Source organism: Sulfitobacter delicatus (genome assembly GCF_900102535.1).
In the GTDB taxonomy this organism is placed as follows: domain Bacteria; phylum Pseudomonadota; class Alphaproteobacteria; order Rhodobacterales; family Rhodobacteraceae; genus Sulfitobacter; species Sulfitobacter delicatus.
Genome location: NZ_FNBP01000008.1, coordinates 1 through 53,368, shown reverse-complemented (window position 1 = coordinate 53,368; position 53,368 = coordinate 1). Strand labels below are relative to the sequence as shown.

Sequence of the window (53,368 nt, the reverse complement as noted above, 5' to 3'; positions counted from 1 at the left end):
TCTCGTCCAGCGCCGCGCCGATTAGGCGGTGCACCATCCGGGCCGCGCGTTTGCGCAGCTGTTCCGCCTCGTCTGCCCGGTCCAGCCGCAACACGTCGGTCGGGCCATCCACACGGATGACATCGCCGCGCCACGCCCAGGCGGACCCCACCTCAAGCGCCAGCACCGGCGCGGCCTCTAGGCCGTCGATCTCTGTTTGCGACCAGCTTATGACAAACGTGCCTCGAAAGCCCGTTTTCATATCTGCTCTGCCTGCCTCACGTCTTTTTATTATGTGCAGACTAGCAGCCAAAAGGGCGTCGCGGAAGATGGCGGGAGCGCGTGTTTTCAACCTGTTGCAAATTGATCTTGATGTGGGGTTGAGAGGCGTTTGCGCCCTGCCGCCCGGGAACGCTTGTAAATCACCGGCGTCTTGGTAACGTTATCGGGTTATCTACCGGAGGCACCCTATGTCCGACCCCGACACCCCCACCCCTTCGCGGCGCATCGTCTCTTCGCGGCACTTGGCCGAGGGCGACGGCTGGGAGGCCTCCGAGCTCGAATACGGCATGATCATCGCCTATAACGCCTTCACCCGTTGGATGTCGCGCTGCATGGCGGCGGCGGGCAATGGCGATCTGACGCCGCTGGAGATTCTCGTGCTGCACAACGCTAATCACCGGGGGCGGGAGAAGCGGCTGACGGATATTTGCTTTTTGCTGAATATCGAGGACACCCACACGGTGAACTATGCACTGCGGAAGTTGGTGAAGGCAGAGCTTTTGAGCGCCGAAAAACGCGGTAAGGAGGTGTTTTACCGCACGTCCGAGGCCGGGGCGGAGTTGTGCGAAGCCTACCGCGCGATCCGTCAGGCTTGTTTTTTGGATGGGTTGCCGCGCACGGATATCTCCGGCGAGGAGTTGCGCAAGATCGCGGCGCAGCTCAGGGCGATGTCGGGGCAGTATGATCAGGCGAGCCGGGCGGCGGCGTCGCTGTAGGATAGGGTCGGATCGCTTGCGCGATCCGACCTTCGGGGGCCCTGCCCCCGGACCCCCGAAGTATTTTGGGCCAAAAAGAGGTTAGAGCAGCGCGGCCATGGCGCGGGCGGTGTCGTTCATCCGGTTCGAAAAGCCCCATTCGTTGTCGTACCAGCTGACCACGCGGATCATGCCGCCGTCGGTGACGCGGGTTTGGTCGGGGGCGAAGATGGAGGAATGCGGGTCGTGGTTAAAGTCGGTTGAGACCAGCGGCGCGGGTTCGACTGCGAGCACCCCTTTGAGCGCGCTGTCAGCGGCTTTGGCCATTGCGTCGTTGACCGCTTCGGCTGTGGCGGGTTTTGCGGGCATGATGCAGAGGTCCACCAGCGAGACATTGGCGGTGGGCACGCGCACGGCGGAGCCTTCTAGGCGGCCTTTAAGGTGCGGGATGACTTGGGAGATCGCGGCGGCAGCGCCGGTGGAAGTGGGCACCATCGAGAGTGCTGCGGCCCGGCCCCGGTAGGGGTCGCGGTGCGGGCTGTCGTGGGTGGGCTGGTCGCCAGTATAGGCGTGGATCGTGGTCATGTAGCCGGTCTCGATCCCGAAGGTGTCGTCGAGCACTTTGGCCACCGGGGCGAGGCAGTTGGTGGTGCAGGAGGCGTTGGAGACGATCACGTCTTCGGCGGTCAGCTCATCATGGTTGACCCCGTAGACCACAGTGCGGTCCGCGCCCTTGCCGGGGGCGGAGATCAGCACCCGTTTGCTGCCATTCTCAAGGTGTTTGGCCGCCGCGTCGCGGGCGGTGAAGAAGCCGGTGCATTCATAGACGATGTCGACATCGGCCCAGGGCAGTTTGGCGGGGTCGCGTTCGGCTGTCAGGCGGATCTTTTGACCGGCGATGTGGAGCGCGTCGTCTTTCAACTCAGCATCGACAGTCAGGCGGCCGTGGATGCTGTCGTATTTCAGCAGGTGCAGCAGGTTCTCGGCGTCGGTGAGATCATTGATCGCGACGACTTCGAGCCCGTCGAAGCCGTTCTCCACCAGTGCCCGCAGCACGCAGCGACCGATGCGGCCAAAGCCGTTGATGGCGATTTTCGTGGTCATGGTATCCTCCGACTGCCCGGGTTGCGGGCGGATTGGTTAGCGCTAACATTTATGCGCAACATAGGCCGAATTACGGGGAAATCAACCGTAGATGTGGGGGTGTAGGTGAATTGGCCCGCTGCGCGCGGCAGCGGGCCGGGGTGTTAGCTATGGGCCGCGTGGCGGCGGCGCACTGAGGCCGGGCGGCCCGGCAGGGAGAGTGTTGCGTCATTGCGCTGCTGGCGGGAAATCACCTTGCCTTTGGCCACCACGCAAAGGCGGTCGGGGCGCAGGCGCAGCGCTTCGATCGGGTTGCCCGCGTCGAGCACCACCAGCGAGGCGGTGGCGCCAACGTGTAGCCCGTAGTCTTGCAGCCCGAGGATGCGGGCGTTGACGTTGGTAACCATGTCAAAGCAGCGATGCATTTCCGCGGGCGAGGTCATTTGCGCCACATGCAGCCCCATGAAGGCCACGTCGAGCATGTCGCCTGTGCCCATGGAATACCACGGGTCCATCACGCAGTCCTGCCCCCAGCCGACGTCGATGCCCATGGCTTGCATCTCTTTCACACGGGTCAGGCCGCGGCGTTTGGGGTAGGTATCGTGCCGGCCTTGCAGGGTGATGTTGATCAGCGGGTTGGGGATCGCGGCGACTTGGGCCTCGGCCATAAGCGGCAGCAGTTTCGAGACGTAGTAATTGTCCATCGAATGCATCGAGGTCAGGTGCGAGCCGGCCACCCTGCCCTGCAGGCCGAGGCGTTGGGTCTCATAGGCGAGTGTTTCGATGTGGCGCGAATGGGGGTCGTCGGTCTCGTCGCAATGCAGGTCGACCATGAGGCCTCGTTCGGCGGCGAGTTCGCACAGGGCGGTGACGGAAGCAGCGCCGTCGGCCATGGTGCGTTCGAAATGCGGGATGCCGCCGACGACGTCCACGCCCATGTCGAGGGCGCGGATGGTGTTTTCGTGTGCCGTCGGGTCGCGGTAGAGGCCGTCTTGCGGGAAGGCGACGAGTTGCAGGTCGATGTAGTCTTTGACGGTCTCGCGCACGTCGAGCAGGGCTTCGACACCAAGCAGGCGGTCGTCGCAGGTGTCGACATGGCTGCGGATCGCCAGCAGGCCAAGCGAGGCGGCCCAGTCGCAGTATTCCATCGCGCGGGCTTTGACCTCGTCTTGGGTCATAACCTCTTTGAGTTCGCCCCAGAGGCCGATGCCTTCGAGCAGCGTGCCAGACGCGTTGATGCGCGGGGTGCCGTAGCTGAGGGTGGCATCCATGTGGAAATGCGGGTCGACGAAGGGCGGGCTGACGAGGTCTGCGCTGGCGTCGATGGTGTCGCGGGTCTCGGCGGCGGAGAGGTCTTCGATGGCGGTGATCTTGTCGGCTTTGATGCCGATGTCGGTGGTGCGGCCGTCGGGGAGTGTGCCGCCTTTGATGATGATGTCGAACATGGGTTGGTCCTTGTGACTGCGGGGCTGGATACCACGAAGGACAGCTCCCGACCGCGGGTGGGGGTGAAAGCCCCCGCCCAGGGGGGCGGTCGGGGGCTGTCCGGCCTGAGGCCGGACGGAAGGGTTTAGAAGGAGCGCCCTACTTAGCGCTCTCCCTTGTTGAAGGGCACCATCAGCGCCGCTGGCACCTGCGCCCGACGCGACATGACGACCAGTGCGAGGATCGACAGGATATAGGGCGCCATCAGGAAAATCTGATAGGGGATATCTGCCCCAAGCGGCGTCTGTTGCACGCGGATTTGCAAGGCATCAAAGGCAGCAAAGAGCACCGCACCCAGAAGCGTCTTGCCCGGCTTCCACGAGCCAAAGACCACCAGCGCGATGCAGATCCAGCCGCGCCCGTTGACCATCTCAAAGAAGAAGGAGTTGAAGGCGCTCATGGTCAGGAAGGCCCCGCCCACGGCCATGAACCCGCTGCCGACCATGACCGCGCCGATGCGGATGGCGGAGACGCTGAGGCCCTGCGCCTCGACCGCAGCCGGGTTCTCGCCCGCCGCGCGCAGGGCGAGGCCGAGCGGGGTACGGTAGAGCACAAGCGTCACGGCGACGACCAGCACGAAGGCCAGATAGGTCAGTGGGGTTTGGTTAAAGAGCGCGGGGCCGAGGACCGGGATGTCGGAGAGAAGCGGAATTTCCAGCGGCTGGAAGGCGTCGATCTTGGGCGGCGAGGTGACTTCGGGCAGCGCAAGGCGGTAGCAGTAGTAGGTCAGCGATGTCGCCAGCAGCGTGATGCCAAGGCCGACAACATGCTGGCTGAGGCCGAAGGGCACCGTCAGCACGCCGTGGACGAGGCCAAAGGCCATGCCCGAGAGCATCGCGACGCCCACGCCGAACCACAGCCCGCCGCCAAGATAGACGGTGAGCCAGCCCGCGAAAGCGCCGACGACCATGATGCCTTCGATGCCGAGGTTCAGCACCCCTGCCCGTTCGCAGATCAACTCGCCCAAAGCGGCGAAGATCAGCGGTGAGGCGATGCGGATCGCGGCAGTCCAGAAGCTCGCCTGTAGGAGAATGTCGAAAATATCCATCAGTCGCGCCTCACCCGGAATTTCGTGAGCATGATCGCCAGCACCATCGCCAGAAGCGCCAGCGCCAGCATGATGTCGGCGAGGTATGTGGGCACCCCGGCGGCGCGGCTCATGCTGTCGGCGCCGACAAAGATGCCCGCGACGAAGAGGGCTGCGACGACCACGCCGAGCGGGTTCAGCAGCGCCAGCATGGCGACGATGATGCCGGTGTAGCCAAAGCCGGGGGAGATATCCAAGGTGAGGCTGCCTTTGAGCCCCGCGACTTCGGAAAAGCCTGCCAGCGCCGCGAGGCCACCCGACAAGAGCGCGGTTTTGATCAGCACGCGGTTCACCGGGATGCCCGCAAAGCGTGCGGCGGCGGGGTTCAGACCGACAGCGCGCATCTCATAGCCCAGCGTGGTGCGGCGTTGGATGACCCAGACGACGATGGCCGAGATCAGCGCGAGGCCGAAACCCCAATGCAGGCGCAGCCCGTCGACCATGCGGGGCAGACGGGCCTCGGCGATGAGGCGCGCGGATTTGGGCCAGCCGAGGCCCATCGGGTCTTTCAAAGACCCTTCGAGCAGCATGGAGACCCAGAGCAGGACGACGAAGTTCAAGAGCAGCGTGGTGACGACTTCATCGACGCCAAAGCGGGTTTTGAGGAAGGTCGGCACCAGTAGCACCACGGCCCCGGCGAGCATCGCGGCCACGGCGATGGTCGGCAGAAGAGCGAAGGCGGGCCATGCCAGCGCGCCGGTGCCCAAGACCACGGTGACCACCGCGCCCATGTAAAGCTGCGCTTCGGCGCCGATGTTCCAGAGTTTCGCGCGAAAGGCGACGGCGACGGCGAGGCCGGTGAAGATCAGCGGCGTGGCGCGGTTAAGCGTCTCAAGCGTGGCGAATTTGGAGCCGAAGGCGCCTTTGACGATGAGGCCCAGCACCGAAAACGGCTGCGCGCCGGCGACCATGGCCAGCAGAGAGGCCACGACCACCGTGGCAAAGAGCGCCAGCGCCGGCAGGCCCAGCGAGCGGGTCCATGTGGGGTTGGCAATGGGTTCAAGCCGCATGGGGGGCCTCCTCAAAACCGTCACCGGCCATCCAGACGCCAAGCTCGGCGGGGGTGAGGGCGCCACGGGCGAAGGGCGGCGAGAGGCGGCCTTCGGAGATCACGTGGATCACGTCCGAGAGCGCCGTGACCTCGTCGAGGTCTTCGGAAATCAGCAGCACCGCAGCGCCGCGGTCGCGGGCGGCGAGCAGTTGTTCGTGGACGTACGTCAGCGCGCCGATGTCGAGGCCGCGCACCGGCTGGTTGGCCAGCACCACCGAAGGCGCGGTTTCCAGCACCCGGCCGAGGATCAGCTTTTGCATATTGCCGCCCGAGAGGAGCCGGATGCGGGTCTCGGGGCCGGGGCAGCGGACGTCGTAGCCCTTGATGATCTTGGCGGCGAAATCACGGGCGGCGCGCCAGTTCATCCAGCCGTGGCGGGAGAATCCGGGGCGAGAATAGAGTTCGAGCACCGCGTTTTCGGTGAGGTCGAAGTCGGCGATGGTGCCGGTCTTGTGGCGGTCTTCGGGGATGCGGGCGATGCCGGCGCTGATCGCGGCATGGGGCGACCAGCCGCGGGGGGCGTTACCCTTCACGTGAAACGTACCAGAGGCCGAGCGGAGCAGCCCGCCGATGAGATCGGCAAGGGCGGTTTGGCCGTTGCCGGAAACACCCGCGAGCCCGGTGATCTGGCCTGCGCGCAACTCGAGGTCCACGTTTTTCAGCCCCGGTGCAGAGCCGATGTCGGGCGTGGAGACGCCTGCCAGCGTGACCAACGCTTCGCCCGGATCGGCGCGGCGTACCACGGGGGCGGCGACTTCGGAGCCGACCATCATCTGCGCCATGGCGGCGCGGTCGGTCTCGGCTGTCTTGGCCTCGGCCACCAGCTTGCCGTGGCGCAGCACGACGACGCGGGAGGAAATTGCCATGACCTCATGCAGCTTGTGGGAAATGAAGATCACTGAGAGCCCAAGCGCCACGGCCTTGCGCATGGTGGCGAAGAGGTCGTCGGTCTCTTGTGGGGTCAGAACGGCAGTGGGCTCGTCCAAAATCAGGACGCGCGCCTCGCGGTAGAGGGCTTTGAGGATCTCGACCCGCTGGCGCTCGCCGACGCTGAGGCTGCCGACTTGGGCATCGGGGTCCACGCGCAGCCCGTAGTCCTCCATCAGCGAGACAATCCGCTGCCGCGCCTGCGCACGGCCAAAGCCGGGGCGCCAGAGCGACCGGGTGCCGAGCACGATATTCTCCAGCACAGTCATATTGTCGGCCAGCGTGAAATGCTGGTGCACCATGCCGACGCCCGCAGCCAAGGCAGCACGCGGATTGCCAGCAGGCAGACGCTGGCCAAAGACTTCGACAAACCCTTCGTCCGGCGTGTAATGGCCGAACAGGATATTCATCAGCGTGGTCTTGCCCGCGCCGTTTTCGCCAAGCAGGGCAATGACTTCGCCCTGCCGCAGATCAAAGCTGATCGCGTCATTGGCGGTGAGCTTGCCAAATCGCTTGGTAATGTTGTCGAGGCGCAGAACAACCTGCGCCTCGGGATGTTGATCGGTCATTTAGGAGGACTTCGGCTCTTCGTCGTTGATGTCGACGGTGAAAGAGCCGTCCTTGATCGCCTGCTCGCGCTCCTTGACCATGTCGAGCGCCTCTGCCGGGACTTTGCCCTCAAAGGTGCCGAGCGGGGCCAGCGAGGAGCCGCCCTCGGACATGAAGGAATAGCGGCCATAGTCGTCGGCCTTGAACTCGCCCGCTTTGACGGCGGCAATGGCGGCATCCAGCGTCGGCTCGAAATGCCACAGGGCGGAGGCGACGACGGTCTCGGGGTATTCGGCCTGCGTGTCGATGACGTTGCCGATGGCCAGAACGCCCTTTTCCTGCGCCGCGTCCGACACGCCAAAGCGCTCGGCATAGAGCACGTCGGCCCCCTGCTCGACCATGGCGAAGGCGGTTTCCTTGGCTTTGGGCGGGTCGAACCAAGAGCCGATGAAGCTGACTTGGAACTTAATGTCGGGGTTCATTTCCTGCGCGCCGGCCATGAAGGCATGCATCAGGCGATTCACCTCGGGGATCGGGAAGCCGCCGACCATGCCGATGTTGCCGCTTTCGGTCATGGCCCCTGCGATGATGCCCGAGAGATACGCCGCGTCTTGGATGTAGTTGTCAAAGACCGCGAAGTTCGGGAGCGCCTCGTCTTGTTTGAAGCTGGAGCCCATCAGGAAGGCGACCTCGGGGTAGTCGGCGGCGACTTCGCGGGCCTCGGCTTCGGCACCGAAAACTTCGCCCACGATCAACTGGTTACCGGCTTCGGCATATTCGCGCAGCACGCGCGCGTAGTCGGTGTTGGAGACATTCTCGGTGAAGGTATATTCAATGTCACCGCGCTCTTGCGCCGCTTCGGCGGCCTTATGGATGCGGCTGACCCATTGCTGTTCGACCGGCACGGTATAAACGCCCGCAACCTTGATCGGTTCGGCGGCCAGCACACCCTGTGGCAGCAGGGTGGCGCCCGCCAAAACGGCGGCAGAGCCGAGTAGGAAGCGGCGTGTGAAGTTGCGTTGTGTCATGTGATGTCCCCCGGATTTATGTAATGTGCGGTTTACCGTTTGGTAAAATATTTGACCTGTCAAGCTTCACCTGACCTTAGGTCACCCCCTGCCCTGCCGATTTGCCACGCGCTGCCGAATAAACTGGCAGTCGCCGCGCGGGGCGGTAAATTGGGTCGACCCCAAGGATCGGATTCTTCGATGAGCCATGTATTGCACCGTAACCTGCGCGCCACGCAACCAGTGATTGTCAGCGGCGAGGGAAATTTTCTGATTGATGACAAGGGGAAGCGCTATCTCGATGCCTGCGGGGGCGCGGCTGTGTCGAGCCTTGGGCATGACAATGCCGCGGTACGTAAGGCGATTGCAGCGCAGTTGGATCAGCTTGCTTTTGCGCATACCGGCCTCTTTACCAACCCGCCTGCGGAGGCGCTGGCCGACTATCTGATCGCCCATGCGCCCGAGGGCACCGGCGAGGGCCGGGTCATGTACCTCGGCAGCGGGTCCGAGGCGATGGAGGCGGCGTTAAAGCTGGCGCGGCAGTATCATTTGGAGCGCGGCGACACTGCCCGCGCCCGGATCATTGCGCGCAAGCCCAGCTATCACGGCAACACGCTCGGCGCGCTGGCGGTGGGCGGCCATGCCGGGCGGCGGGCACCTTTTGCGCCGATGTTGATGGATGTGGAGCATATCGACGCGGCCTATGCCTACCGGTTGCAGCATGAGGGCGAGAGCGAGGCCGATTTCGCGCAGCGTTTGGCAGATCAGTTGGAGACGCGGATTGTGGAACTGGGGCCAGAGACGGTGGCGGCCTTTGTGGCGGAGCCTGTGGTCGGCGCCTCGCTCGGCTCGCAGGCCGCGCCGGAGGGCTACTTCAAACGGGTGCGTGAGATTTGTGACCGGCATGGGGTACTGCTGATCGCCGACGAGGTGATGTGCGGCATGGGCCGGACTGGGAGCCTGTTTGCGCTGGAGCAAGAGGGCATCTGCGCCGATATCACCACCATGGCCAAGGGGCTCGGCGCGGGCTACCAGCCAATTGCGGCGGTGATGGCGCGTGAAAGCGTGATCGAGGCGATCATGGCGGGCAGCGGCAATCTGTGGAACGGGCATACCTATATGTCCCATGCGGTGGCGACGGCGGGGGCGCTGGCGGTGCTGCAAGAGGTCGAGCGTCGTGATCTGCTGGGGGCCGTGCGCGCGCGTGGGGCGCAGTTGGAGGCGGCCCTGCGCGAGCGCTTTGGTCAACATGCCCATGTCGGTGACATTCGCGGGCGCGGGTTGTTCTGGTCGATCGAACTGGTGGCGGAGCGGGATGGGAAACTGCCCTTCGACGTGAAACGCAACATCGCGGGCAAGGTCCAGCGGGCGGCGATGGAAGCGGGGATGATCTGCTACCCGTCGCAGGGCTGCGCCGATGGCACGGCGGGGGATCACGTTTTGCTGGCCCCGGCCTTTACCTCTCTGCCCGAGGAGATTGATCAGATCGTGCAGATGCTGGGCGAGGCCGTCGACAAGGTGATTGCCGAGGGCTGAGCCCCCGCCCTAGCGGCCCTTGATGCGGATCGAAAAATTGCGCTGCGCCCCTGCGGGCGGGCGCGGGAATGGGGCGGCCTTGCGGATGATGCCGAGGGCCGCTTGGTCCAGCGCGGATGAGCCAGAGCTTTGCGCCACGCGGGCGCTGGCGAGTTGGCCGCCTCCCCCGACAGAAAAGGCGATGACAGCGGTGCCGCGCGCGCGCACGCGGGGTTTCCCGGCGCGGGCGATGCGGGCCATGACCTGGCCGGGATAGTTGCTGGCGGCGGCGTTGCCAGAGGGCGCGGCGGCTTTTTTCCGTGCGCCGGATTGGGTGGATTTGCCTGCGTTTTGAGTGGCCTGTGCGCCTTGGGTGTTGTTGCGCTTGGCGTTGCCACGGGCGGTCTGTTTGGGTTTTGGCGCGGGTTTGGGTTTGGCCTTTTGGGCCGCTTCGGCGGCGCGCTTTGGATCGCGGCGTTGGGGGCGTTGCGAGAGCAGCGGCGCGGGGGTGTCTTCGGGCTTTGCGGTAAGTGTCTCGGTCGGCGGGGCGCTGGCGGTCGCTGTGGGGGTCGCAGCCGGAGTCACCGGGGGGAGAACAGGTGTTTCGCTTGCCGTTACGGCGGAGGGCGCGACCGGGGTGGCCTTGGGCTTGGGCGTGGCGGCGGGCGCTGTGGGTTGCAGTGGTTCGACCGGTTCCGCCTGCTGTGCGGCCAAGGGTGTGGGATCGGCGGCGGTGACCGGCTGGGGCGCTTCGGCCTCTAGCGGGACCGGTTCGGCTGCGGGGGTTGGCGTGATCTCCTCGGCGGGCTCGGCGGTCAGCGTGCCCGCTGACATATCCTCAAACCGCGTGCCGAGCTGCGCCGCGGCGGGCGTGCCGCCGCCTGCTATCTTAGGGCTGTCGTCAAGGCGCAGCCACTGCGACGCGCCCAGAACCGCTCCGGCGGCGAGGCCGAGGGACAGCAGTTTGGCGAGGTTCGAGCCGGGGATCATTGCAGCGCCCTTTGGGTGACCAGCAACACCCGCCCTGCCCCCGCGGCGCGCAGCTCGCGGGTCAGACGGACGAGGGTTTTTGCGGGCAGCGCACGGTCCGGCAGCAAGCGCACGGTGGCGCGGGCTTCTTCATCAAGCGTGGCGATGAAATCGGCAGCGCTGGTGATGTCTTGGGCCGCATGGGTCAAGCGCCCGTCGGGATGCACGACCAGCGCATCGGGCGGCGCGCGGCCTTCGAGGTCGCGGGTTTCGATCAGCTTGAGGTCTTGGTCAAGTGGCTGCGCGAGGGTGCCTGCAACCATGAAGAAGACCAGCATCAGAAAGACGATGTTGATCAGCGCGATGGTCGGTTCGCGTTGCGCTTTGCGTTTGGCGAGCGGGCGCATGGTCAGCCCTCCAAAACCGTGACGCGCAGCGCGGGCAATGCGCGCAGGGCGATGAGCAGAGCGGCGAGGCGCTGGCTTTCGACGGCACCGGCGAGCGAGATCAGCAGCGGGGTGCCCTCTTCGGCCTCGGCCAACGGGCTGGCGGTCAAGCTGTCGAGCGTCAGCGCCTCGCCGTTGAGGCGCAGGCTGTCCGTTCCCAGTTGTAGGAAATAAGGCTTCGCATCCGCCGACGCCCCCCCGCCGGAAGTGGCGGCGGTGAGTTCAATCTCGCTGAACTTGGAGAAGGTCGAGGTGAGCATGAAGAACAACAGCAACAGAAAAATCACGTCGATCAATGAGGTCATCGACAGTCGGTTGCGCCGGCGGCGTGGCCTAGCCATGAGCAACCTCAGCCACCGCTGCGCGGCTGGGTTGGCCGGGGTGCAGCACGGTCAGGATAGCTTTGTCCGCGATAACGCGTTCGTTTTCCATGCGCTGTTCCAACCAGCTGAGCACCAGCGCGGTGGGCATGGCGACGACCAGCCCGACGGCGGTGGTCAGAAGCGCTACCCAGATGCCGCCTGCAAGGATTGACGGATCGACCTGCGCGCCCGCGTCTTGCAGGGCGCGGAAGGCTTCGATCATGCCCAGAACGGTGCCGAAAAGGCCAAGCAGCGGGGCGAGTTGTGCGACGGAATCGAGCAGGCGAAAGCCGCGTTCGAGCTTGGCGAAACGCAGTTCGGCCTCGGCTTGCAAACGGGCCTGTCCGGCCTTTGGCGTGGCCATCGCCATTTTGACCACCGGGACGAGGTAGCTTTTGGAACGGGTCAGCGCGGCCTCTGCGCCCGATCTGTCGCCTTGCTCCCATGCGCTGACAGCCTGCGAAAGCGCCTTGTGACGGCCCACAGCAGCGGCGCGGAACTGCCATGTTTTATAGAGCGCGACCGCAAGGGTTAGTACCGCAACGACCATCAAGATGACGACGACCGGGCCACCGGTTTCGGCAATGTCGCGCAGCGGGGCGAGCAGATCGGTCAGTTGGTCCATTAGCCCAGCACCTCAATCTCGGTGCGCGATGTGAGGCCGAGGTCGCTTTCGCAGGTGCCAGCGTCAACGCCCTCCCCCGCGCAGGTCTGCGCGCCGTTAAAGAGGATACGGCCCAAGTTCTCACAAGTGGTCTGGGGCACGACGAATTGGCGCACGCGGGGGCGGCCCACGGGGAGAGTGCCGAAATCGAACAGGGTCAGCCGGTCAACGGTGCCGTTCTGGTCAAAGAGCACGGTTTCATAGACCGCCTTCTCCAGCGGTGTGTCGAGCGTGTTGGTGATGAGGAAGGTGAGCTTGCAATTGGCGTCTATGGTTTCGGCGGCGTTTAGCTCGACCTGAAGCCCTGCGGGGGCGGGTGCCGTCTTGGCCTCAGTTTCGGCGACAGCGCCTTGTGCGAGCAGGACAGGCAAAGCCACGAGGGCGGCGAGACGAGAATGCGACATGGGTGGCTCCCTGAGCGTTCGAAAGGCGGGGCGCGGGACGAAAAGGCGCGCTCCGTTAGAAATCTATGGCGGTTGCCTAGCAAAAGCGAAAGCCCTCCGCAATCCCGACTTTATTACTCAGGTAAAAGAAATAGGGTGCGGAACCTGCGCGCCGCCGGAACCCGCGGGCCATTCCTATTGTTAGCCCGCCAAAGGAGGATGACATGACCCTGCGATTTGAACAGATCCTGGCCGATGGCGTCGCCGAATGCTCCTATCTGCTCGGCGATGACGCCACCCATACCTGCGCCGTAGTCGACCCGCGGCCTGATGTGGGCATCTATATCGAGACCGCCCGTCGTTTTGGCATGGCGATCACCCATGTATTCGAGACCCATATTCATGCCGATTTCCTGAGCGGGGCGCGCGAGTTGGTGGACCGTTTGGGCGGTCAGGCCAAGCTCTACGCCTCCACCGAAGGCGGCGCGGAGTATGGTTTTGACCATGAAGCGGTGCGCGATGGGGATGAGTTTACCTTTGGCGGCATGCGGATGAAGGCGCGTTTTACCCCTGGCCATACGCCGGAACATATGTCCTACATGCTCTACGACGGCGACAAAGACACGCCTTGGGGCGTGCTGTCGGGCGATGCGTTTTTTGTCGACAGCGTGGGGCGGCCTGACCTGCTGGGCGATGATGAGACCGAAGAGTTGACTGAAAAGCTGTTTCACACGGTGCGCGATGTTTTCATGGCGTTACCGGATGATGTGATCATCTACCCCTGTCACGGCGCGGGCTCGGCTTGCGGGCCGGATATCGGGGACCGGATGTCTTCGACCATCGGCTATGAGCGGCGGTTCAACAGCTATGCCAAGATCGAAGACCTTGAGGAATTTAAAGACACCATGCTGAACGACGCGCCGCCGGTGCCCTCGCATTACCCGCGGATGAAAAAGGTGAATGCCAAAGGGCCGAAAGTGTTGCGCAACTTGCCGCGCATTCCGCCGATGACGGTGGAGGGATTTGCCAAGGTGGCGGATGACGGCGCGCAACTGCTTGATGTGCGCGACATGATGGGCTTCGGCAGCGGCTTTGTAAGCGGCAGCCTCAACATCGGCCTGCGTCCGGAACTGTCGGTTTGGGCGGGCTGGTTGCTTGACCCTGAGCGTCCGATCTATCTGGTAACAGAGAATGACGCCGAGGTGGACGATGCGCTGCGTCTTCTATGGCGCACGGGGTTCACGGAGTTTGGCGGTTATCTCGCGGGCGGCATTGGCGCATGGCGCGAAGCGGGGCGTGAACTGGCGCAGATCCCGCAGATCTCGGTGCATGACTTGAAAGGCTCGGACGACGTCTCCCCGCTCGACGTGCGCAAGCCTGATGAATGGGACGACGGCCATATTCCCGGTGCCACCCATGCGTTCTTGGGCGAGCTGCGCGACAAGTTGGGCGACCTCGACAAATCCGCGCCCTATGCCACCTATTGTGCCAGCGGCTTCCGCGCCAGCATCGCTTCGAGCCTGCTCGCGGCTAATGGCTTCACCAATATTCGCAACGTACCGGGAAGCTGGAAGGCTTGGACTGCCGCTGGTTATCCCACTGAAAAGGAGAAAGAATAATGACCGACGACGCACAGAAGATCGCGACGATTGACCCGAACCACACGGTGGCGCTGTTTACGCCTGAGACGGGCACGCTTAAGCAAGCCGCTTCGGCGGGGGCGAAGTCTTTGGTGAACTTCCGCGCCGATGGCGAAAAAGGCGGGCTAACGCCTGACGAAGAGCGAGAGCAGGCCGAGCGCTTGGGGCTGAACTATCTGCACCACCCCGTCACGGCGGACAGTCTTGATGCGGCGCTTGTGGATGACTTCCGCCGCTCTTTGGATGACCTGCCGCAGCCGGTGTTCCTACACTGTGCCTCGGGCAAACGTGCGGGTGCGATGACGCTGATGGCGCTGGCGGCAGATAAGGGGTGGGACGGCGACACCGCTCTGCAAGAAGGCAAAGCGCGGGGCATTGATCTGACGGAAGAAAAGATCGGCCAGTTCGTCAAATCCTATGCGGATGAGAAGGCGAACGCGTAAAGTGTTCGGCGCGTCCGGTTTGGCCGGGCGCGCTGACTTATTCCTCGCGCGCGCAGTAGAGCTTGTGCAGCGTTTCGAGCACGGCCGCGGCCTCATGGCCCTTGACGCTGTAGTAGATCGTCTGCCCGGCACGGCGGCTGTCGACCAGCCCGGCCTCTTTCAGCTTTTTCAACTGCTGCGACATGGTGGACTGAGACACAGCACAGGCCTGGGCAAGATCACCCACCGACCGCTCCCCATCCAGCAGACGGCAGAGGATCTGCAAACGCGCCTCGGAGGCCAGCATCGTCATCAATGCCGCCGCCCCTGCGATATCGCCATCCAGAAAGTCGTCCGAGTTTTTCATATTACGTCCATTGAATATTACGCATCTCGAATATATAGTTCTAGACAGACTGATACAAGGCCAGCCCGCGACATACCACGGGCGCATCACGGAGATGAGAAATGGAAACCGAATTTACCCCTTGGCTGTCGCTCGGCGGCGGCATGATGATCGGGGCCTCGGCGGTGCTGCTGATGGCCACCAACGGGCGCATCGCGGGCATCAGCGGCCTGACGGCCAAGATTTTCACCCGCAGCAGTGATGGAGAGGCCCGCGGCGTCTCGGCGCTGTTTGTGCTGGGGCTGCTTTTGGCTGCACCCCTGTGGCTGCTGGTCTCAGGCGGTTGGCCGCAGCAATGGGTGCCGTCGAGCCCGGTTCTGATGGCCGTCGCGGGGCTGCTTGTGGGCTTCGGCGCGAGCTATGGCAACGGCTGCACCTCGGGCCACGGGGTCTGCGGGATCAGCCGCGGCTCGGCGCGGTCGATCGTGGCGACTGTCACCTTCATGGCGACGGCCTTTGTGACCGTCTTCGTCATGCGTCATTTGATCGGAGCCTGATATGAAACAGATTTTCGCACTTCTTTCGGGCCTGATCTTTGGCCTTGGCCTTATCGTTTCCGGCATGGCGAACCCGGCGAAGGTTTTGAACTTTCTTGATGTCTTTGGCACATGGGACCCGAGCCTTGCCTTTGTCATGGGCGGTGCCATCGCCGTGACTGCACCCGGCTTTGCCTTGCTGTTCCGCAACCGTCAGACACCGCTGTTTGACAACACATTCCGCGTGCCGACGCGCAATGATCTGGAGCCGAAGCTGCTCACGGGTGCGGCGATCTTTGGCATCGGCTGGGGTTTGGGCGGTTTCTGCCCCGGCCCGGCGCTGACTGCTTTGCCTGTGGCCGCGACCGGCACGTTGATCTTTGTGCCCTTCATGCTCGCGGGCATGTGGGCTGCGCGTCATACGCCTAACATTTCACCCAATGCAAATAAAGGAGCCGCATAATGAGCGATCCGCTGAACTCCCCCGTTGTCCGCCACTCCCCTTCGACCGGGGCAGGCAGCCCCGATGTCTGGGGCATCTATGAGCCTGACACCGGGTCGATCCAGTATATCTGTGCTGACCCGGCGACGAAGAAGGCCGCGTTGATTGATGTGGTCTGGAACTTCGACCCGAAGAACTACCGCTTCTCGACCGAGAGCATGGATCAGGTGCTGGACCTTGTGAAAGAGAACGGGCTGACCGTGGAATGGGTGCTCGATACCCACCCCCATGCAGATCACGTCATGGCCTCGGCCCATCTGAAGGAACGCACCGGTGCGCCAAATGCCATCGGCGCACTGGTGCCGGATATCGCCAAGATTTGGGCTGATCTCTACAACCTGCCCAATGCCTTTGACCCGGACCGCGATTTCGACCACCTGTTTGAAGAAGGCGAGACCTTTAAAATCGGTGAGTTGGACGCCAAGGTGATGCTGTCGCCCGGTCACACGCTGGGGTCGATCTCTTATGTCTGCGGCGATGCAGCCTTTGTGCATGACACGCTGATGCAGCCGGATGCGGGCACGTCGCGTTCGGATTTCCCCGGCGGCAAGACGACGGAGCTTTGGGACTCGATCCAAGACATCCTCGCACTGCCCGGCAACACGCGGCTTTATGTCGGTCATGACTATGGCACGAAAGAGCGCAAGGAGCCGATGTGGGAAGCCACGGTGGATGAGCACAAGGCCAACAACATTCACGTCAAGGATGGCACCCAGCGCGAAGAGTATATCGAGCGGCGTCAGAAGCGGGACGCGACCCTGTCGTTGCCAAACCGTATCCTTGCGGCCTTGCAGATCAACCTGCGCGGCGGGCGGCTGCCTGCGGCTGAGGATGACGGCAATCACTATCTAAAGCTGCCGGTAAACCGGTTCGACTAAGCTTGACCGGGCGGCCCTATGGGGCTGCCCTTTCCTTTGACGGATACCCTGACATGACCCTGCCCCCGCTTGCGCAATACCTGCCGATCCTCGACTGGGGACGCCGCTATGACCGTGGCCAGTTCACCGGAGACATGGTGGCCGCCGTGATCGTGACGATCATGCTGATCCCCCAGTCGCTGGCCTATGCGTTGCTGGCAGGGATGCCGCCCGAAGCGGGGATATATGCGTCGATCGCGCCGATTGTGCTTTATGCAATTTTCGGCACCAGCCGGGCGCTGGCCGTGGGGCCGGTGGCGGTGGTGTCGCTGATGACGGCGGCGGCGGTCGGCAATATCGCGGAGAGTGGGACGGCGGGCTACGTTACTGCGGCGTTGACGCTGGCGTTTCTGTCGGGGGCAATGCTGCTGGCGCTGGGCCTGTTTCGGCTGGGGTTTTTGGCAAATTTCCTGTCGCATCCGGTGATTGCGGGGTTCATCACGGCGTCGGGCATTCTGATTGCCGCGAGCCAGTTGCGCCATATTTTGGGGATCGAGGCCGAAGGGCATACGCTCGTCGAGATCCTCGCCAGCCTTTGGGCGCATCTGGGCGAGGTGAACTTTATCACCGTCCTGCTGGGCGTGACCGCCACGGGCTTTCTGTTCTGGGTGCGGGGAGGATTGAAGCCTCTGTTGAAACGCATGGGGCTGGGGCCGCGTATGGCGGATATCGGGGCCAAGATGGGGCCGGTGTTGGCGATTGTCGGCACGACGCTAGCCGTCTGGGCCTTTGATCTGGGCGAAAAGGGCGTGGCGATTGTGGGCGAAGTGCCGCAGAGCCTGCCGCCGCTGACCCTACCCTCTTTCTCGCCCGACCTGCTGTCGCAACTGTTTATCCCTGCGCTGCTGATCTCGATCATCGGCTTTGTCGAAAGCATCTCGGTCGCGCAGACTTTGGCCGCCAAAAAACGCCAGCGCATTGATCCGGATCAGGAGTTGATCGGGCTGGGCAGTGCAAACCTTGGCGCGGCCTTTACCGGGGGCTTTCCGGTCACGGGGGGATTTTCGCGCTCGGTGGTGAACTTTGATGCGGGCGCTGAGACCCCTGCCGCTGGTGCCTTTACCGCTGTCGGGCTGGGCCTTGCGGCGCTGTTTCTCACCCCGCTGATCTTCTTCCTGCCAAAGGCCACTCTGGCCGCCACGATCATCGTCGCGGTGCTGAGCCTTGTGGATTTCTCGATCCTCAAACGCGCTTGGGCCTTCAGCCATGCGGATTTTGCCGCCGTCAGCGTGACGATCCTGCTGACCCTTATCTTTGGCGTCGAGGCCGGGGTTAGCGCCGGGGTGATTACGTCGATCCTCGTGCATCTCTACAAGACCTCGCGACCGCATATGGCCGTCGTGGGGCGCGTGCCGGGAACCGAGCATTTCCGCAACGTCTTGCGCCATGAGGTTGAGACCCAACCGCATGTGCTTTCACTGCGAGTGGATGAGAGCCTCTATTTCCCCAATGCGCGCTACCTCGAAGACCAGTTGTCGCGCCATGCGGCGGATAAACCCGAACTGACGGACGTCGTTTTGATGTTCCCCGCGGTGAATGAGATTGACCTTTCGGCACTGGAGTCGCTGGAAGCGATCAATACGCGGCTCAAGGATGCCGACATCCGCCTGCACCTCAGCGAGGTGAAGGGCCCAGTGATGGATCGGCTGCAGCGGAGCCATTTCTTGGACGAGCTAACCGGGCAGGTGTTCTTGAGCCAGCATGAAGCGGTCTGCGCTTTGGCCAAGCAAGTGCCGGGGGCCGAAGAAACGGCGGCGCGGCGCGAGGGGTAGCCGCGAAGTCTTTCTCGCAACCCTCGCGCTGGCGCCCTATGTTCGCATCAGACAGGCCGAGCCGAGAGGGGCATATGAAAACGCAGGCGATGATTATTCACCTCGCGCGGGCAACAGCACGGCGCGCGCAGGTGGCGGCAATGCAAGAGCGCTTGCCTCTGCCTGCTGAGGTTGTGGACGCCGTGGACGGGCAACAGCTTGCCGAACTGCAAAAGCATGCTTATCAGCCGCGCCTATCGCAGCCGCGTTATCCATTTGAACTGCGTCTGTCGGAGATCGCGGTCTTTCACAGCCATCGGCGATGCTGGCAGAGGATCGTTGACCAGGGGCTGGATGCAGCACTGATCCTTGAAGACGACCTGCAATTTGACGCGGACATCTTCCCCCCCGCATTGAGCCTTGCGCTGGACCACCTGCGCCCCGGCGATTTCATCCGCCTGCCGATCAAGGAGCGCGGCACCCCGGTGGAGGTGATCGCCAGCAACGGCCCTGCCCGGCTTTTGGCCTACGATCGGGTCGGGCTGGGCATGCAGGCGCAATTGGTCAGTCGGGGGGCGGCGGAGGCACTGCTCGCGGCGTCTGAACAATTTGACCGCCCCGTCGATGATTTTGTGCAGATGCAGTGGTTGCATGGGGCGCGGGTGCTGACGGTCTGGCCGTCGGGGGTGCAAGAGGTTTCGGGTGATTTGGGCGGCAGCCTCAATAGCCGCAAGACTGGCGGATTTGAGAAATTGCGTCGCGAGATATTGCGCCCGATCTACCGTCACAGAATGGCCCGCCGGGCCGCGCAGTACCAGAACGCGTCACGGCAGGGCTAGCACGCCCTACCCGCCCCATATTAACCGTTCAACAAGGGGAACCACCCTGCCCCCGGCGCGTTAGGCTGGCATGAAGATAAAACACACCCTCGCCGCCCTCACCGCCAGTCTGATCACCACCACGGCCATGGCCGAACAGGTGGGCAATGTCGATGTCGACTGGCTGGGCAATGACATTGTTGTTGAGGCGGTGGCAGATCCTAAGGTCAAGGGTGTGACCTGCCATCTGGCCTATTTCGAGCGTGGTTTAATTGACCGGTTCCAGAAGGGCAACTGGTTTGAGGACCCGTCGAACTCTTCGATCTCCTGCCGCCAGACGGGGCCGATTGAGATCGGTGATATCGAGATGGACGACGAAGGCGAGAATGTCTTTAGCGAACGCCGCTCGATCATTTTCAAAACCCTGCGGGTGAAGCGAATTTTTGATCAGAAGAACAATACCTTGATCTATATCAGCCACAGCCAGCGGGTGCAGGACGGTTCGGCAAAAATGTCGATGTCTACTGTGCCGCTTTATACCCCCGGGCAATAACCGAATTCTTCGGCAAAGCCTTGCCACGGCTGCAAAGTCGCCTTGCCGGGCGACTGACCTGCGATATGCTGCGCAAAACGCAATGACGTAGCACAGGCAGGTTTCATGAGACATTCACGCAGAACTTTCGCATTTGGCCTCGCAGCGCTTGGGCTGACCTCAGCCTGCTCTACGGGCGGCGGAGTGCTCGGCCCGGTCGCGGCGGCAGGGTTGGCGACGGATATGCAGCCCGTGCCGAACGCGGGCTATGACGCGTGGGTCGCCGCGTTCAAGACCCGCGCGGCGGCGCAGGGGATTTCAGCAAGCACGCTGAGCCGTGGGTTCAACGGGGCGGGATATTTGCCCGGTGTGGTCAAGCGCGACCGCAACCAGACTGAATTCAAACGCTCGCTTGAAGACTACCTCGCCATCGCGGCCTCGGACGAACGTGTATCTAAGGGGCGTGCGGCCTTCGCGCGGCACCGCAGTTCGCTCACAGCGATTGAGGCGCGCTATGGGGTGGCGGCAGAGATCGTAGCGGCGGTCTGGGGGCTGGAGAGTTTCTTTGGCGAGCGACGCGGCGATGTGCCGGTGGTCTCGGCCACTTCGACACTGGCCTATGACGGGCGGCGCGGGGCGTTCTTTGAGAAGCAGTTGGTTGCGGCGCTGAAGATCTTGCAGAACGGTGATGTGAGCGCGGGCGGTTTGACCGGCTCTTGGGCCGGGGCGATGGGGCATACGCAGTTTATCCCTACATCTTATCAAGCCTTTGCGGTGGACTTTAACGGCGACGGGCGGCGCGACATCTGGTCAGGCGATCCGACCGATGCGCTGGCTTCAACGGCTGCTTATCTGGCGCGCAATGGCTGGCAGAAAGGTCTGAAGTGGGGCGGAGAGTTGGGCGATATGCCTGCAAGCGCCGGGTCGGTTTTGCAGCCGCAGGCGGGAGGGCCGAAGTTCGTCGTGACCCGCAACTTCAACGCGCTGAAACGCTACAACAACTCCGACAGCTATGCGATTGGCGTGGGCCATCTGGCCGACCGGATCGCCGGGGGCGGCCCGCTGCGCGGCAGCTTCCCGCCGGATGCCAATGGCTTGACCAAGGATGACCGAATGGAGTTGCAGCGCCGCTTGACCGTACGCGGCTTTGACACTGACGGCACTGACGGGGTGATCGGGCCGAACAGCCGTAAGGCGATCAGCGCCTATCAGCAGAGCGTCGGTCTGCCCGCGACGGGTGAGCCTTCGGTAGACCTGCTGCGCCGTCTGCGCTGAACGGGTTTAGCCAGGGCTGATCCCGGCGCGGTCCAACATGCCCGCGATCTCCGCAAAGGCGGTCGCGGGTGGGGTGTGGTCGGCTTTGCGCTGGCCGAGGAACGTCTCGCAGGGGCCGGCAAAGGCGATGGCGCGGTCAAGCTCGGGGTTGCTGCCGCTGCGATAGGCGCCGATGCGGATCAGTTCTTCCATGTCGGCATGGGCCGCGAGCGCCTTATGGGCCGCCGTGAGCAGCGTATATTCGACATCACTGTGACAATCCGGCAACGTCCGCGAGACGCTGGCGAGCAGGTCAATCGCTGGATAGCGGCCCTTTTCGGCGATGCGGCGGTCAAGCACGATGTGCCCATCGGTGATGCCGCGAACGGCGTCGGCGATGGGGTCGTTCATGTCGTCGCCGTCCACCAGCACGGTGAAAATCGCGGTGATGTCGCCCTTGCCCACCGGCCCCGGCCCCGCGCGTTCCAGCATCTGCGGCAGTTCAGAGAAGACTGTTGGCGGGTAGCCCTTTGCGGTCGGTGGCTCGCGAGAGGCGAGGCCGATCTCGCGTTGCGCCATTGCAAAGCGGGTCACGCTGTCCATCAACAGCAGAACATGCTGGCCTTGGTCGCGGAAATGCTCGGCCACGGCCATGGCGGTCCATGCGGCTTGGCGGCGGGTGAGCGGCGGCTCGTCCCCGGTGGCGACGACGAGAACGGCTTTCTCCATGCCTTCGGGGCCGAGGTCTGTCGCGATGAAATCCTGCACCTCTCGCCCCCGCTCGCCGACCAGCGCCATGACCACCACATCACACTCTGTATAGCGTGCCAGCATGGCCATAAGCGTCGATTTCCCCACGCCGGAGCCTGCAAAGATGCCGAGGCGTTGGCCTTGGCAAAGCGGGGTGAAAACGTCGAGCGCGCGCACATGGGTTGCGAGTTTCGGGCCGATGCGTTTGCGGTCAAAGGCGCCGGGGGGGCTTGCGCGCAGGGGGCGCGGTTGGGTGCCTTCGGGCAGATGGCCTTTGCCGTCGAGCGGCTTGGCCGAAGCGCTGATGACGCGGCCCTTCCAGCTTTCATCCGGGCGGATCACATCGCGGCCAATCGCAACCTCGACCCGGTCCCCCGCCGCAACGCCGCGCCAAGAGCCGAAGGGGAGCAATTCGGTGCCCTGTGTCCCGATGCCCACAACCTCGGCATGAACCGGACCGTCAGAGCCATGCACGATGCAGCGCTCGCCGATGCCCAGCACCCGTTCCAGCCCCACGGCGGTGAGCGTAATGCCGGTGATCGCGCGCACTTCGCCGGTGATCTCAGCCTCCCCCGCCTCGCGGGCAAAGCTTGTCAGCTCGGAAAAGAGTGTCTGCATGGATAAATTTCCTCTAGGAGCGCGGGGTAATATTTACTATACAAGAATTAAACAGGCTATAGGCAAAAAAATGAACTTGTCTAATCTTTCTATCCTTGGACTCGCTTCGGACCGCTTGCAATGGCTTTCGGCCCGGCAAAAGGTGACTTCTGAAAACATCGCCAATGCCGCCACGCCGAACTACAAAGCGCGGGATGTCTCGTCTTTCGAGACCATGCTGAGCGGTGAGCTGTCGCGCGGCACGGGCCTTGTCACCACCCATGACAAACATCTGACCGGCGTGGCCAATGTCACGCCCGGCGTGCGCACGATGGATGACCGCAACGCGACGAGCAGCACGCTCGACGGCAATACGGTGAACCTCGAAGAACAATCCGTTCGCGCCGCCGAGATCAGCGATCAATACAGAATGGCAGCACAGCTCTATCGCAAGAGCTATGACCTGCTGACGATGGCCGTCACTGGAAACAGGTAAGGAAAACGCATGGATCCGCTTCAGTCTATCGCAAAGATCGCCGCCAGCGGCATGACCGCGCAGACCTCGCGTCTGCGGGTGATTTCGGAAAACGTTGCCAATGCCGATTCAACCGGGACAACGCCGGGCGCCGACCCCTTTCGCCGCAAGACCATCAGCTTTTCCGAGCTGATCGACAGCAACAGCGGCGGCTCGCTGGTGACGGTGGATGACATCGGCCGCGACCAGTCGCCCTTCCGCCGCGATTATGATCCGGCCCACCCCGCGGCGGATGAGACCGGCTATGTCAAACGGCCCAATGTCGATCCGATCATCGAGATGGCCAACATGCGCGAAGCCTCGCGCAACTACGAAGCCAATATGAACATGTTCGAAGCAGGCCGCCGGATGCGCAGCCAGATGCTCGACCTGCTGAAGTGAGGCTGACATGAGCGATCCTGCTTCCTTGATCTCTACCGCCGCGGTCCGGGGTGCCTACCGCACCTCGCAATCCCTGACCGGGCAAAAAGGCGAAGCCATTGCCGAAGAGGCCGGGGCCAGTGCCAATAGTTTCACCAATATGGTGCAGCAGGCGTCTGAAAGCGCGCTGGAAACCGTGCGCGGAGGCGAGGCCGTGGCGCAAGCCGGGCTGCGCGGTGAGGCAGATACGCAGCAGGTGGTGGAAGCCATGCTGGCGATGGAACCCACTGTGAAAGTGGCCGTGTCGGTGCGCGACAAATTCGTCGAAGCCTACCAGGAAATCCTGCGGATGCCGATCTAGGCCATGACCGAAACCCAGACCTATGACATTATCTCAGACACCGTGATGGCCGTGCTTTTGGCCTCGGGCCCGGTGCTGGGGGTGGCCTTGGGCATTGGTCTGGTGATCGCGTTTTTCCAAGCGCTAACGCAGATTCAGGAAATGACGCTGACCTTCGTGCCGAAGATCGTGATGATCTTTCTCACGCTGCTGGCCGCGACCCCGTTCATGTATGCCACGCTGAAGAACCTGTCCGACACGGTCTTTGACCTCGTGCAGAGCGGTGGGTTGTGAGGGTATTTTGGCATATCGCTCGTGCGGCGTTTGTGGCTGCTGTGCTTGCGGGGCCTGCTGCGGCGCAGGGCTGGGGCTCTTTCTATGAGCCGTCGCAGAGCAATGCTGTCACCAAGACCGCCCGGACGCTCGCCGCCAAGGGCGGGCCGGAGGGCATTTGCATCCGCGAAATCCTCGCCGCGCAGCTGCGGCATGGGATTCCAGACAACCTGCTGCTGGCCATTGGGCTGCAAGAGGCTGGGACGCGGCGCAACGGGCATTTCACTGTCTGGCCCTATGCCGTCAACGCGGCGGGCGAAGGGCGTTTGTTCGACAATCAACGCGCGGCGCTGGATTGGGTGGCCGAGCGGCGGTCGACAGGCATTCGCTCGATCGACGTGGGCTGTATGCAAATTAACCTGCGCTGGCACCCTGAGGCTTTTGCTGATGTGACCGAAGGGTTTGATCCGCGCGCCAATGTCGACTACGCGGCGCGGTTCCTGAAGCGGCTGCACCGGCGCACGGGCAGTTGGATGCAGGCGGCGGGGTCGTATCATTCCTTTGAGCCTGAGTTCCGCGACACCTACCTCGACCGTCTGCAGAAGAACATTTCCGCCGCCAATGCACGGCTGCCGGAGTTTCAGGCACTGGCAAGTGCCAGCCCCGCCGCGCCTGAGCCACGCAAGCCTACGGCGAAAGCCAAGGGTGGCTATAACCGATTGGCCGCACGGGCCACATGGGGTGCGCAGATTGGCGGAGCGGAGAACGCCCGCCGTTCGCTCTATTCCGCGCATGAGATGCAGCCGGTTCTGCCGCAGTTTACCACCGTACGGGCGGAGGATGCAGGATGAGCACGAAACCGAATTCCGTCCTGCCGCAGCTGAATATGTTCGGGGCCAATAAAGACGTCAGCTTTGCCGTCGGCATGTCGCTGGTACTGGCGGTTCTGTTCCTGCCGCTGCCGCCGATCTTGTTGGATTTCGGTCTGGCGTTGTCGCTGTCGCTCAGCGTACTGATCTTTATGGTTGCGCTGTGGATCCCCTCACCTTTGCAGTTCAACTCTTTCCCGACCCTCTTGCTGGTCACCACCATGCTGCGCCTGTCGCTGAACGTGGCCTCGACCCGTTTGATCCTCAGCGAGGGCCATGCGGGGATGCATGCGGCGGGCAATGTAATCCAAGGCTTCTCCAAGTTCATCGTGGCGGGGAATTTCGTCATTGGCGTGGTGATCTTTGCGATCCTCGTCATCATTAACTTCGTCGTGATTACAAAGGGTTCGACCCGCATCGCCGAAGTCGCCGCCCGCTTCTCGCTGGATGCGATGCCAGGCAAGCAGATGGCGATTGATGCCGACATGGGCGCGGGGCTGATTGACGAAGACGAGGCGCAGCGCCGCCGGAAAGAACTGGAAGACGAAAGCGCCTTCTTCGGGGCCATGGACGGTGCGTCGAAGTTTGTGCGCGGCGATGCGGTTGCGGGGCTGATCATCACGTTGATCAACGTCATCGGCGGTATTCTGATCGGCGTCGTGCAACGCGGCATGGGCGTGGGCGATGCGTTCAACGTCTTTACCTCGCTGACCATCGGCGACGGGCTGGTCAGCCAAATCCCGGCGCTGGTGGTGTCCTTGGCCGCCGGTCTGATCGTGACCAAGGGCGGCACGCGGGGCGCGGCGAATGAAGCGGTGTTTGACCAGCTGTCGAACTTCCCCAAGGCGCTTTACATGGCGGCGATGCTGCTCTTTGGCATTGGCCTGCTGCCGGGCTTCCCGCTGTTTGTCTTTGCCCTGTTGGCCGCGGCTATGGTGGGGCTGGGTGTGATGATCCAGCGCGGCGCGGTTGAGGCCGCCGGAGAGAAGGCTCGCGCCGACGCGGCTGAGCAGCAAAAGCAGGACACCCCTGAAGCTGAGACCAACCCGATGCATCTGGATGAGTTGCGTCTGGTACTGGGCGAAGGGCTTGTCGCGCTGGCCAACCGCCCCGACGCGGTGCTGCCGAGCAAGATCAAATCCCTGCGCAAGCATTTCGCCGAAGAGTTCGGCTTCCCGATGCCATCGGTGCGGATCAAGGACGACGTCAGCCTGCCGATCAACAGCTATTCCTTCCAGATTCACGGCGTTGATGTGGCCAAGGGCGACATCCGCGCCAATCAGATGATGGTGATCAACCCCGAAGGCGCGCCGCTGGCGCTGCCCGGTGAGGCGACGCGCGAACCGACGTTCGGCTTGGACGCGCTTTGGGTCGACAGCAAGGTAGCGGATCAGGCCGAAGCGCAGGGCTATACGGTCGTGGACCCCGAGAGCGTCATCACCACGCATCTCACTGAGGTCGTCAAAGAAAACATGGCCGAGCTGCTGACCTATGGCGCGGCGAAGGAAGCGATTGAGGGGCTGGACCGAAACTATCAGAAGTTGGTGAGCGACCTCCCCGTCCCCTCCCCTGCGATCATGGTGCAGCAGGTCTTGCAAGAACTGCTGCTGGAGCGTGTGTCGATCCGCAACCTGCCGCTGATCGTGGAGGCGATGGCCGAGGCCACACGCCAGACCAGCAAGCCTGCGCTGGTGCTGGAGAATGTCCGCCGCCGCCTGTCAAGCCAGATTTGCCAAGGATTGGCCGACGGTCAGGGGTTCGTGCCGGTCATCACGCTGTCGCCCTCTTGGGAGGCGGAGTTCATCGAGGCTGTGAAGATCGTCGGCGAAGAGCGTACCTTTGTCATGTCGCCTAAACGGGTGCAGGAGTTTGTGTTGCAAGCGCGCCAGCAGATTCAGCGCTTTGCCTCTGAGGACAGTTGGCCCGCGCTGATGGTGAACCCCGAGGCGCGGTCCTATGTGCGCTCCATGCTGGAACGGGTCAGCCCGATGACGCCAGTGATCTCCAACGCCGAAATCCACCGCAAGGTGTCACTGCGGACCGTCGCCACCATCGGGGGCTAGGCATGGACCTTGCTGCCTTCCTCACCGATGCGCTGATGGGGTACTTCGTGGTTTTCGCCCGTATCGGCGGGGCCATTTTGTTCATGCCGGGCTTTGGCGAAACCTCAGTTCCCACCCGACATCGGCTGTTCTTTGGCCTGATCCTGAGCGCCGCCCTCTACCCTGCTACGGGGCTCGGTCCGGTGTCTGAGGACCGCCCCGGTGCGCTCTTGCTGATTTTTGGCGCAGAGGTCACGGTCGGGCTATGGATCGGGCTGGTGGCACGAACGCTGCTCTCGGCACTGCAGTTTGCGGGCTATCAGATGGCGCTGATGTCGGGGTTGGCCAATGCGCTGGCACCCAGCATCGGGGCTTTTGAGGGGGCCACTACCATGGCGGCGATGCTGCTGGCGGGGGCCACGGCGCTGATCTTTATCACCGATCTGCATCACCTGATCATCGAGTCCCTGTTGATGTCCTACACGGTCTTTGAGCCGGGGACTTTCATGCTCTCGGACCTCACAGACCAATTCGCCCGCGCGGCACAGGTGAGCATGTATCTTGGCCTGTCGATTGCCGCGCCCTTTTATGTGGCCGGCTTGGTGCTGAACGTGGGCATGGGTCTGGCGAACCGGATGATGGCGAGCCTTCAGGTCTTCTTTATCGCGCAGCCTTTGCTGATCGCGGCGGGCTTGGCCTTGATGGTGCTGGCGGTTCCGACCATGATGCGGGGGTTCCTTGAGCCTTTCGCGGATTGGCTGACCAGCTACGGATTCTGAGCCATGTCGGAAGAAGACAAGAGCAGTAAGACCGAAGAGCCAACCGAGAAAAAACTGCGCGACGCCCGCAAGAAAGGCGACGTGCCCCAATCGCGCGAGACCGGGACGGCGATGGTGGTGTTTTCACTGCTGATGGTGCTGGTCTTTGTACTGCCCAATTCCATCGGGGGTATCGTCGATGCGCTGCAACGCCCCCTAACTAATGCAGGAATGACCGCAATCAGCACCGGCAGCGCGGGTGTGGTGGAGGCCGGTCAGGTGCTCAAGGGTTTAGGCTTTACCCTGGGTCTCGCGATGATGCCGGTGGTGGGGATCATGGTACTGGCAGCGCTGTTCGGGGTGATGATCCAAGGCGAGACCGTGGTCTCGGCCGAGCGGATCAAGCCGAAACCGTCAAAGCTGAACCCGCTGTCGGGGTTCAAACGTCTGTTCTCGGCTGAAGCCTTTGTCGAGTTTGGCAAGAACACCGCCAAAGTGCTGGTGATCGGGTTTATCACTGTCTGGGTGGTGCGCGACATTGCGCAGTCGCTGGGTCAGACACAGGCCTTTCTGCCCGAAACCCTGCTGCCCGAAGCTTTGGGCAAGGTCCGCTGGATTTTCATGGTGACCACGGTGCTGCTGGTGCCGATTGCCATTGCTGACATCATCTGGAAGCGCGCGCAGTGGAAAAAGAAGCAGATGATGAGCCTTAAGGAAATCCGCGACGAGCATAAGGACAGCGAAGGCGACCCGCAGATCAAGGGCCGCCGCGCCGAACTCCGCCGCGCCCGCGCACGCCAGCGCATCGCACAGGCGGTCCCGGGTGCCAGCGTGATCCTGACCAACCCGACGCATTTCGCCGTGGCGCTGAAATATGAACAGGGCGAGGATGATGTGCCGGTCTGTGTGGCGAAGGGTGCCGACGTCATGGCGCATCGCATCCGGGAGTTGGCCAAAGAGCACGACATTCCGATGATCGAAAACCGCCCGCTGGCCCGGGCTTTGCACGCCACTGTCGAGGTTGATGAGCGCATCCCGATGGAACATTGGCAGGCGGTGGCCGAGATCATTGGCTTTGTCATGGACATGCGCCGCAACGTGCGCCGCAAGCCGCCCGCAGGCTCAACAGTGCGCGAGGATTAAGCGCCCTGCCCTAGCGAAGCTTGAGCCCTTCGAGATTGCGATCAGCGGGGAGTTTGGAGCGTTCCAGCAAAATCTTGGTGATCAGCCGGGCGCGGACAAGGCTGAATGACCCCATGATCTGCGCCGCATCACGCTCTGGCATGGCGCCGATGACCTGCACGGCGGTCTCAATATCAATCTCATCCATGATGCCCGCCGCGACCTGCGGCTTCATATTGCGGTAAAGCTCGACCAGTTTGGTCATGTCTTGATTGTTGGCCTCGTCAATCACCTTGAGCTGTGCGCCAATCTCGTCGCGCAGGTTGGCAAGACGCGTCTGCTCGGCCTTGAGGCTCTGCTCGGCCAGCGCCAGTTTTGCTTCGCGGTCCGCGATGGTAGCGCGTTGGTCTTTAAGCAAGGCCCGTTCTTCAGCGATGGCTTCGGCAATGAGATGGCTCGGCTCGCACATGCCGCTTTCGCCGGGCGCGCTGGCGTCATAGCTGGGCGGCGCGGGGGCGGCGGCCAGTTCGACCGGAACCGGCGGCTTTTCTGCCGGGGTCTCGGCAATCGCCATCATCGGCATGAATTCCACCGTGAGCTTGAGCACCCCGGCAACCCCGAGGCCCAGAAGGGCGATCTTAGGCAGGGAAATACGGCTCATTCCTTGCGCTCCTTAGTGATGTCGAAAAAGGTGCGGACCAGTTCGGATTTGCCCTGCACCGCTGTCTGCCCGCGCACCTGTGCCCGACCTTTGAGGCGGGCAGCGCGTTTTTCTGCGGGGCTTTGGCTGAGGGGCGCGGCCTCTGCTGGCGCATGGCGCGGCTGGGGCGCTTGCTTTTGCACAGGTGGTTCAGGGCGTTGCGCCTTGGCGCTGAGATCGCGCAGTTCTTCAACCGATTTGGTGGATTGATCAACCGCGCTTGAGAATGCGCCAACCATCGGCTCCATCTCGCGCAGGGATTCCATCAGGCTGCGCACGCGGCGGTCAAGGATAAAGGCATAGACCAGCGTGCCGACCAGCAGCACGATGATGATGATATCAATCAAGGCTGGCATCATCGTCGATCTCCTCCTCAGTCTCGGCGGGCAGCAGGGATTGGATCACCCGCAGCGCCAGCGCGCCGTTGCTGCGTTGGCCAAAGGCGGCTTGGAACATCGGCTGGGCGTTGACCATGCCGACCACGGGCGTGTCCACCGTCATGCCAAGGTCAATCACATGGCCGGGCTTCCACTCCATCACTTCGCGCAATGGGATTTTGACCTCTTGCAAGACACCGGTGATCGTCACGGTCGTGCTGGAAATCTGGTTGTTCATATCCTTGCGCGCGTTGCTATCCGTCGTGGACCGCCCGCCAAGGAAGGGCTGCGCGAGCTGTGCGCTGACTTCGTCAAGATTGCCGTAGGGCAGGATTAGCGTCATATGCCCGCTGCGGTCTTCGAAGGACATATGCAGGCGCACCGCCACTGTCGCCGTACGCGGCGCTGCCAGCATGACAGAGCGCGGGTTGGATTCCAGCGATTGGATGTCGAAGGTAACCGGGCTGATGTCGGCGAGGCAATTGCTCAGCACCTTAAGCGACAACTCCGCCAAGCGGCGGCCAAGCTTTTGCTCGATGGCAGTCAGCCCGCGCGGTTTCCATTCGTTTGGCGGCGCGCGACGGCCGCCGAGCATAATCTCCAACACCGAGAACAGGAGGTCAGGTTCGACAACACAGGCGATCTGGGTGTTCCAACCCTGCGCGTCGGCAATGGCAAAGAGTGAGGGCGCCTGCGTGGCTTCCATCGCGTCTTCATAGGGGAGGTATTCCAGCGACTGCAGCTCAATTTCAGGCGAAACAGTGCAGTAGGATTTCAGATCAGGCACCAGCGCCAGCAAGAGCCGGTCGACGATAATTTCCAAGGTGGGCAGCCGCTGAAAGCTCTCCCGCGCTTGGCGGATCATCGTTTCTTCGAGGCTCAGCGCCTCTTCCTGGGGCGAAGTTGTCGCGCTCATTGCACCACCATATCCGCGATCAGAATTTCCCGCGGCGCTTCGGTATGGCCCACGGCCCGAGCGCGGCGGAGCAGTTCGGTTTTCAGCATCGCGAGACCGTAGCTGCCGCTCAGGTCGCTGACATGCAACTGGCGCAGGAAGTCTTGGAAGCTGTCCCGCAGATAGATTTCGCGCGCCACCAAGCGATCCGCACCTTCGAGCGTGTCGTCATAGACCATCAGCATGTTGAGCTTAAGGAAACGGCTGGTCTTGCCCCCCTGCGGGCCGGTGTCGGTCACGTTCACGATGATTTCGGGGAAGGGCATGACCGGCATCTTGGCTTTCGCCTCTTTGCCGTCTTTACCATGCTCATCCTTGCCGCCATGGCCATCGTCTTTGTCGCCGTCTGCCTTGGCGTACTTCTCGCCTTCAGCGTCCTGAGTTTCCGCTGGCGTATCGCCCCCGAGCCCGACCATTTTCAACATGGTCGACGGGCCGATTGCCAAAGCTGCCCCGCCGATCGCGGCAACGGCGCAGAGGAGAGCGACAGCAAGGATAGCGACAATCTTTTTCATATTTCCAGTCTTACTCAGATCGCGCGAGGAGCGCCATACGCAAGAACAAATACATCTTCAATCAAGCTTTATTGCAACAGAAACCTGTTTATTTCCCACATCGAGCAAGTATAAATCGATATATACTTGCATAGCGGGTGCCGAGCAGGGAATGCTGGGACCAATTAAACAGGTGAGGCCAAGTGAATCAGATCGTCGAAAACCTCAGAGATTTGGGCCCCAAACGTTTGGCAATGTTGGGCGGCATTGGGCTTGCGATCACGGCGGCAATTCTGATCGGGGCGCGCACGATCTTTGCGCCGACCTATGTTCCCGTCTACAGCCAGTTGAGCCCCGGCACCGCCTCGCAGATGATGCAGACGCTTGAGCAAGCTGGGCTGACGGTGGACCTGTCGCGCAATGGCGATACGATTTCCGTGGCCGAAGATGACATCGCCCGCGCCCGCATGGCGCTGGCCGATGCAGGGCTGCCGGGCGAAGGCGTGCCGGGTTGGGAGATTTTCGACGAGATGTCGGGCATGGGGATGAACTCCTTCATGCAAAAGGTGAACCGTCTGCGCGCGCTTGAGGGCGAATTGGCCCGCTCGATCCAGACCATCAGCGGCATCAAGGCCGCGCGGGTGCATTTGGTGCTGCCCGAACGCGCCGCGTTCTCGCGCAGCCAGCCCGAAGCCAGCGGTTCGGTCATCGTGCGGGCGCAGGCCAATGCCAGCATCACCCGCCGTCAGGCGCAGGCGATTCAGGCGCTGGTCGCCTCTGCCGTGGCGGACCTAGAGGCGCAGAATGTGACCGTCCTTTCCGGCACAGGTGAGACGATCTTGGCCAAGGACGACGGCGGCAGTTCTGATTATTCGCTGCAAGGCCAGCGCAGCATGATCGAAGAGCAACTGGCGCAGAAGGTTGAATCGATCCTGAACGCCCGCGTCGGCCCCGGCAACACTCGCGTGCGGGTGAGCGTTGACCTGACCACCGAGCGCGAAGTCCGCGTCTCGCGCAGCTTTGACCCGGCCCAGCAGGTCGCCCGCTCGATCGAGACCCGGACCCGCAATTCTAACGAGACCGACCCCGCCAATGGCAACGTCGACGTGGGCAACAACATTCCTGACGAGCTGCGCGATGATGCGGGCGGCGGCGCGGCGGGCCAGTCAACGCGCAGCGAGAACGACGAGATCATTAATTACGAGATCGGCTCGGTGCAAAGTGAGCTGGTGCGCGAGCCGGGTGACATCGAGCGCATCTCTGTCGCCGTACTAGTCAACGGCAGCTACGGCACCCTGCCCGACGGCTCCGAAGGCTATATCGAGCGCAGCGAAGAAGAGATGCAGCGTCTGACGCAACTGGTCAGCACCGCCATCGGCTTTGACGAGACACGCGGCGATCAGGTGCAAGTGGACAGCCTTCAGTTCCTCGACTTCGATTCCGAGTTCAATAACCCCGTAGGCCGCGGCATCGGTGCCGTACTCGCCGACAATGCCATGACCATCCTGCGCTCGCTCTTTGGTCTGACGCTGGTGGCGATCATTATGGTCCTTGGCGCGCGGCCCCTGCGCATGGTGCTGGACGCCGCCGCACCGCAGCCTGCTTTGGCCGGTGCTGGCGCCGATGCAGCCCTGCTGGGCGGTCCGGGCGAGACAGAAACCAAAGCGCTCTCCGACCAATCGACCCCGGCAAACACGCAAAACCGCCTGCCGACGCCAGCGACATCCCAAACCGGATCAGTGCTGGCCCCGATGGACGAGATGCCCCGCGATTTGGTGCATCTGGCCTCTGTCGATGGTGCCTTGCAGCATAGCCAGATCCGTACCGTTGCCGAACTGGCCCAGAACAACGCGGACGACGCCCTGCGGGTGCTGGGTGAATGGCTGGCAGAAGGGGAAGAGGCATGATCTCGACCCTGAAGCTGCGCAACTTTGACGAAGATCCGAACGGTACAGGCCGGGTGCAAGACCCCGACCTGCCCACCGCCGAAGAGATCGAGGCAAAAATTAAGAAGGCCCACAAACAAGGCCATATTGAAGGGTACCTGCAGGGGGCCGACGCTGGCCGGGCAGAGATGCACAAGCAGATGCAGGCTGAGCACGCCGAAATGGCGGAAAAGCTTGCACAGGAACTGGCGCGTCTGGCGACCTCTTCGAAAGAGCACAACGAGGCGCTGGTGGCGCAGGTCGTGGGATTCACCCTGCAGACCTGCGAGATCGTGCTGCCCGAGGTGATTGAGCGTCTGTCCATCGAGCGGGTGAAAAAGACCGTGACCCAATCATTGAAAATGGCCATCGGGTCGAGCCGGATCAAAGTGCGCCTCTCGCCCGCAACGCTGGAACAGATCGGCCCTGAACTGCGCAATCGTGCGGCCTATTACAAATGCGACGGCGCGCTTGACGTGCAGGCTGACCCGGCCATTGCCGACGGTGATGCGCGGATGGAGTGGGATCACGGGAGCCTTGATTACGGGTTCAAAAAGATTTGCGACCGTCTGCTCGCCGAACTGCGCGAGACCCACAGGCGGGCATTAGAAGCACAAAAGGAGAAGGACGGACATGGATAAGCCTGATTTGCAATCCGCCAAGGATACCGATCCCAAAAGCGACGCAACGCCGGACACCACGCCGGAGGAACAGCCCCGCGCTGATGCGCTCGGCAACACCGGGACGACCAGTGCCAGCGAAGCGGGTGTCTTCCCGCAGTTGGATACCGAGGACTCGCGCAATGCGCTGGCACCGCGTGCAGAGCCCGGCAGCACCGGCATCAATGCCATGCTGAATGTCGGGCTGGACGTGCAGATTGTACTGGGGCAAGCCCGCATGCCGATCTCGCGCCTGCTGGAACTCACGCGCGGCTCTATCGTAGAGCTGAACCGCAAGATCGGCGCGCCGGTGGACCTGATGGTTTCTGACCGTCTGGTGGCCCGCGGTGACTTGGTGAAAGTCGGCGAAGACCGGCTCGGCGTTTCGCTCACCCAGATCGTCAAGGATTATGTTCCTGACTAACCTCCCCTCCCTGCGCCTTTGGGCGCCGGGCCGTTTGGGCCTTGCCCTGCTGGTGCTTCTCGCCGGCAGCGGCATGGCTGTGGCGCAAGACGGCGGCTTTCTGGGCACGCTGTCGGACGTGATCGGGGATACCGCCCCCGGCAGTGACGAGAACGCCAATCTCTCGGGCCGGATCGTCCAGTTCATCGCACTGATCACCGTACTCAGCATCGCACCGGGGCTGCTGGTCGTGATGACCAGCTTCACCCGTTTTGTCATTGTCCTGTCGATGCTGCGCTCTGCGCTTGGCCTGAACCAGACCCCACCGAACATCGTGCTGACCTCCCTCGCGCTGTTTATGACGTTCTTTGTCATGCAGCCGGTGTTCGAGGACGCCTATGAAGGCGGTGTTGTGCCGCTTCTGAACAATGCCATTGCCGAAGAGCAAGCGCTGGAGCGCATTGCCGACCCCTTCCGCTCTTTTATGTTCGTGAACACGCGGCCTGAGGATTACGCCCTGTTCCTGCGGGTCACAGCGCCCGAGGATGAAACGGGAGAGGCCCCGCCCATGCCCGCCTCTGCGGAGGAAACCTCGTTCCGGCACCTTGTGCCGGCCTTTATGATTTCCGAGCTACGCCGCGCCTTTACCATCGGCTTTCTGATCTATCTGCCCTTTGTCGCCATCGACCTTATCATCGCTTCGGTGCTGATGAGTGCGGGCATGATGATGCTGCCGCCTGTGCTGATCTCCTTGCCGTTCAAGGTGATCTTCTTTGTTCTGATTGACGGCTGGTACATGCTGGCCGGATCGCTGATCGAAAGCTACGTGCCATTGGCCGGCGGCTGACCTGCCCTGAGAAGGAATATTTCGATGTCCACCAACACCGCTACCAAGACCCGCCGGGCACCGTTTAACGCCAATGACCTCACGGGGCCGACCAAGGCCGCGATTACCTTTCTTTGTCTTGGCGAACAGGCGGGGTCGGACCTCATGCAAAAGCTTGGCACCGCCGAGATCGAGCGCATCACCAGCGCGATGAGCTGCCTTGGCCCGATCCCCGCAGAGGTGGTCGAGAAAGTCCTGAGCGAGTTCACCCAGCGGGTGATCAGCGGCACCGGATCGGTCGTCGGGTCAATCGCTACGGCGGAGTCCATGCTGCGGCGGTTTATGCCGGAGGAGCAGGTTTCTGGTATCCTCGAAGGGCTGAAGAACACCGAGCGCGAAAGCGCGATGTGGAAGGGTTTCGGCGCGCTGGATGAGACGGTTATCGCGAACTACCTGAAGGATGAGCACGATCAGACCGCGGCGGCGATCCTCAATAACGTGGACACGGCTGTCGCAGCGAAAGTCCTCCCCCTGCTCGGGCCAGAGCGGATGCGGGACATCGCCGAGCGTATGATCGCGATGGAGGCTGTGCCGTTGCATATGATGCAGCAGATCGAGGAAACGCTGAAACAGGACATCCTGTCGAACGCGATGCACACCAATTCGGTGGAAACCCATCAGCGCATGGCCGACCTGTTTAACCAACTCGACGGCCAGGCCTTTGAGGATCTCTCCTCCGAGCTCGACAAACGCATCCCCGACGCCTTTCAGGCGATCAAACAGCGCATGTTCGTCTTTGATGATCTGTTCCGCCTGCCAATGCAGGATCTGGCACAGGTGATGCGCGGGCTGGATGGGGCCACCCTGCCGCTGGCCATGCGCGGGGCCAAGAAGGACCAGCGCGATCACCTGATGGAATGCCTGCCACAGCGCTCGCGCCAGATGTTGATGGATGAAATGGCCGCAACGGGCCCGGTACGGGGGCGCGATGTGCGGGCGGCGCAGGCGGCAATGGTGGAATATGCCAAGAGCCTTGCCGATGAGGGTGTCATCGAACTGCCGTCGAGCTCTGACGAGGACGACGAGTTTATCGAGTGAGTTTAAGTTGGCTCGGCGTGGCGCGCGGGCTTAGCTATACGCGCTGTAGCTGCTACCGCTGACCGTGGGGATGTCGATTGTGGCGATGGTAAAGCTGCTGCCCTGCCCGATCGACACAGCGCCCTGCATTAGCGAGAGCACGGTGCTGGACTGCGATGATACGCCTTCGACCGCATCGTAGATCGCCGAAAACCGCGAGACGAGCTTGTCGACCTCGGCCGGGTCCTTCAGCTTTTCGATGTCGAACTTCTGCTCAAACATGGCGATCTGGCGGTCGAGATCGACGCCGATAGCTTCATCGGGCAGCCCTAAGGCGCGACGCATGAAACTGCCCAGATCGGCATCCTTAAGCACATCAAGCCAATTATCGATCTCTGAAACTTTGGATTTGAACTCCAATGCGATCCGCGCGCCTTCGTTTTCTGCACCGGCAGCATTTAGGACGACCCTTTCTTTGAAACGGTCGATGATTTCGTCCTGCCATTCAGTCTTATAAAGGTTGAAGCTCCGACCGCCGTCGGGCTCAAAATCCAGAGCCTGATACATCTCTTTGATTCTGGGATCGCTAAGTCGATTCACAAGGGCAGAAGGATCGTCACCGTCACTTTCCAGTACTTTGCGGATCATTGCTTTGCCAAAAATCTGATCTTCGAGATCGAAGGCGCGCATGATGAAAGAAAAGACTTCGGTATCTGCTACCAACTCCTTAGCGGAACTGATCGAACCAACACGTTCTTGGAAGGCTTCAATTTGTCGAGCGTTCACAGCATTCTGAGCAGCAAGGTCAAGCTGTTTGTCGCGGGTTGCGTCAAACAACTTGACCGCCACTTGCGTGCTCATGCCGCTCAGTGAAATCATGCGTGCGCCATCTCTTGACCCGAGGCTGGGGGAACCGGGCGTAGCTGCATCAGCTCAGTCTCATATTTTAAGACAGTCCGCAGTTCACTCATTGCTTTATAGAAATCGGACATGCTGACGAAGTTTGCCGCTTCCATAATCCGAGCGCGCATATCTGCGCCGAAGCAACAGGCGAGATCGGCCAGACCGTCTTGGATCATTGGCAATACTTTTTCGCGAGTGTCGGGACGGATCAGGGCAGTCTGTACAAGGAAATAGACCTTCGAAACAGGCGTGGATTCAGCGTCTGGCTTCAGCAAGTCAGATTCACGCACGATGTCAGCGCGATTTTCTACCGTGAGCGCTTGGCGGCGATCACCGTTACGGATCACGCAACCGTTCACCACTACGCGTTCTCGGGGTCGGAGGGTTAGCTTTAGCATTTCATACCCCCCGCACTGTTGGCGTGGTCTGCCCAGCCAAACCGGCTGCGATATTGCCGTTGATCTCAACCAAACCGGCAAGGCGTCCTTCGCCAGCCATTAACGCAGTGCTGTGACGGTCAACCCAAAGCGCGATAGAAATAAGAGATGCTTTCAGCGCGTCGGGCATGGTGTTGCCCGGCTCAGCCAGGTCGTAGCGCAGTGCCGACCAAAAGCGTTGGTTCTCGTAGAGTGCTTCGCGAAGACCAGACGCGAGAATGTTCAGACGCTCGCTCTTTTCTTCGGTCGCATCAAACCCTTGGCCTTTTTCGGCGAGGTCGTGTGTGACGCGCGACAAAATGCGGCGCTCGATCTGCCGCGGTGTTTCGCTTTCGCGAATTGTTTTCTTGTATGCTGCCAGCCCCATAGGAATTCTTCCTTGTTTTTATATATTGCTGTCCCCCGACCGCAAATTCTGATGCGGTGGAACGGGGCCGAAACGCTGGGTTTCGGCCCCGATTAACCTAGTCCTTAGCGGAACAGGCTCAGGATGTTCTGCGGTGCCTGGTTGGCGATCGACAGGGACTGCGATGCCAGCTGCTGCTGAACCTGCAGAGCCTGCAAACGGGCCGCTTCTTCTTCCATGTTGGCGTCAACCATGGCGCCAACGCCGGAGTCGAGGTTGTCGGTCAGCTTAGTCAAGAACTCTTGCTGGTTTTCGATCGACTGCTGGCCAACGCCGAGGGTTGTGGAAGCAGAGATCGCTTCGCCCAACAGACCTTCAACAGCACTCAGAGAGTTGTTGAGGTAAGTCTGGCTAGCCGCCTCGCTTGTACCAGCCGCAGTATCGAAGCCAGATTTGAATGCTGTCGCAATCGCCGCGAAGTCGGTGTAGGTCCGCTTCAGGTCAACCCCGTCAACGTCCATCGAAGTCGCAGTGATGCCGGTACCGCTACGGGTAATACCGGTAACGACCGACATAGAACGCGCGCCTTCGGTGGTTGTTGCGGCAGCACTGATCGAGCCGTCAGCGGCAACTGTGGTAGCTGTCGCAACAGTGTTGCCAGAGCCGATCAGATCGTCGCCGTTGAAGGTCGCTTGGCTGATAGACGCGTCCATCTGCTTTACGATTTCGTCAAGTTCGTCCTTAACTTCGTCGACGCTACCGCCAGCCTGTGCAAAAGCAACACGCTCAGAGAACTGACGCGCGAGGTCTTTGAAGCTGTCTGCACCCACGTTTGCGGTCGCGAGCGAGTTCTTCGTCAGCGTCAAGCTTTCGTTGATCGACTTGGTCATACCGCTGTCACCCTTCATCGTTTCCGAGATGGCGAAGTAGGCGGCGTTGTCGCCAGCGCTGGAGACTTTCAGACCTGTCGAGATGCGGTTCTGAGTTTGATCCAGGCCTTGGTTAACGTTCCGCAGCGTGGCCAGAGCGTTCATTGCGGAGTTGTTTGTGTTGATAGAAGACATTTTGTTATTCCAGACTATTCTAGTTCGTTATGTCGTCTTTCTGACAACTGCGGGGCGAACCCGCTTGATTACGTTTTTACGCCAAAAACTGGCAACATTGAGGCAAATTAGAAACTTTTGTCCACGGTTGTCATCAGTGTTGCTCGGTTGTCACGCTTCGCACCGCTTCGGCCGTAAATGCCTGCAATGCTGTGCTTTTCCCGGATTCCGGAAACCTCTTTTATCATCTCTGCAGTGGCCTGACGGGCCAGTTGCAGGTGGTGATGATCGCGTGCGATCAGATCTTTTAGATCGCGTAATTTGTCCTTGCTGACTGCTTCGGGGTTCTCGCTTAGCTGGTGTTCCAGCTCCGCCGTGATTCGGGCTTTTTCGCTGGCGAAAGTCACCAGTTGGTCGAAAGAACCGCCTTCGACTGCGGCGATCTCGCGGCGCAGCAAATAGCCGAGCGCGTCAACAGCGGCGAGGGCTTTGCGGGGGTCGCTCATTTTTCGGCTCCCGACTGATAGCGCGCCATTGCGGTCTCGATGCTGCGCGCAATTCCGGTGCTGTTCTGCTCGGCAATGCTTTCGCCAATCGCGTTGGACAGGAAGCTGCGCCATGTCTCTTCGGCATGGCCACCGCCAAAGCTGCCGATGTTCACGGTGGAGAGCATCTCGTCGACCATCTGGCCGAGGAACATGGCCTCAAACTCCTTGGCCGATTCCGCGGTGACCGCATCGGCCGCGGGGGTTGCCGGAGTGGCTTTGGGCGCGGTGGCCGGTGTGGGAAAGGACGGAAATTCCATGATCAGCCCCTTAAATAATCTCAAGGTCGGCGTGCAAAGCACCCGCGGCCTTGATGGCTTGAAGGATCGAAATCGTTTCGGTCGCGCCGACGCCGATGGCGTTCAGCCCGTCGACCAGACGTTGAAGGCTGACGGACCCGTCGATGACAGCAAACTGCGCATCTTTTTTATCCACCGCGACCGAAGAGTTGGGCACCACAACTGTGGTCCCGCCAATCGACAGGGTTTCGGGCTGGCTGACGTTAAAATCATCGCGGACGGTGACGGTCAGGCCACCTTGGCTGACGGCAACTTGGTCAATGCGGACATTGGCGCCAATAACGATGGTGCCGGAGCGCGCGTCGATCACCACTTTGGCAACCTGATCGGGCTGGACCTGAAGCGGCTCGATCAAAGCCATAGTTTCGATCAGGGATTCCTTGCCGAAAGGCGTGACCGAGATGGTGCGCGAATCCAGTGCCGTGGCCACGGGGCCGACAGCTTGGTTGATCGCGCGCTCCACCCGTTGTGCGGTGACGAAATCGGGGTTCCGCAGGGCCAGCTTGATGGTGCTCAACTCGTTAAAGTCAAAAGCGACCTCACGCTCAACAATAGCGCCGTTGTCGATGCGGGCGCCTGTTGGCACACCTTCGACGATGGAGGCGTTCAAACCCTGAGCCGCAAACCCGGCGACGGCAATCGGGCCTTGGGCCACGGCGTAGATCTCACCATCTGCTGCGGTGAGCGGAGTAACAATCAGCGTACCGCCGCGCAGCGAGGATGCGTCGCCCAGGGAGGATACGACGACGTCGATGGTGCTGCCCATGCGTGCGAAGGGCGGCAGGGAGGCAGTGACCATGACAGCGGCGGTGTTGGCGGTGCGCATTTCGTCTTCGGTCAGGTTGCCGATGCCGAGACGCTCCAACATGCCTTCAATCGCACGCTCGGTGAAAGGGGCGTTGCGCAGGCTGTCGCCGGTGCCGTTGAGGCCCACGACCAGTCCGTAGCCGACCAATTGGTTCGACCGCACGCCTTCAACCGTCACGATGTCCTTGATCCGCACCTGTGCGCTGGCCGGGAGGGCCAGTGCCAGCGTGAGGCTGATCAGAAGGAATTTGAACATCGAGGTCATGGTCGTGTGTTCCGGTCAGAGATAGTTGAGGAAGGACAGGCGCGAGAGGCGCGCGGTGACGGCGTAGCTGGAGTCGAGTTGGTTCTGCAGTTGCGTGAGCCGGGTGGCGGCGTCGTAAGGGTCCGCCCCTTCGAGCTTGAGCGATTCTTGGTCCAGAAACAGCGCGCGGCTTTCTTGGGCTGCCATGGTGTCTTGCAACTGCCCGCGCTTCAGCCCGGTGACGGTTTCAAGATCGATGAGCCCTTCAAGCCCGCTGCTGATGGCACTGCGGGCTTCATCTAACCATACTTCGCGAGCCTCGAGATCAGTGATATCATTTGCGTCCACGGCGCTGAGCATCGCCAGCCCACGCATCAAATCGCGCATCGCCGGGTCATTGGCCTGTGCGTTCTGCGACAACGTCTGTGTCTCTGAAGTGCGCGAGGTCAGCGGCGGGCTGCTAGACGGGGCGCCGTTGTAGAAAGTCGCTTCAAAATTCCGGTTCGGATTGGCAGGGTCCCCGTCGCTAAAGGCAGCCTTTAGCCCATCAATCGCAGCTTGCACATCCGCCATCGAATTCATTGGGCCGCCGATCACATCAGTGACGGCACCAGCGGGGGAAAAGCCAGTGGCCGGGTTAACTTCGTCCCATGCTTGCAATGGGTTGGTCTCAAGGCGGGTACCCGCCATGAGGTAGCCCGAACTATCGCTGACCGCCGCCCGTTGGATGATAGTATCCAAAGCCGAACGCGCCGCCTGTGAAAGGTAAGCGGTGGATGGGCCAGACGCGGATTGCGCCGTCATTGCCTGTTCCAACACGGCCTGCCCCACATCCCGCATTGCGCCCAGAGAAGTCTCCACAGCAAGAAAACGACTGTCCAGCAATTTGTTTGACGTCAGAAACCCATCGTTGCGCGTGACTTGCATGCGGATCGCGATGGCATCCGAGGATTTGTAGCCAAGGTCGTCATAGGGGTTCGCTTTGAGCCCGGTGCTTAGCTCCTGCGAAACATCCGCCAGCTCCGCCGAGAGGCGGCTGGTGGTTTCACGCTGGCGCAGGCTCTGCAGCGCGGTAGCAACGGTTCGGGAGATTTCGGTCATCTGATCCTCACACGCTGTTCAAAAGGGTATCGAGCATATCGCTCAAGCTGCTGAGCACCTGCGAATTAGCGCCGTAGGACTGCTCAATTTCCAACAGCTTTTGCAGTTCGGTATCGATGTTCACGCCTTCCACACCGCTGCGGTTGTCTTCAAAGGTCACCAAACGGATGCGCGCGGTGTCTGCTTGGGCGTCAGCGGTGACGCGCACCATGTGCTGATGCCCGACCAAGTCAGCAGCGAAGTCGCCAAGCTTGGCGTTGCTGTTGAGCCCGCTTGTAGCGTCGAAGGCAAAGCCGGTCTCGAACACGTCAATGAAGCTGTTGATCTGGGTGCTGTCGCCCGGCTCACCGGGACCGGCTGCGGCGGCGCCATCGCGCAGGCGCCACAGGGCGCCCCCGCGGTCCGGGTCCACACTGTCGTTGATCGCAAGACGTCCCGCCAGCCCATCAATCTGAGCCGGGTCAAAGGCGGCGCCCGCATCGGTAAAGAGGCCGGCATCGCCCGGCGCGCGCGACGCATCGGCGGCTTCAAAGCTCTGCACCAGCCCGCGGGCAAGCTCATCCAACTGCAGTTTCATCTGCGGAAGGTCTTGGGAAATGATCTGGCTCAACCCGGCCAACCGACCGCTGTCTGACCCGCGCGCACCAAGGGCTTTCGGGGTGATGTCCACATTGCCGGCAAAGAGCGCGCCGGTGCTCGAGTCGGCAGTCAGGGTCACCGATTTGTCGCCATGGACCAATTCAGTGCCGCCGGTGGTGTAGAGGGTCAGCGACCCGTCCGATTCCCAGCGGGTCGTGAAATCCATTTGCGTGCCCAAAGCATCGAGACGGCGGTTCATCTCGTCCATCAGGCCGTTGATCGTGCCGCCATCGTTTCCGGCAGTGCGCAGCTTCTCGTTCAGATTGGCGATGTCAGAGAGCGCTGTGTTCACGTCTTTGACGCTTTGTTGGTAGCTGGCTCCAGCCTGTACGCGGCTGTCCTCCAGCGCGGTCGCCGCGCCATTGAGGCTTTGCACAAGATTCTGTGCCCGCGACAGCAGATCGTTCTGCGCCGCCGGGTCTGCCGGGTTGTTCGCCAAAAGGTCTAGACCGGCCTGAAACTCGGCCAGCCGCGCCGCGGGAGAGATTTCATCGCCGGGGTTTCCGAGCGTCAGCAGATAGCCGCGCAGGATCTCGTCGGCAACCTCGGCCTCGCCTACTTCGGCAGATGCGCCGCGGGTTAGCCCCGCAAGGCGTTCATCCATCTGCCGCGCCATCTGCAGATCGACCATGCTCCCCTGCCCGCTGCTGGTCGTGACTTGCACGCCATCTCGCCGAGCATAGCCTTCGGTCTGGGCGTTGGCGATATTGCCCGCGACCAGATTGGCACGCCCTTCGGTGACGCTCAGGCCACTGCGGGCGATGTTAAAGGCAGAGGAGATGCTCATTTACGCACCGGATTAGCGTTTGATACTTAGGGTTTCGCTCAGCATTTCGTCACTTGTGGTGATGATCTTGGCGCTCGACGAATAGGCCCGTTGGGTTTGGATCAGGTCCGTCAACTCTTGGGCGATATCCACGTTGGACCCTTCGAGCGCACCGCTAGTCACACTCCCCAACCCGTTGCTCATCGCGCCGCCGAGGTTCACCGCACCGGAATCGCGGGTAGTCACATAGGCATTGCCGTCAACCGAGCGCATCTGATCTGGATTGGCGACATTCGCCAAGGGAACTTGGAACAGGGCACGTCGCTGGCCATTGTCAAAGACACCAAAGAGCACGCCGCTGTCGCTCATTTCAGCACGCTCAAGACTGCCGGTTTCGGTCCCGTCGTCGTCAAACTGAGGCGGTGTGTAGTCTCCGGCAAATTGAGTCATTCCCTCAAATGTGCCCGGCGCGCCCAGACTGATATCAAGGGTCTGGGGGGTGGCACCGTTGTTAATTGTCAGACTTACAACTCCGGTCGCGGGATCAATTGGCAGGGTGCCGGGAGTATAGCTTGCTGGGCTGCCCGCATTTGCGCCGCTGTCGGTAAAGTTGACAGTCGCGGTACCGTAGTCAGTGCCAGCACCATCCGTGATGTTGACGGTCCATTCACTCGGAGTCGAGCCGGGCTGCCAAGAGAGCGTTAGCTCATCCGCGCCACCGAGCTGATTTACATAGCGTAAAGTGGATTCGAATGGTGCGCCGGGTGTCGCCAAACCGGTTTCCTGGGAGGGAACATTGCCCGAGACGTTAACCAGCGAACTAGGCGTACCAGGTATCTGATAGCTGGCGATATTTACTGTGCTCAGATCGCTGTAACTGGTGCTGCTTACACTGCCGGTCGCCCCCGAAGCGTCGGTCGGGTAGCCGCTTAGGTAATAGCCGGCGGAGTTGCGCAGGTTACCGTCTTGGTCAGGCGTAAACGAGCCCGCGCGGGTCAAATAATAGTTAGACTCGACGGGATCATTCGGGTTGCGCGAAACAACAAAAAATCCGTCGCCCTGCACTGCAAGATCCGTTGCACGACCGGTGGCCATGATACTGCCGTTGGAGGAGATATCCGCCCGGCTGTCCGTCAGCACGCCCGCTTGGGTAGAGCCGGTGTTCTGGGTTACAAACTCGGAAAACGTACGGCGGTAGCCAACAGTATTGGCGTTCGCGATATTGCTTGAGATATTCTGCACTCGGGAGGAGTTGGCCTGCAACCCGCTGACCCCGATCTGGAGGGCGCTCGTAATGCTCATGACTTTGTCCTGCTCGTTCTTGTTATTCTTCCGTTATACATGAAAAAGCACCCCTCACATGAATAAAGCAAGAATAAAATTTGTATTTGATATTTTTGTCACTTGCTTTGCTTCACATCTGTCACTTTCGTGACAGCATCAAGGATACGATCAGCGTTTTGCATGCTTAGTCGCATTAAATCTTGCCCCGGCGGGACTCGTTCGTCTGGTTGTGCGCCGAGGCCTGCGGCGATTTCGTCCCAACCTGGCAGATCGGCGAGGGTGGGGAAGGCCAAGGCCGCGCGAGCCAAGGTCTCTCCATCGCCGACCTCATAGGCTGCAAGGATCAAACGCGTGGCATCGGCAAAGCTAAACTGCTCGGGATGGGTTTCCCACATCTCTAAAAATGCCAGTCGTGCAGCATTCCATTTGCCGGTTTCATATAGCGCTACGGCACGGCTTCGGCGCAGTCCCATGTCCTGCGCCCTTACGCGCAAGCTGGCTAGCTCGTCTGAGCGCCCCGCCTGCGCCAAAGCCTCAATCAGCAGCGCTTCAGCCCCATCGTCGAGACCTTTACCATCGGCATACCCACTTAGCAGATCAACCGCTGCATCCGCCTGCCCGCCTGCCAGCAAAGCGCGGACCTCCCCTCGCCGCAGCGTGCTGACCAATTCGAGGTCGGTTTTTGGCCCGCCCGGCCGGACCCCAGCCTCGGCCAGCTCGCGCAGGGCGCGGAATTCACGTGCAGCGAGCGCAGTCATGCCCGTGTCGAGCAACCTTTGCGGCAGGCCCGCGGCATGGGCCGCAAAGCCCGGATCAAACCGCCAGCGCGGCGCGATTCGGGCGTGACCTTCCAGAAAGTCTGCGAGGTCGATTTGTCCCTCACTGCCCGCTTGATAAAAGGCACCATAGATTGCGCGGGCCCGCTCTTGGAGCTCTTTGGCCTCTTCAGGCGTGGCGTCTTTCGTCATATGTTCCAACGCCCATAGGGCGGTATCGCGATCGCCAAGCTCTTCGGCCAGCTTCGCGAGGAGAACCACTCCCTCCCGCGCGGCGGTGTCTCCGCTCCACGCCCAACGGGCCGTCTTGAGTACTGCCACCGCATCGGCAAGCGGCATGGTCTCGGTCTCCCGCCCCATCCGTACCAGAGCCAGCCGTGCGCGATGGGCATAGGCATCGCGGCCCCGCGCGGCTTCGGCATAGCCGTCAAAGGCCATTAGATAATCGCCCGCAAGTTCAGACGCCCGTGCTAGCAGGAAGCGGTAAGCCGGTCCGTCGCGCAACTCTGCATGATCAGGGAACCGCGCGGCCAAAGCCTGCGCTACCTCCCAATTCTCGGCCGTCAAAGCGGCTTCCAGCAAATCTGGCAGCAACGCCGCCACCATGGCCGGGGAAAGCGCATCGAGGCTATCTACTGTCGCAGGCAAAAGGCGCGCCGCTTCCTCGGTTGCATCCAATCGAGCAAAGGCCGCAGCGCGCAACGCTTGTCCTTGCGCCCAGCCGACCGACCGCGACACCGCCTGCCCGAGCGCATCTTTCTCCGCAGCTTCGTCCTGCAGCAAATCCAGAGCGAGGGTCAGTGTACGGTGGCGCCGCTTGTAATCTTCAGCCAGCACTTCGGGGTCCAGCGCCGCGAGATAGCCTGCCGCTTCGGGGCGCATCATCCAAGCAAGGTGCAGTTCGGCCATGTCGAGAAGGGCATCGGTCTCCGCGGCACTGCCCTTCTTGCCTGCGGCAATCAGCTGTTGCTCCAAACCCTGACGCGCCGCCAAGAAATCACCTTCGCCCTGCGCCGTCAGCGCCAATGGCGCAAAGACAGGTGTGTCCTCCGCCATCGTGGGCGGAGCAATCAGCAAGGAAAACCCAAGGACTATGTGATGCAGATGCTTCATTGTTATGGATAGATGCACTTTATTCTTGTAAAAATCCATTCTTTATTTCACAGTGACCTTGAAAAAGTCGCTTCATCCTTGCAACCCCTGAGGTGCGCTATGACCGAAACCACCCATATCAGCATGTCCCTCGCGACATCGTTGCAGCGACAGTTGGACATCACAGCCAATAACATCGCAAACGCCAGCACGGCGGGCTACAAGGGTGAGCATGTGGTGTTTGAGAGCCTTTTGCAGGACAAAAGCACCTCAAGCGATGATCAGGCAGCCTTTGTCAGCGATACAGGCTCTTACATCGACACCCGCCCCGGCGCGCTGTCGCAGACGGGCAATCCGCTGGATGTGGCACTGCATGGTGAGGGCTGGTTCAGCTACCAAACCCCCGAGGGCGAGCAGGCTTTTGGCCGCGACGGCAGTTTCACCATCGACACACAGGGCAACCTGACCCTGCTTTCTGGCGCCAAGGTTCTGGACGCCGGTGGTGCGCCGATCCAATTGCCGACCGAAGGTCTGGGGGAAATCAACATTTCCGAAGACGGCACGATCTCAGGCAGCGAGACCGGGCCACTTGGCCGCATCGGTGTTTTCGATGTCCCTGAAATCCAGAGCTACAAGCGCCTTGGCGCGGGCATGCTCGTCGCGCCCGAAGGCGCCGCCAAGCCCGGCCCGGCGGAAGGCACTGCCGTCCGTCAGGGCTCGCTGGAGCTCAGCAACGTGAACCCGGTGCGCGAAATGACGCGGCTGATCGACGTGCAGCGCGCCTATGAGCGCACCAATTCCTTAATGGGCAATGCGGACGACCTGCGCCGCGACTCGCTTAAACGGATCATGCAGGCAGTCTGACCCCCAGAGGTCATCCGTAATACGGAAGGAACGAACCCATGAAAGCACTTAGCATCGCCGCGACAGGCATGATGGCGCAGCAGACCAATGTGAACGTGATCTCAAACAACATAGCCAACGCCAATACCACCGGCTTTAAGGCAAGTCGCGCCGCCTTTCAGGATCTGATCTATCAGTCCATGCAACGCGAAGGCGCGCTGACCTCCGAGGCCGGCTCGACCCGCCCGGTGGGCATCGACATCGGTATGGGCGTGCAGACCGCCGGCACCGTGCGGCTCAATACCCAAGGCGGCATGGTTGCGACTGAAAACCAGCTGAACGTCGCCATCGACGGGCGCGGTTATTTCTCCGTCCTGATGCCAGACGGCAACCAAGCCTTCACCCGCGACGGCTCTTTCCAACTGTCCTCTGAGGGTGAAATCGTCACCATGCAGGGCTATCAGGTCGATCCCGGTCTCGTCGTGCCGCCGAACACCACGGCGGTCGAGATCAACGAACAGGGCGTTGTCATGGCCTATGTCGAGAACGACCCCGAACCCGTGGAACTTGGGCAGTTCAGCCTGACCACCTTTGTGAACGAGCCGGGCATGCGTCCAGTGGGCAACAACTTCCTACTCGCGACCGAAGCTTCGGGCGAGGCGCAGGTTGTCACCCCCGGCTCCCCCGGCACAGGGCTGCTGCGGCAGGGCTATCTCGAAGCCTCTAACGTCAATGTCATCCAGCAGATCACCGACCTGATCTCGGCGCAGCGCGCCTATGAGATGAATTCGAAATCCATTGAGACCGCAGACCAGATGCTGTCGGCGGCGAACCAGATCCGCTAATGACACGGCTGGGCGCATTCCTCCTTGGCGTGATGCTGCTCGCGGGGCCGGCTTTGGCGGCCCCCTTGGGCGTGCTCGTCGAAGAACGTGCGCGCTCGGACTATGCCGACAGTTTGCCGCCCGAGGGCGAGTTCGAGGTGACCGTCAAAGACGCGCCGAAAGGCGAAGTCGTCACCTTGGCCGAGTTCTGGATGGATCCGCGCAGCGGCAAGTTTCTCGCTAATGCGGTGCTGGAAACCGGCGATGTGCAGCGCATCGGCGGGCTGGCGCTCGTGACGCTGCCGGTCCCCGTACCGGTCCGGCGCCTCTTGCCCGATGATATCATTATGGAAGATGACCTTGCTGTCGCACGGATGCCCGTGGGCCGGGTCGGCGCTTATGTTGAGACCGAACTCGAAGAGGTTATCGGCAAGCAGGTGCGGCGGGTTCTGACCCCGGGCCGCCCGATCCAGACCCAGTCCATCATCAATCCGCTGGTCATCAGCCGTGGCGACCAGGTCGAGATCAGTTTTAGCGACGGGCTCTTGGCGCTGAGATCGCCCGGACGCGCGCTCAGCGACGCCCATGAGGGGCAAGAAATTCGTATCGTGAACCTTATCAGCAATAAGACGGTCATCGGCATCGCCACTGGCGACGGGACCGTGGAGATCCTGCAATGACAGCCGCTATCGCCCGCCCTACTGCACTGATGCTGGGCGCGACCCTCATCCTGTCCGGCTGCGACGCCGGACGCCACTTCGACCGCGACCCCCAGCCTTCGCCGTTGGTGGTGGACTCGCAGACGATCCCAGAAGTGGCACGCGTGCAGGTGCCGATGCCTGCTGTGGCGCTTGAGCCACCCCGCACCGGCAGCGCCCGCGCTTCGCTCTTCTCTGCCAAACATGAGCCGCTGTTTTCCGACCAACGTGCGGATGACATTGGCGACATCCTGACCGTTGTAATCTCGATCGACGACCGCGCCCAATTGCGCAACTCTACCGACCGCGAGCGCGAAGGGGCGAGTTCGATCGGATTCCCGACATTCTTTGGCTACGGTGCGAAAATTGCCGCAATTCTGCCCGGAATCAGCGCCGCAGATCTGCCCAGCGGTGACGTTGTAGAGATCGGCTCGGCCTCTGAAGCCAGCGGGTCCGGCGCGATTTCCCGGAATGAACAGATCGAGCTTAAAGTCGCCGCTTTGGTGATCGACAGACTGCCAAATGGCGCGCTGGTGGTCGCAGGACGTCAAGAAATCATGGTGAATCAAGAGTTGCGCGAGCTGCGCATGGCCGGCATCGTCCGCCCTGCGGATATCCGCGACGACAACACTATCTCTTATGACAAGATCGCCGAAGCCCGCATCGCCTATGGTGGCCGGGGCACCCTCTCACGCGCTCAGGAGCGCAGCTATGGCGAAGATGCGATGGATGTGATCCTGCCCTACTAATTCCCCACTTAGTCACAATCTCAGACCATTGCCGTCGCAATCGACCGTTAAACCTGACGAAAGCTCAGGAAAGGTCGATGATGAAAAAGGCAGCAATCGTATTCGTAGCACTCCCCCTGCTGTGCATGGGTGCAGGCTATGGCGCTGGTATGGTTCTGGCTCCCCCCGCGGAGGAGAACCACGCCGCCGCCGGGTCTGAGGACAAGCCGAAGGCCGACAAGGCCGCGCATGGGGCAAAGGACGCCTCTGAGGACGCGCATGGCGAGGTGGCGGAAGACCACGCTCAAAAGGGCGATGACGCCGCTGAGGGTGCCGCTCATCCGGAAATGGACCGCTACAGTTTGGCCAAAGATCGCAAAATTGTACGGCTTGGCCAAATGACAGTACCAGTAGAGAAGACGAACAGCATCTCTTACGTGGTGGCTGATTTCGCGTTGAAGTTAGAATCTTTGGAATTGGCAGAGCGCTATCGCCGGGTTGAGGACGCAACGCGGCTGCGTGATTCACTCTTGCAGGCGATGAACCTCGCCGCCGAAAGCGCTGTGTTACGCGGCGTGGCGATTGACAGCGATGCGCTATCGCATTTGCTACGCGATTTGATCAGCAAGGATCATGCGGGCGTAGATGATGTGATGTTTGTCTCGCTCTATAAGCAAGACGTCGCGCGGCTCTGACCGCGCGTCGCTTTACAGCTTACAGTACCGAGCGGATCACATGAGATAGAACCGATTCACCATTGTCGAGCTCTAGTTCCGGGCCATAAGCGGTAAAGTTAACCCGATTGACCTGAGCCTGCGTAAGCGCGGTGACAGGCACATCGTTGCCACTTGAATCGGTGGCGGAAATCTCTACTCGGAATGTATCAGGCGGCACAGGAAGCCCTTCGGAATCGAGGCCGTCCCAATCCACATCGATGATTTCGCCTTCTGCCGTTGATGTCCCGGTCAACTCACGCACCAGGTTCCCATCTTCGGAATAGATGCTGATGTCCACACTCTCGGCGCCAGCACCCACTTGGTAGCTCAACGGGAATTCGGTATCCGTCAGGCGGACCTGGTTGGACGGTACCAACACGTCGCGCCCGATCAGTTGCAAGTCAGACATGGCGCCAACGGTCGAGAGCATGGTGCTGATCTGCTCAAGGCTCGCATTTGTAGCGATGCTCTGCTCCACCTGGGTCAATTGCGCCAGTTGCGATACGAACTGCGTTGAATCCACCGGCTCAAGCGGATCCTGATTGGTGATCTGGGCGGTTAGAAGCGTCAGAAAACTGTTATAGCTTTCCTGAAGCTCCCCCGCCGAGGCCGAAGCCGCGCTGGCGGTGCTGGTTGCTAGTGTGTTCGAAGTCAGTGCATCAATCATGGTCTCGCCTTTCAGGTGAGGATGTCTAATTGGCCGGGGCCTTGGGGCAGGCTTGTGGCTTGTGCCCCACCGGTGTCGCTGTTCATCGCCCCATCGGGCTCGCCGGAACCTTCAGTATTGTTTTGCACGAAACCCTCAGGCGCCCGCCCATCCTGACGGCCACGCTCCCCGAAGGTCTGGAAATCCAGATCAGCGTTGTCGGCTGAGATGCCACGCGACTGTAGTGCGTCGAGCAATTGCTCGCGGTCTTGGCGCAGCAGGTTGAGCACCGAGGCCGTCTCGGTCGTCATGGCGATCTGCATACGTCCGCTTTCGCTCCGCACCACTTCAATTTCGATCTCGCCCATGCCGTAGGGCGAAAGCGAGAAGCGCATCTTGTTGTCGCCGGTCTCGAAGCTACGGATCTGCTGTGCCACGTGCTTGCGCAGCTGTTCTTCAGGCGGTGCTGCCGGGTTTGGCGGTGTAGCGGGGGTGGGCGCGGGGGCGGAGAGCCGCACCGGCTCGCTGGTAAGCCCCGTCTGGGGCGCCGCAGCGGCAAGCTCACGCAAAGCGGCCTCCGTGCCGCTATTTTGCGCCCCAGCCTGTAAGATCGTGGCGGGCTCGGCTTTGACGGAGAACGACTCTGCGGCGGTTAGACGGGGGTCTACAGCTTTCATCGCGGCGCTGAACTCAGGGTCCTGCGCGCTGGCAGATGGCCCTTTGGCCCCTGCCATGTTGGCACTCTTATCCGTACTCAAAGTGGCTTCCGCCGACTGAGACATAAGGGATGTGCCGGCGTCTCCTGTCTTTTGGGCGGACACAGACCCATCGGCAAGCGCGCTCATGCCCGCGGCGGGCGGAGATTGTTTGATGATCCGAATACCTGCGCCAGCCAGAACCTCGGCCCCCTGCCCCTCGGCGACAGAACCCGCAAGCGAAACGGATGGAGCTTCACTCGGCAATACCTCCTGCTGCATGGAAACGCGCCCAACAACAGGCACACCGGCTGAGGCGACGCTCAACTGCCCGGCTCCGCTTGCCAAACGCAACGCGCTGTTGAGCTTCTCCTGCAAGGCCGCTTCGAGTTCAGGATCGGCCAGTTCTGCGACAGCCTCTAGGTCGCCGACCTTTTCGACCGGTGCCTCGCCGAGCGCTTCAGCGAAGTTGGCAAGTGCCGTCTTCGGCGTGACCTGCCCTGCGCCTTGATTCAATTCGGTGATGGTCTGATCCAAAAGGGCCATCAGCCCTTCTGGTGTTTCGGTATCGAATGTCTCGGTGAGTTCCGAAGCTTCGGGATCGCTAGCCTCTGCTGGCGTTGCGACAGTGGCGGGCTGCCCGGCGAACGTGCCAGCCGTAGCCCCGCTGCCCTGCATCAGCGCCGCGAACCCTTCGGCGGCACCTTGGGACTGTCCTTGCCCCGCAACGGCTGTCGCGGGGGTGGCAGTAGAGTTAAGCAACTGCGCTATCATCTGGCTTCCTCCGCCTGATGGGGCCACGGGCTGAGGCCCGTGCTTAGGAGATCTTGACGTTGCCCATCTGCCCTTCGCGGACAAATTTAGCCGAACGACCTTCGACCAGCGCTTTCAGCGCGAGGGTCCATTGGTTCAGCGTCAAAGGTCTGTCAGAACCGGTCAGGGCCTGTAGCGAGGGCTGGCCGTCTGCACGTTCGGCAGAGAAGACCGGCATGCTGTCGACCGGGCGGCCCCAGTACTGCGCGAGCACTGCGTTCAAACCGGCGCGGAAGGCTGCCGGCTCAAGGCCGAGCTTCAGCAACTCGTCCGTCTCTGCCGCCTGATAGTAGGCCTGCCCGAGAGTATGCAGCACGCTGTCCTCGTCCATCAGCGGGAAAAGACCGCGACCGATGATACCGATCAGCACTTCACCGACGAGGGCGCCTGCGGCTTCGGAGATGTTGTGGAAGTTATCGCTTTTGCGAATGACGACGAGCGAACCAAAGGGCACATCGGCGTCGAGTTCTTCGGCCAGAATATCACCGAGACAAATTCCGGGGATGGGTTCGATGCAATCGGGCATTGCAACCGGGTGACCGGCCCAATCCTGCATCTCAAAGATCGAGGCTTGCACGGGAATCAACGCCCGGATCAGCATGTTGAAGTGACGGCCGTCGGCCGATGAATCTATGTGGCAGGCACCCTTCCAGATGCCACCGATTAGTGAATTTACCTGCATTTCCGCCTCGTTCAGGACTTTCTGTCCATGGTTTATCCAGGCTATTTTTAAAGTTTTTTAGGTGCCTGGTGCTCGTTTTATACATTAAAGCGCTTCTAACAAAACCTGAATCGCCGGGGATTCCCAAACTGGTCTGATTGTGATTCATCCTGTTTGGGAGGATGAACTATGTCAGCA

Annotated in this window: 61 protein-coding genes (1 of these 61 cut by a window edge); 29 read left to right on the top strand and 32 right to left on the bottom strand. The window is 61.6% G+C overall.

Translation table 11 applies throughout. From position 1 onward, the window contains the following. Positions 1–241, bottom strand: the beginning of a protein-coding gene (locus BLS57_RS13655; RefSeq protein ID WP_093743276.1) for a Hint domain-containing protein. 839 nt of this gene lie to the left of the window's left edge; the window shows 241 of its 1,080 coding nt (coding positions 1–241); its start codon is at positions 239–241; its stop codon lies off the left edge, out of view. Positions 242–449: 208 nt separating this feature from the next. On the opposite strand from BLS57_RS13655, the gene BLS57_RS13650 reads away from it, so the two are divergent. Then, positions 450–977: a winged helix DNA-binding protein gene (locus BLS57_RS13650; protein ID WP_093743275.1), complete on the top strand. Its 528-nt coding sequence runs from the start codon at positions 450–452 to the stop codon at positions 975–977. An 81-nt stretch (positions 978–1,058) separates the two neighbouring features. Here the strand turns inward: BLS57_RS13650 and gap are convergent, their stop codons facing one another. From gap to BLS57_RS13620, 6 genes are all read right to left on the bottom strand, one after another. Next, a complete protein-coding gene (gap, locus tag BLS57_RS13645) occupies positions 1,059–2,060 on the bottom strand; it encodes a type I glyceraldehyde-3-phosphate dehydrogenase (protein ID WP_093743274.1) in 1,002 nt (333 codons plus the stop codon). A 143-nt stretch (positions 2,061–2,203) separates the two neighbouring features. Further along, positions 2,204–3,484: an amidohydrolase family protein gene (locus BLS57_RS13640; RefSeq protein ID WP_093743273.1), complete on the bottom strand. Its 1,281-nt coding sequence runs from the start codon at positions 3,482–3,484 to the stop codon at positions 2,204–2,206. 143 nt (positions 3,485–3,627) lie between these two features. Beyond that, positions 3,628–4,572 (bottom strand): ABC transporter permease, encoded by a 945-nt coding sequence (locus BLS57_RS13635; RefSeq protein WP_093743272.1) that lies wholly within the window; start codon positions 4,570–4,572, stop codon positions 3,628–3,630. Beyond that, complete coding sequence (locus BLS57_RS13630) at positions 4,572–5,621, bottom strand: ABC transporter permease (RefSeq protein WP_093743271.1); 1,050 nt, start codon at positions 5,619–5,621, stop codon at positions 4,572–4,574. Before BLS57_RS13630 ends, BLS57_RS13635 begins: the two co-directional genes overlap by 1 nt. Next, on the bottom strand, positions 5,611–7,158 hold the full coding sequence (locus tag BLS57_RS13625; RefSeq protein ID WP_093743270.1) for an ABC transporter ATP-binding protein: 1,548 nt from the start codon (positions 7,156–7,158) through the stop codon (positions 5,611–5,613). The genes BLS57_RS13630 and BLS57_RS13625 overlap by 11 nt, the downstream gene beginning before the upstream one ends. Further along, positions 7,159–8,166: a BMP family protein gene (locus tag BLS57_RS13620; protein WP_093743269.1), complete on the bottom strand. Its 1,008-nt coding sequence runs from the start codon at positions 8,164–8,166 to the stop codon at positions 7,159–7,161. A 180-nt stretch (positions 8,167–8,346) separates the two neighbouring features. Between BLS57_RS13620 and BLS57_RS13615 the strand changes: the two genes are divergently transcribed. Next, entirely contained in the window at positions 8,347–9,681 is a 1,335-nt protein-coding gene (locus BLS57_RS13615) for an aspartate aminotransferase family protein (protein WP_093743268.1), read from the top strand. 9 nt (positions 9,682–9,690) lie between these two features. Here the strand turns inward: BLS57_RS13615 and BLS57_RS13610 are convergent, their stop codons facing one another. From BLS57_RS13610 to BLS57_RS13590, 5 genes are read right to left on the bottom strand one after another with little or no spacing between them, the layout of a single operon-like run. Next, positions 9,691–10,650, bottom strand: a complete 960-nt coding sequence (locus tag BLS57_RS13610) for an energy transducer TonB (RefSeq protein ID WP_093743266.1) — start codon at positions 10,648–10,650, stop codon at positions 9,691–9,693. Beyond that, positions 10,647–11,036, bottom strand: coding sequence for an ExbD/TolR family protein (locus BLS57_RS13605; RefSeq protein WP_093743263.1), 390 nt, complete (start codon positions 11,034–11,036; stop codon positions 10,647–10,649). Before BLS57_RS13605 ends, BLS57_RS13610 begins: the two co-directional genes overlap by 4 nt. Positions 11,037–11,038: 2 nt before the next feature. Further along, entirely contained in the window at positions 11,039–11,416 is a 378-nt protein-coding gene (locus BLS57_RS13600) for a biopolymer transporter ExbD (RefSeq protein ID WP_093743261.1), read from the bottom strand. Continuing rightward, positions 11,409–12,062, bottom strand: a complete 654-nt coding sequence (locus BLS57_RS13595; protein ID WP_093743259.1) for a MotA/TolQ/ExbB proton channel family protein — start codon at positions 12,060–12,062, stop codon at positions 11,409–11,411. Before BLS57_RS13595 ends, BLS57_RS13600 begins: the two co-directional genes overlap by 8 nt. Then, complete coding sequence (locus tag BLS57_RS13590; protein ID WP_093743257.1) at positions 12,062–12,505, bottom strand: hypothetical protein; 444 nt, start codon at positions 12,503–12,505, stop codon at positions 12,062–12,064. The genes BLS57_RS13595 and BLS57_RS13590 overlap by 1 nt, the downstream gene beginning before the upstream one ends. A 203-nt stretch (positions 12,506–12,708) precedes the next feature. On the opposite strand from BLS57_RS13590, the gene BLS57_RS13585 reads away from it, so the two are divergent. Continuing rightward, complete coding sequence (locus BLS57_RS13585) at positions 12,709–14,103, top strand: MBL fold metallo-hydrolase (protein WP_093743255.1); 1,395 nt, start codon at positions 12,709–12,711, stop codon at positions 14,101–14,103. Next, positions 14,103–14,567, top strand: coding sequence for a protein tyrosine phosphatase family protein (locus BLS57_RS13580; protein ID WP_093743253.1), 465 nt, complete (start codon positions 14,103–14,105; stop codon positions 14,565–14,567). The genes BLS57_RS13585 and BLS57_RS13580 overlap by 1 nt, the downstream gene beginning before the upstream one ends. 37 nt (positions 14,568–14,604) lie before the next feature. Here the strand turns inward: BLS57_RS13580 and BLS57_RS13575 are convergent, their stop codons facing one another. Further along, complete coding sequence (locus BLS57_RS13575; RefSeq protein ID WP_093743251.1) at positions 14,605–14,913, bottom strand: ArsR/SmtB family transcription factor; 309 nt, start codon at positions 14,911–14,913, stop codon at positions 14,605–14,607. A 101-nt stretch (positions 14,914–15,014) separates the two neighbouring features. Here BLS57_RS13575 and BLS57_RS13570 point away from each other — a divergent pair, with 101 nt between their 5' ends. The 7 genes from BLS57_RS13570 to BLS57_RS13540 all read left to right on the top strand — a co-directional run bounded on the left by BLS57_RS13570 (position 15,015) and on the right by BLS57_RS13540 (position 21,223). Further along, positions 15,015–15,449 (top strand): YeeE/YedE family protein, encoded by a 435-nt coding sequence (locus tag BLS57_RS13570; protein WP_093743249.1) that lies wholly within the window; start codon positions 15,015–15,017, stop codon positions 15,447–15,449. A gap of 1 nt (position 15,450) precedes the next feature. Further along, on the top strand, positions 15,451–15,891 hold the full coding sequence (locus tag BLS57_RS13565) for a YeeE/YedE family protein (protein ID WP_093743247.1): 441 nt from the start codon (positions 15,451–15,453) through the stop codon (positions 15,889–15,891). After that, positions 15,891–16,808: an MBL fold metallo-hydrolase gene (locus tag BLS57_RS13560; RefSeq protein ID WP_093743245.1), complete on the top strand. Its 918-nt coding sequence runs from the start codon at positions 15,891–15,893 to the stop codon at positions 16,806–16,808. The genes BLS57_RS13565 and BLS57_RS13560 overlap by 1 nt, the downstream gene beginning before the upstream one ends. Positions 16,809–16,861: 53 nt before the next feature. Beyond that, positions 16,862–18,619: a SulP family inorganic anion transporter gene (locus BLS57_RS13555; RefSeq protein ID WP_093743243.1), complete on the top strand. Its 1,758-nt coding sequence runs from the start codon at positions 16,862–16,864 to the stop codon at positions 18,617–18,619. Positions 18,620–18,693: 74 nt separating this feature from the next. Continuing rightward, positions 18,694–19,437 (top strand): glycosyltransferase family 25 protein, encoded by a 744-nt coding sequence (locus BLS57_RS13550; protein WP_167356436.1) that lies wholly within the window; start codon positions 18,694–18,696, stop codon positions 19,435–19,437. A gap of 70 nt (positions 19,438–19,507) precedes the next feature. Further along, positions 19,508–19,969, top strand: a complete 462-nt coding sequence (locus BLS57_RS13545) for a CreA family protein (RefSeq protein ID WP_093743239.1) — start codon at positions 19,508–19,510, stop codon at positions 19,967–19,969. A 105-nt stretch (positions 19,970–20,074) separates the two neighbouring features. Further along, a complete protein-coding gene (locus BLS57_RS13540) occupies positions 20,075–21,223 on the top strand; it encodes a lytic murein transglycosylase (RefSeq protein WP_093743238.1) in 1,149 nt (382 codons plus the stop codon). 6 nt (positions 21,224–21,229) lie between these two features. On the opposite strand, the gene BLS57_RS13535 is transcribed toward BLS57_RS13540, so the two are convergent. After that, positions 21,230–22,570, bottom strand: coding sequence for a FliI/YscN family ATPase (locus tag BLS57_RS13535; protein ID WP_093743235.1), 1,341 nt, complete (start codon positions 22,568–22,570; stop codon positions 21,230–21,232). 70 nt (positions 22,571–22,640) lie between these two features. On the opposite strand from BLS57_RS13535, the gene flgB reads away from it, so the two are divergent. From flgB to flhB, 8 genes are read left to right on the top strand one after another with little or no spacing between them, the layout of a single operon-like run. After that, positions 22,641–23,045, top strand: coding sequence for a flagellar basal body rod protein FlgB (gene flgB, locus BLS57_RS13530; RefSeq protein ID WP_093743233.1), 405 nt, complete (start codon positions 22,641–22,643; stop codon positions 23,043–23,045). A 9-nt stretch (positions 23,046–23,054) separates the two neighbouring features. Next, the gene (gene flgC, locus BLS57_RS13525) at positions 23,055–23,465 is read left to right on the top strand and encodes a flagellar basal body rod protein FlgC (protein ID WP_093743231.1); all 411 of its coding nucleotides are present in this window, start codon (positions 23,055–23,057) and stop codon (positions 23,463–23,465) included. A 7-nt stretch (positions 23,466–23,472) separates the two neighbouring features. Further along, a complete protein-coding gene (gene fliE, locus BLS57_RS13520) occupies positions 23,473–23,805 on the top strand; it encodes a flagellar hook-basal body complex protein FliE (protein WP_093743229.1) in 333 nt (110 codons plus the stop codon). A 3-nt stretch (positions 23,806–23,808) separates the two neighbouring features. Further along, entirely contained in the window at positions 23,809–24,078 is a 270-nt protein-coding gene (locus tag BLS57_RS13515) for a flagellar biosynthetic protein FliQ (RefSeq protein ID WP_093743227.1), read from the top strand. Then, a complete protein-coding gene (locus BLS57_RS13510) occupies positions 24,075–24,908 on the top strand; it encodes a lytic transglycosylase domain-containing protein (RefSeq protein ID WP_093743225.1) in 834 nt (277 codons plus the stop codon). The genes BLS57_RS13515 and BLS57_RS13510 overlap by 4 nt, the downstream gene beginning before the upstream one ends. Beyond that, positions 24,905–26,989, top strand: a complete 2,085-nt coding sequence (gene flhA, locus BLS57_RS13505; protein ID WP_093743223.1) for a flagellar biosynthesis protein FlhA — start codon at positions 24,905–24,907, stop codon at positions 26,987–26,989. The genes BLS57_RS13510 and flhA overlap by 4 nt, the downstream gene beginning before the upstream one ends. Before the next feature lie 2 nt (positions 26,990–26,991). Further along, positions 26,992–27,747, top strand: a complete 756-nt coding sequence (locus BLS57_RS13500; RefSeq protein ID WP_093743221.1) for a flagellar biosynthetic protein FliR — start codon at positions 26,992–26,994, stop codon at positions 27,745–27,747. Positions 27,748–27,750: 3 nt separating this feature from the next. Then, the gene (gene flhB, locus BLS57_RS13495) at positions 27,751–28,869 is read left to right on the top strand and encodes a flagellar biosynthesis protein FlhB (protein WP_093743219.1); all 1,119 of its coding nucleotides are present in this window, start codon (positions 27,751–27,753) and stop codon (positions 28,867–28,869) included. Between the two features lie 10 nt (positions 28,870–28,879). On the opposite strand, the gene BLS57_RS13490 is transcribed toward flhB, so the two are convergent. Genes BLS57_RS13490 through BLS57_RS13475 form a run of 4 tightly spaced genes read right to left on the bottom strand, consistent with a single transcriptional unit; the run spans position 28,880 to position 31,395 of the window. Then, on the bottom strand, positions 28,880–29,509 hold the full coding sequence (locus BLS57_RS13490) for a MotE family protein (protein WP_093743217.1): 630 nt from the start codon (positions 29,507–29,509) through the stop codon (positions 28,880–28,882). Next, positions 29,506–29,907, bottom strand: coding sequence for a flagellar motor switch protein (locus tag BLS57_RS13485; protein ID WP_244153692.1), 402 nt, complete (start codon positions 29,905–29,907; stop codon positions 29,506–29,508). Before BLS57_RS13485 ends, BLS57_RS13490 begins: the two co-directional genes overlap by 4 nt. Beyond that, positions 29,888–30,841 (bottom strand): flagellar motor switch protein FliM, encoded by a 954-nt coding sequence (locus BLS57_RS13480; protein ID WP_093743215.1) that lies wholly within the window; start codon positions 30,839–30,841, stop codon positions 29,888–29,890. Before BLS57_RS13480 ends, BLS57_RS13485 begins: the two co-directional genes overlap by 20 nt. Further along, entirely contained in the window at positions 30,838–31,395 is a 558-nt protein-coding gene (locus tag BLS57_RS13475; protein WP_093743213.1) for a flagellar basal body-associated FliL family protein, read from the bottom strand. The genes BLS57_RS13480 and BLS57_RS13475 overlap by 4 nt, the downstream gene beginning before the upstream one ends. 182 nt (positions 31,396–31,577) lie before the next feature. On the opposite strand from BLS57_RS13475, the gene fliF reads away from it, so the two are divergent. From fliF to BLS57_RS13450, 5 genes are read left to right on the top strand one after another with little or no spacing between them, the layout of a single operon-like run. Next, a complete protein-coding gene (fliF, locus tag BLS57_RS13470) occupies positions 31,578–33,281 on the top strand; it encodes a flagellar basal-body MS-ring/collar protein FliF (RefSeq protein WP_093743211.1) in 1,704 nt (567 codons plus the stop codon). Beyond that, positions 33,278–33,940, top strand: a complete 663-nt coding sequence (locus tag BLS57_RS13465; protein ID WP_167356435.1) for a FliH/SctL family protein — start codon at positions 33,278–33,280, stop codon at positions 33,938–33,940. The genes fliF and BLS57_RS13465 overlap by 4 nt, the downstream gene beginning before the upstream one ends. Next, the gene (locus BLS57_RS13460; protein WP_093743207.1) at positions 33,933–34,382 is read left to right on the top strand and encodes a FliM/FliN family flagellar motor switch protein; all 450 of its coding nucleotides are present in this window, start codon (positions 33,933–33,935) and stop codon (positions 34,380–34,382) included. Before BLS57_RS13465 ends, BLS57_RS13460 begins: the two co-directional genes overlap by 8 nt. Further along, complete coding sequence (gene fliP, locus BLS57_RS13455) at positions 34,369–35,208, top strand: flagellar type III secretion system pore protein FliP (RefSeq protein ID WP_093743205.1); 840 nt, start codon at positions 34,369–34,371, stop codon at positions 35,206–35,208. The genes BLS57_RS13460 and fliP overlap by 14 nt, the downstream gene beginning before the upstream one ends. A 24-nt stretch (positions 35,209–35,232) precedes the next feature. Next, a complete protein-coding gene (locus BLS57_RS13450) occupies positions 35,233–36,285 on the top strand; it encodes a flagellar motor switch protein FliG (RefSeq protein ID WP_093743203.1) in 1,053 nt (350 codons plus the stop codon). Positions 36,286–36,315: 30 nt separating this feature from the next. On the opposite strand, the gene BLS57_RS13445 is transcribed toward BLS57_RS13450, so the two are convergent. The 11 genes from BLS57_RS13445 to BLS57_RS13395 all read right to left on the bottom strand — a co-directional run bounded on the left by BLS57_RS13445 (position 36,316) and on the right by BLS57_RS13395 (position 46,510). After that, complete coding sequence (locus BLS57_RS13445) at positions 36,316–37,143, bottom strand: DUF1217 domain-containing protein (RefSeq protein ID WP_093743201.1); 828 nt, start codon at positions 37,141–37,143, stop codon at positions 36,316–36,318. Beyond that, positions 37,140–37,565: a flagellar biosynthesis repressor FlbT gene (locus BLS57_RS13440; RefSeq protein WP_093743199.1), complete on the bottom strand. Its 426-nt coding sequence runs from the start codon at positions 37,563–37,565 to the stop codon at positions 37,140–37,142. Before BLS57_RS13440 ends, BLS57_RS13445 begins: the two co-directional genes overlap by 4 nt. A 1-nt stretch (position 37,566) precedes the next feature. Then, positions 37,567–37,971: a flagellar biosynthesis regulator FlaF gene (gene flaF / locus BLS57_RS13435; protein ID WP_093743197.1), complete on the bottom strand. Its 405-nt coding sequence runs from the start codon at positions 37,969–37,971 to the stop codon at positions 37,567–37,569. A 104-nt stretch (positions 37,972–38,075) separates the two neighbouring features. Continuing rightward, positions 38,076–39,014: a flagellin N-terminal helical domain-containing protein gene (locus tag BLS57_RS13430; protein WP_093743195.1), complete on the bottom strand. Its 939-nt coding sequence runs from the start codon at positions 39,012–39,014 to the stop codon at positions 38,076–38,078. A 107-nt stretch (positions 39,015–39,121) separates the two neighbouring features. Continuing rightward, positions 39,122–39,499 carry a hypothetical protein gene (locus BLS57_RS13425; protein ID WP_093743193.1) on the bottom strand — a complete coding sequence of 126 codons (378 nt, stop codon included), beginning with the start codon at positions 39,497–39,499 and terminating at the stop codon, positions 39,122–39,124. Then, positions 39,496–39,798: a rod-binding protein gene (locus tag BLS57_RS13420; RefSeq protein ID WP_093743191.1), complete on the bottom strand. Its 303-nt coding sequence runs from the start codon at positions 39,796–39,798 to the stop codon at positions 39,496–39,498. Before BLS57_RS13420 ends, BLS57_RS13425 begins: the two co-directional genes overlap by 4 nt. Positions 39,799–39,808: 10 nt before the next feature. Then, positions 39,809–40,909, bottom strand: coding sequence for a flagellar basal body P-ring protein FlgI (locus tag BLS57_RS13415; RefSeq protein ID WP_093743189.1), 1,101 nt, complete (start codon positions 40,907–40,909; stop codon positions 39,809–39,811). Positions 40,910–40,924: 15 nt separating this feature from the next. Continuing rightward, the gene (locus BLS57_RS13410; RefSeq protein ID WP_093743187.1) at positions 40,925–41,989 is read right to left on the bottom strand and encodes a flagellin; all 1,065 of its coding nucleotides are present in this window, start codon (positions 41,987–41,989) and stop codon (positions 40,925–40,927) included. A 7-nt stretch (positions 41,990–41,996) separates the two neighbouring features. Continuing rightward, complete coding sequence (gene flgK / locus BLS57_RS13405) at positions 41,997–43,415, bottom strand: flagellar hook-associated protein FlgK (RefSeq protein ID WP_093743184.1); 1,419 nt, start codon at positions 43,413–43,415, stop codon at positions 41,997–41,999. Positions 43,416–43,427: 12 nt separating this feature from the next. Continuing rightward, entirely contained in the window at positions 43,428–44,696 is a 1,269-nt protein-coding gene (locus BLS57_RS13400) for a flagellar hook protein FlgE (RefSeq protein ID WP_093743182.1), read from the bottom strand. Positions 44,697–44,794: 98 nt separating this feature from the next. Beyond that, positions 44,795–46,510, bottom strand: coding sequence for a hypothetical protein (locus BLS57_RS13395; RefSeq protein WP_139186644.1), 1,716 nt, complete (start codon positions 46,508–46,510; stop codon positions 44,795–44,797). 156 nt (positions 46,511–46,666) lie between these two features. On the opposite strand from BLS57_RS13395, the gene flgF reads away from it, so the two are divergent. From flgF to BLS57_RS13370, 5 genes are all read left to right on the top strand, one after another. Beyond that, positions 46,667–47,410 carry a flagellar basal-body rod protein FlgF gene (gene flgF / locus BLS57_RS13390; protein ID WP_093743178.1) on the top strand — a complete coding sequence of 248 codons (744 nt, stop codon included), beginning with the start codon at positions 46,667–46,669 and terminating at the stop codon, positions 47,408–47,410. A 38-nt stretch (positions 47,411–47,448) separates the two neighbouring features. After that, complete coding sequence (gene flgG, locus BLS57_RS13385; RefSeq protein ID WP_093743176.1) at positions 47,449–48,234, top strand: flagellar basal-body rod protein FlgG; 786 nt, start codon at positions 47,449–47,451, stop codon at positions 48,232–48,234. Further along, complete coding sequence (flgA, locus tag BLS57_RS13380; RefSeq protein WP_093743174.1) at positions 48,234–48,893, top strand: flagellar basal body P-ring formation chaperone FlgA; 660 nt, start codon at positions 48,234–48,236, stop codon at positions 48,891–48,893. Before flgG ends, flgA begins: the two co-directional genes overlap by 1 nt. Beyond that, complete coding sequence (locus tag BLS57_RS13375; RefSeq protein WP_093743172.1) at positions 48,890–49,660, top strand: flagellar basal body L-ring protein FlgH; 771 nt, start codon at positions 48,890–48,892, stop codon at positions 49,658–49,660. Before flgA ends, BLS57_RS13375 begins: the two co-directional genes overlap by 4 nt. Before the next feature lie 77 nt (positions 49,661–49,737). After that, on the top strand, positions 49,738–50,334 hold the full coding sequence (locus BLS57_RS13370) for a hypothetical protein (protein WP_093743170.1): 597 nt from the start codon (positions 49,738–49,740) through the stop codon (positions 50,332–50,334). 19 nt (positions 50,335–50,353) lie between these two features. On the opposite strand, the gene BLS57_RS13365 is transcribed toward BLS57_RS13370, so the two are convergent. Genes BLS57_RS13365 through BLS57_RS13355 form a run of 3 tightly spaced genes read right to left on the bottom strand, consistent with a single transcriptional unit; the run spans position 50,354 to position 53,191 of the window. Beyond that, on the bottom strand, positions 50,354–51,022 hold the full coding sequence (locus BLS57_RS13365) for a flagellar hook assembly protein FlgD (RefSeq protein ID WP_093743168.1): 669 nt from the start codon (positions 51,020–51,022) through the stop codon (positions 50,354–50,356). Between the two features lie 11 nt (positions 51,023–51,033). Continuing rightward, the gene (locus BLS57_RS13360; RefSeq protein ID WP_093743166.1) at positions 51,034–52,470 is read right to left on the bottom strand and encodes a flagellar hook-length control protein FliK; all 1,437 of its coding nucleotides are present in this window, start codon (positions 52,468–52,470) and stop codon (positions 51,034–51,036) included. 43 nt (positions 52,471–52,513) lie between these two features. Beyond that, the gene (locus BLS57_RS13355; protein WP_093743164.1) at positions 52,514–53,191 is read right to left on the bottom strand and encodes a hypothetical protein; all 678 of its coding nucleotides are present in this window, start codon (positions 53,189–53,191) and stop codon (positions 52,514–52,516) included. Positions 53,192–53,368: the final 177 nt, after the last annotated feature.

What these genes read in the sequence shown, in the direction of transcription:
- BLS57_RS13650 (WP_093743275.1), top strand. Translation starts at nt 450, where the DNA reads ATGTCCGACCCCGACACCCCCACCCCTTCGCGGCGCATCGTCTCTTCG.
- gap (WP_093743274.1), bottom strand. Translation starts at nt 2,060, where the DNA reads ATGACCACGAAAATCGCCATCAACGGCTTTGGCCGCATCGGTCGCTGC.
- BLS57_RS13640 (WP_093743273.1), bottom strand. Translation starts at nt 3,484, where the DNA reads ATGTTCGACATCATCATCAAAGGCGGCACACTCCCCGACGGCCGCACC.
- BLS57_RS13635 (WP_093743272.1), bottom strand. Translation starts at nt 4,572, where the DNA reads ATGGATATTTTCGACATTCTCCTACAGGCGAGCTTCTGGACTGCCGCG.
- BLS57_RS13630 (WP_093743271.1), bottom strand. Translation starts at nt 5,621, where the DNA reads ATGCGGCTTGAACCCATTGCCAACCCCACATGGACCCGCTCGCTGGGC.
- BLS57_RS13625 (WP_093743270.1), bottom strand. Translation starts at nt 7,158, where the DNA reads ATGACCGATCAACATCCCGAGGCGCAGGTTGTTCTGCGCCTCGACAAC.
- BLS57_RS13620 (WP_093743269.1), bottom strand. Translation starts at nt 8,166, where the DNA reads ATGACACAACGCAACTTCACACGCCGCTTCCTACTCGGCTCTGCCGCC.
- BLS57_RS13615 (WP_093743268.1), top strand. Translation starts at nt 8,347, where the DNA reads ATGAGCCATGTATTGCACCGTAACCTGCGCGCCACGCAACCAGTGATT.
- BLS57_RS13610 (WP_093743266.1), bottom strand. Translation starts at nt 10,650, where the DNA reads ATGATCCCCGGCTCGAACCTCGCCAAACTGCTGTCCCTCGGCCTCGCC.
- BLS57_RS13605 (WP_093743263.1), bottom strand. Translation starts at nt 11,036, where the DNA reads ATGCGCCCGCTCGCCAAACGCAAAGCGCAACGCGAACCGACCATCGCG.
- BLS57_RS13600 (WP_093743261.1), bottom strand. Translation starts at nt 11,416, where the DNA reads ATGGCTAGGCCACGCCGCCGGCGCAACCGACTGTCGATGACCTCATTG.
- BLS57_RS13595 (WP_093743259.1), bottom strand. Translation starts at nt 12,062, where the DNA reads ATGGACCAACTGACCGATCTGCTCGCCCCGCTGCGCGACATTGCCGAA.
- BLS57_RS13590 (WP_093743257.1), bottom strand. Translation starts at nt 12,505, where the DNA reads ATGTCGCATTCTCGTCTCGCCGCCCTCGTGGCTTTGCCTGTCCTGCTC.
- BLS57_RS13585 (WP_093743255.1), top strand. Translation starts at nt 12,709, where the DNA reads ATGACCCTGCGATTTGAACAGATCCTGGCCGATGGCGTCGCCGAATGC.
- BLS57_RS13580 (WP_093743253.1), top strand. Translation starts at nt 14,103, where the DNA reads ATGACCGACGACGCACAGAAGATCGCGACGATTGACCCGAACCACACG.
- BLS57_RS13575 (WP_093743251.1), bottom strand. Translation starts at nt 14,913, where the DNA reads ATGAAAAACTCGGACGACTTTCTGGATGGCGATATCGCAGGGGCGGCG.
- BLS57_RS13570 (WP_093743249.1), top strand. Translation starts at nt 15,015, where the DNA reads ATGGAAACCGAATTTACCCCTTGGCTGTCGCTCGGCGGCGGCATGATG.
- BLS57_RS13565 (WP_093743247.1), top strand. Translation starts at nt 15,451, where the DNA reads ATGAAACAGATTTTCGCACTTCTTTCGGGCCTGATCTTTGGCCTTGGC.
- BLS57_RS13560 (WP_093743245.1), top strand. Translation starts at nt 15,891, where the DNA reads ATGAGCGATCCGCTGAACTCCCCCGTTGTCCGCCACTCCCCTTCGACC.
- BLS57_RS13555 (WP_093743243.1), top strand. Translation starts at nt 16,862, where the DNA reads ATGACCCTGCCCCCGCTTGCGCAATACCTGCCGATCCTCGACTGGGGA.
- BLS57_RS13550 (WP_167356436.1), top strand. Translation starts at nt 18,694, where the DNA reads ATGAAAACGCAGGCGATGATTATTCACCTCGCGCGGGCAACAGCACGG.
- BLS57_RS13545 (WP_093743239.1), top strand. Translation starts at nt 19,508, where the DNA reads ATGAAGATAAAACACACCCTCGCCGCCCTCACCGCCAGTCTGATCACC.
- BLS57_RS13540 (WP_093743238.1), top strand. Translation starts at nt 20,075, where the DNA reads ATGAGACATTCACGCAGAACTTTCGCATTTGGCCTCGCAGCGCTTGGG.
- BLS57_RS13535 (WP_093743235.1), bottom strand. Translation starts at nt 22,570, where the DNA reads ATGCAGACACTCTTTTCCGAGCTGACAAGCTTTGCCCGCGAGGCGGGG.
- flgB (WP_093743233.1), top strand. Translation starts at nt 22,641, where the DNA reads ATGAACTTGTCTAATCTTTCTATCCTTGGACTCGCTTCGGACCGCTTG.
- flgC (WP_093743231.1), top strand. Translation starts at nt 23,055, where the DNA reads ATGGATCCGCTTCAGTCTATCGCAAAGATCGCCGCCAGCGGCATGACC.
- fliE (WP_093743229.1), top strand. Translation starts at nt 23,473, where the DNA reads ATGAGCGATCCTGCTTCCTTGATCTCTACCGCCGCGGTCCGGGGTGCC.
- BLS57_RS13515 (WP_093743227.1), top strand. Translation starts at nt 23,809, where the DNA reads ATGACCGAAACCCAGACCTATGACATTATCTCAGACACCGTGATGGCC.
- flhA (WP_093743223.1), top strand. Translation starts at nt 24,905, where the DNA reads ATGAGCACGAAACCGAATTCCGTCCTGCCGCAGCTGAATATGTTCGGG.
- BLS57_RS13500 (WP_093743221.1), top strand. Translation starts at nt 26,992, where the DNA reads ATGGACCTTGCTGCCTTCCTCACCGATGCGCTGATGGGGTACTTCGTG.
- flhB (WP_093743219.1), top strand. Translation starts at nt 27,751, where the DNA reads ATGTCGGAAGAAGACAAGAGCAGTAAGACCGAAGAGCCAACCGAGAAA.
- BLS57_RS13490 (WP_093743217.1), bottom strand. Translation starts at nt 29,509, where the DNA reads ATGAGCCGTATTTCCCTGCCTAAGATCGCCCTTCTGGGCCTCGGGGTT.
- BLS57_RS13485 (WP_244153692.1), bottom strand. Translation starts at nt 29,907, where the DNA reads ATGATGCCAGCCTTGATTGATATCATCATCATCGTGCTGCTGGTCGGC.
- BLS57_RS13480 (WP_093743215.1), bottom strand. Translation starts at nt 30,841, where the DNA reads ATGAGCGCGACAACTTCGCCCCAGGAAGAGGCGCTGAGCCTCGAAGAA.
- BLS57_RS13475 (WP_093743213.1), bottom strand. Translation starts at nt 31,395, where the DNA reads ATGAAAAAGATTGTCGCTATCCTTGCTGTCGCTCTCCTCTGCGCCGTT.
- BLS57_RS13465 (WP_167356435.1), top strand. Translation starts at nt 33,278, where the DNA reads ATGATCTCGACCCTGAAGCTGCGCAACTTTGACGAAGATCCGAACGGT.
- BLS57_RS13460 (WP_093743207.1), top strand. Translation starts at nt 33,933, where the DNA reads ATGGATAAGCCTGATTTGCAATCCGCCAAGGATACCGATCCCAAAAGC.
- fliP (WP_093743205.1), top strand. Translation starts at nt 34,369, where the DNA reads ATGTTCCTGACTAACCTCCCCTCCCTGCGCCTTTGGGCGCCGGGCCGT.
- BLS57_RS13450 (WP_093743203.1), top strand. Translation starts at nt 35,233, where the DNA reads ATGTCCACCAACACCGCTACCAAGACCCGCCGGGCACCGTTTAACGCC.
- BLS57_RS13445 (WP_093743201.1), bottom strand. Translation starts at nt 37,143, where the DNA reads ATGATTTCACTGAGCGGCATGAGCACGCAAGTGGCGGTCAAGTTGTTT.
- BLS57_RS13440 (WP_093743199.1), bottom strand. Translation starts at nt 37,565, where the DNA reads ATGCTAAAGCTAACCCTCCGACCCCGAGAACGCGTAGTGGTGAACGGT.
- flaF (WP_093743197.1), bottom strand. Translation starts at nt 37,971, where the DNA reads ATGGGGCTGGCAGCATACAAGAAAACAATTCGCGAAAGCGAAACACCG.
- BLS57_RS13430 (WP_093743195.1), bottom strand. Translation starts at nt 39,014, where the DNA reads ATGTCTTCTATCAACACAAACAACTCCGCAATGAACGCTCTGGCCACG.
- BLS57_RS13425 (WP_093743193.1), bottom strand. Translation starts at nt 39,499, where the DNA reads ATGAGCGACCCCCGCAAAGCCCTCGCCGCTGTTGACGCGCTCGGCTAT.
- BLS57_RS13420 (WP_093743191.1), bottom strand. Translation starts at nt 39,798, where the DNA reads ATGGAATTTCCGTCCTTTCCCACACCGGCCACCGCGCCCAAAGCCACT.
- BLS57_RS13415 (WP_093743189.1), bottom strand. Translation starts at nt 40,909, where the DNA reads ATGACCTCGATGTTCAAATTCCTTCTGATCAGCCTCACGCTGGCACTG.
- BLS57_RS13410 (WP_093743187.1), bottom strand. Translation starts at nt 41,989, where the DNA reads ATGACCGAAATCTCCCGAACCGTTGCTACCGCGCTGCAGAGCCTGCGC.
- flgK (WP_093743184.1), bottom strand. Translation starts at nt 43,415, where the DNA reads ATGAGCATCTCCTCTGCCTTTAACATCGCCCGCAGTGGCCTGAGCGTC.
- BLS57_RS13400 (WP_093743182.1), bottom strand. Translation starts at nt 44,696, where the DNA reads ATGAGCATTACGAGCGCCCTCCAGATCGGGGTCAGCGGGTTGCAGGCC.
- BLS57_RS13395 (WP_139186644.1), bottom strand. Translation starts at nt 46,510, where the DNA reads ATGGCGGAGGACACACCTGTCTTTGCGCCATTGGCGCTGACGGCGCAG.
- flgF (WP_093743178.1), top strand. Translation starts at nt 46,667, where the DNA reads ATGACCGAAACCACCCATATCAGCATGTCCCTCGCGACATCGTTGCAG.
- flgG (WP_093743176.1), top strand. Translation starts at nt 47,449, where the DNA reads ATGAAAGCACTTAGCATCGCCGCGACAGGCATGATGGCGCAGCAGACC.
- flgA (WP_093743174.1), top strand. Translation starts at nt 48,234, where the DNA reads ATGACACGGCTGGGCGCATTCCTCCTTGGCGTGATGCTGCTCGCGGGG.
- BLS57_RS13375 (WP_093743172.1), top strand. Translation starts at nt 48,890, where the DNA reads ATGACAGCCGCTATCGCCCGCCCTACTGCACTGATGCTGGGCGCGACC.
- BLS57_RS13370 (WP_093743170.1), top strand. Translation starts at nt 49,738, where the DNA reads ATGATGAAAAAGGCAGCAATCGTATTCGTAGCACTCCCCCTGCTGTGC.
- BLS57_RS13365 (WP_093743168.1), bottom strand. Translation starts at nt 51,022, where the DNA reads ATGATTGATGCACTGACTTCGAACACACTAGCAACCAGCACCGCCAGC.
- BLS57_RS13360 (WP_093743166.1), bottom strand. Translation starts at nt 52,470, where the DNA reads ATGATAGCGCAGTTGCTTAACTCTACTGCCACCCCCGCGACAGCCGTT.
- BLS57_RS13355 (WP_093743164.1), bottom strand. Translation starts at nt 53,191, where the DNA reads ATGCAGGTAAATTCACTAATCGGTGGCATCTGGAAGGGTGCCTGCCAC.